Raw genomic sequence first — 55309 nt, 5'->3', positions numbered from 1 at the left:
GCGAGAGCACGCCGGCGTCGAGCGCATATTTGCCGAGCGATTCGTCAAAGCGCAGATAGCCGAGCATGGTGAGCGTGTACGCGAGCCGGTTGACGGTCGCCTTCGGCAAGCCGGTGCGCACGACGAAATCGCGGTTGCCGAGCAGCGTCTCGCCGGGCCGGAAGGCGCGCAGCAGTTCGAGCCCGCGCGCGAGCGCCACGACGAACTTGCGCTCGTCGATCGGACCCTCTGTCAGCGCGGAAGAAAACGATGAAGATGAATTCATTTCAGATGCAGACATGAGCGGGCTGGTGATACACTAAGATCAATTTGCAAAACATTGTTCCGCTTGGCGGAACTTCAGTCAAGCGCAAATTGCCCATTTCGAGAGATTTCGCAACCAACTTGCATGGGATCGCAGTAAGTGCCCTGCATGGGGCCGGAGTCAGTGCTAAAGCACTGGCTCCGGCCGACAGCTAAAGCGCCAACTGCGTTCGACAGGAGAGACACCATGGCCGCACACGCCCAGTTCCATTGGGAAGATCCGCTGTTGCTCGACCAGCAACTCACCGAAGACGAGCGCATGGTGCGCGACGCCGCCGCTGCCTATTCACAGGACAAGCTCGCGCCGCGCGTGCTCGAAGCGTTCCGTCACGAAAAGACCGATGCATCGATCTTCCGCGAAATGGGCGAAGTCGGCCTGCTCGGCCCGACGATCCCCGAGCAATACGGCGGCCCCGGCCTGAACTACGTCGCCTACGGCCTGATCGCGCGCGAAGTGGAGCGCGTCGACTCGGGCTATCGCTCGATGATGTCGGTGCAGTCGTCGCTCGTGATGGTGCCGATCTATGAATTCGGCTCGGAAGCGCAAAAGCAGAAGTACCTGCCCAAGCTCGCGAGCGGCGAATGGATCGGCTGCTTCGGCCTGACCGAGCCGAACCACGGCTCCGACCCGGGCAGCATGGTCACGCGCGCGAAGAAGGTGAACGGCGGCTACTCGCTCTCGGGCGCCAAGATGTGGATCACGAACTCGCCGATCGCCGACGTGTTCGTCGTCTGGGCGAAGCTCGAGGAAGACGGCAAGGACGACATCCGCGGCTTCATTCTGGAGAAGGGCTGGAAGGGTCTTTCCGCACCGGCGATCCATGGCAAGGTGGGCCTGCGCGCGTCGATCACCGGCGAAATCGTGCTCGACGAAGTGTTCGTGCCCGAAGAGAACATCATGCCGGGCGTGAAGGGCCTGCGCGGTCCGTTCACGTGTCTGAATTCGGCGCGCTACGGCATTGCCTGGGGTGCGCTTGGCGCCGCTGAGGCGTGCTGGCACACGGCGCGCCAGTACGTGCTCGACCGCAAGCAGTTCGGCCGCCCGCTGGCAGCGAACCAGCTGATCCAGAAGAAGCTCGCCGACATGCAGACCGAAATCACGCTCGGCCTGCAAGGCTGCCTGCGCCTCGGCCGCATGAAGGACGAAGGCACGGCGGCGGTCGAGATCACCTCGATCATGAAGCGCAACTCGTGCGGCAAGTCGCTCGACATCGCACGCCTCGCGCGCGACATGCTGGGCGGCAACGGCATCTCCGACGAGTTCGGCGTGGCGCGCCACCTCGTGAATCTCGAAGTGGTGAACACCTACGAAGGCACGCACGACATCCACGCGCTGATCCTCGGCCGGGCGCAGACGGGTATTCAGGCGTTCTTCTAAACGCGCTCCCCGCAGCCGTTGGCGTATGAAAAAAAGCGCCGCACGAATCGACTCGTGCGGCGCTTTTCGCTTTGTTGCCCCGCGCGCTCCGTACCGCGCGCGATGCGCAGCCAGGCCGAGCGGCTTGCCTTACTTGTTCGGCTGCGGCGTCAGGCGCAGATACGGACGCAGCGCCTTGTAGCCCTTCGGAAACTTCTGCTTGAGGACTTCTTCGTCCTTCAGCGACGGCACGATCACGACATCGTCGCCCTGCTTCCAGTTGCCGGGCGTTGCAACCTGGTAGTTGTCGGTGAGTTGCAGCGAATCGATCACGCGCAGCACTTCGTCGAAATTGCGGCCCGTGCTCGCCGGATACGTGATGATGAGGCGCACCTTCTTGTTCGGATCGATCACGAAGAGCGAGCGCACCGTGAACGTCTCGTTCGCATTCGGGTGGATCATGTCGTAGAGCGTGGACACCTTTCGATCGCCATCGGCGAGAATCGGGAAGCCGACGCTAGCCGCCTGGGTCTCGTTGATGTCCTTGATCCACTCGTTGTGCGACTCGGCGCTATCCACCGAAAGCGCAATCGTCTTGACATTGCGCTGCGCAAATTCGTCCTTGAGCTTTGCGGTCAGGCCGAGCTCGGTCGTGCAGACCGGCGTGAAGTCGGCCGGGTGCGAGAACAGCACGCCCCAGCTATTGCCGAGCCAGTCATGAAATTTGATGCGGCCAACGCTCGAATCCTGCTCGAAGTCGGGTGCGATATCGCCAAGACGCAGACTCATGGTGTGGTTTCCTTTGAATTTGAATGTGGTGGACCAGCCGCTGCGCGCGGCCCGTTGATCCAGTGGACATTTACTACATTCAAGCATACAGGGTGCGCTCATGCCCCGCGAACGAACATCGGGTCAGACCGTTATGAGTTTTGGTAATTTTGGCCACGATCGCGGAAACTTTTGGTTCCAGATCAACTCCATTTGTTTTACTGTGAATACCTGTGCGGCCACAGCATGCGCAGGGCAGCACCACGCGTGCGCTTCGGAAAGCCGCCACGCGCCCCCGCAGGAACGATTTGTGCGGAATTCTTGCCCGGCGGCGGCCCGCCACGCTTGCCAGCGCTCGTATCTTTGTTACGATTCACGCGTGATGTGACACGATGGGAGCTAGTCAATGTCAGAGGTCAACAAGGAGAGGCTGATGTCGGATATCAAAACCGTCCTCGCGGATGCGGAGGACCTGCTCAAGCAAGCGGCGAGCGCCACGGGCGAGCGCGCTTCGGAGCTTCGCGAAACGGCCCTCACGCGCCTGAAGCAAGCCAAGGAAAAGGCGGCCGACGTTCAGGTCGTCGTGGTCGAGAAAGGCAAAAAGGCGGCGCGCGCCACCGACGACTACGTGCACGAGCATCCGTGGGCGTCGATCGGCATTGCCGCCGGCGTGGGTGTTCTCGTGGGCTTGTTGATCAACCGCAAGTAACAGCGCGGTTTGCAGCCGCGGAGCGCTCGCCACGACACGTCGCGGGCGGCCCACGCAAGGCGGCTGACGATGCGCAGCGTTCACGGAAATGCTGGGCACCAGCCCGGCGCCACTGGGTCAACCGTGGCCGTTACCTGGCCGAACCACAAGCCTGCAGGCCGGTGCACTGCACCGGCCTGTCTTTTCTGAGCGCTTTCCTCGCGCACTCGCCTCGCGCGCACACGTGCTCGCCAACCGCATTCGCCATGACGACAGACACCCAATCGCAGCGACAAGAACACGGGCCGGCGCGCCGTCTCCTCGGCTCCGCGTTCGCGATGCTTCACACGCGGCTCGAGCTGATCGGCATCGAATTGGCAGAGGAGAAGGAACGCCTGCTCGGCGTGCTGTTCCTCGGACTCGCGGCGATGCTGCTTGGGGCCATGGCGCTGATCGCGCTGACCGCACTCGTCGCAATCGCTTTCTGGGACACCTGGCGCTGGCAGGCACTCGCCGGGATCACCATCGTCTATGGGCTCGGTGCGCTCATCTGCGGCCTGAAGGCGCGCAATGGCCTGCGCAATGCGCCGCTCGTATTCCAGGCGACGCTCGAAGAATTCGAGAAGGATCGTGAAATCCTTCGCAAGCCCTAGTCCACGTTTGCCAACCGCCAGCGGCGAATCCAAGCCCGAATCCAAGCCCGAATCCAATCCATGAGCCAACCTCGACCGGACAACGCCTTTCGCCCTGAACGCACGCGTACCCGCGACCTGTCGACACCGCAATTGCGCGCCTTGCGCAAGGAACTGCTGATCGTGCGCGCGAGCGTCGAGCGTGCCGAGATGGCGGCCTCGGTTGTCGAGTTGCGCGAGGCGGTCACGCACTTCAGCTGGCTGCGCTTTCTCGTGCCGGGTTTCGGCGGCACCGGCACAAGCGTGGGCCGCATGGGCGCCGGGCTCGGCAACCTGCTCAAGCAATATCCCCTCTTGAGCTCCATCGCCTCGCTCGTGCTGGCCAAGCCGCTGCGCGAGAGCGTCGCCTCGGCTGCCCGCCCGGTCGTGAAATGGGGCGGCCTCGCGCTCACGGCCTGGGAGGCCTGGCGCATCTGGAAACAGGTGCGCCGCCAGCGAGGCACGCCAAACGGCGGCGCGCGGCGCTACGCGTCCGAAGAAGACGACATCACCGGCTAACGCGCCGTTCAAGCCGCCCTCTGCTGCCCGGCTCAGCGGTCCCGCCAGCAATCGCGCGAATTGGGAACCGTCACGGGCACGGCCGCATTGGCGAGGCCAGGCGCCTGATTGCCACGCGTACCGTTTGCATCGAGCATGAACGCCCCGCATGGATCGTTACGCATCGGGCCCGTTTCCGTGGGCGAGGCCACGATCGTATAACCACCGTTCGTTTCGTCTGCCGCCAGGAGTTTCAGCCGATAAACCGCCGTGCCCCCCGGCGGCGCCTGATCCATACCTGCAGGGAGCGAAGCCGGCAACGGACTTTGCGCATCGACGAATTGTGCCGCGCGATAGAGCGCCGCGACGGCATCGATCCGATGCCCGCGCGCGATCTGATTGCGCCATCCCGGCAACGCGAAAGCCGCGACGACGGCCATCGCCGCCAGCGCAACAACCAGTTCGAGCAAAGTAAAACCACGCCCACTGCGTTGCATCTCCCCTCCTTTTGCCGAGATCAAAACGGCCTCGCTACGACGCGCCGCCAATGACGCTCGATGCGTGTGCCGTCCAGGACGAGCTGCATCTGCAGCCAGCTTTGCGCGTCGTCCGTTGAGCCGAATCCGCGCGCCGTCACGAGAAACGCGCGCACTGCCGGCCGCGCCTCGATACGCCATGCCTCGACGAAGCACTGCGGCGGCCTCACGGAGCCGGGCCACGACCGCACGGGCGCCTTGGCCTGCGCCTCGAACGGCTCCTGGCGGCGCCAGCCCTGCGGTTCGCCCGGCTGCGGCGGCGCCGGTGGCGCCATCGCCGTGCCGTCCGCCAGTGCGCGCGAGCAGAGTACGAGAGCCGCTTCGGCGGCACGGAAGGCGCGCAGTTGATCGATGACGGCGCCGGCGTTGCGAGCCTCGAACAGCACCGCCTCGAACCACGCCGCCGCCGTGGCGAGCATCATCGAAACGATCAGCAGAACTACCGGCAATACGACACCGCGCTGACTCAGGCGCCGGTTACGCGAACACCGCGCCGCGAAAGTCATGAGCGCGCCTCCAGCACATTGCGCAGCGCCACGTGACGCCAGAAGGCCTGCCGCGCTCGGCCATCCGCGGCGGTGGCCGACGCGCCGTCGCAATCGACGTAGCGCACGCGCCGGGCAAACGGCGCGCCGCGCACGAGCACGCATAGATCGACGGCCACGACCGAGTCCCATTGATCGCGCGAGAGCGCCGCGGCGTCCACGGCCTGCGCGGCGCCTGCCAGCCAGTAACGCACACGCATGCGCTCGACGCCCTCCACGAGCGGCTGCGCCGTGCCGGCTTTGCCGGAGCCTTCGCAGTAGAGCTCAGGCTCGCCGGTCGAACTGCTCGCCTTGGCATGAAAGCGATTGAGCACCTCGGTCGCGGGCGGCCCGACCGCCTGCCCCAGGCAATCGGTGACCTGGCCATTCGCGGCCAGCCAGGTGGACTCCGCGTCGCCGCGATAGCGCACCGCCACGCCGTCCGAGCGATTCGAGAGCGCCTCGCACGTCCAACTCGCATTGGCTCCCGTGGGACGCCCGGCGGTGCAGCCGAAGATCGGCGGTCCCGCGAGCCCCGCCGGAGCGTCGGCGCCCACGAAGCCGGCCATCTGGATCTGCTCGCCCATGAGCGTCAGCGCATTCACGCCAGCATCGTGGATACGCGCGGCGTCGATCGCGGCTGCAAACGCCTGACGCTGCGAGCGATATGCGGCAAGCGCGCCCGCGATCACGACGAGACCGAGCGCAACGGCGATCGTGAATTCGAGCAACGTGTGCCCTGCGCTGGCGCGTGAGCGCGGCACCGCGCACTTCATTGGACGAACGCGAGCGCAACGCAGGCTCGCCCTTGTGCCGGTTCCGCGCCACCGGATTGGGCCTCTTCGCATCCGTCGGCGGACGGCAGGGAGCGAGGCGCGGCCTCGTCGCGCAGCGCGGCCCATGTCAGCACGACTAGCGAGGCCTCGCCGGCCGTAGTGGACACGGTTGCGCGCCCCTCGGGCACGACGAGCGCAGTGCGTGCCTTCCATTGATCGCGAGGTGCCACGCCCGCTTCCAGCGTGGCCTCGGCGATCGCGTCGGCGGCGAATGCGGCTCGCGCCCGTACCGCGGAGGCGACTGCATGGCGCACAAGGCCGAGCTGCGCACCCAGCAGACCTATCCCGCACATCGACATGAGTGCCATCGCCAGCGCAACTTCGAGCAAGGCCGCGCCGCGCCCGATGCGCGGAACTCCCCGAAAATGCCCGCATCGCACGCTCATGACGCTGCTCCACATGCACCGTCGCTCACGCGCGCGCGCCCGCCCGCGGCAACGCGTATGCAGCGCCGCCACCCAGCCCCCCGCATAGAGGCGGCAGCGGCGCGCGGCGCGATCTCGAAGTTGCGCTGACTGCCGATGGCCTGCCCCGCAGGCGGTGTGAACGTGAGCGCCGTCAAGCCCGACGCCACGGCGATCTCATCGAGCGCAGGCTGCGCACGTAACAGTGACAGCACGCCCGTGCGCTCGGCTATCACGGCCCAGCCGCACGACCAATCCGCCCGCCCGGACGGACAGCTCTTGCCGGCCGCAAGGCAATGCCGCGTGGCGTCGATACGGCAAACGCTCACGCGCACCTTGCGCCGGATCGCTTCGCTGCGCGCGTAAGAGAGCGAGCCGAGCAACGCGTTGGTGCGCGCATCGACCTGGTCGCGCACGCGCCACGACGCGAACGTGGGCGCGGTTGCCGTGGCGCACAGGGCAAGCAGCACGATCACGACCATCGTTTCGATCAGGGTGAAGCCGACGCATTTCATCTGCAATCCTTATCGTTGAGGGATTGCAGTCACTCTACGGATGAACGCGAAACGGAACAATTAGCCGAACGGCCAGCTTATGCGCACAGGGCCCTCCCTCGACAATGCAAGGGTCACGGGCAACGGCAGGGAGAACGGGAAATGCGGAGAAGGAAAATGCGCGAACGCTCGGAGCAAGCGCGCAAGCGCTCAGATCAAACGCGCAATCGCTCAGCGCTTCTTCGGCGGCGTGGCGGCGCCACTGGCACGGCGAAACTCTTCGATTACGTCCTCGAATTCGGAGACGTCCTCGAAGCGCCGGTACACGGAGGCAAAACGCACGAACGCGACCTTGTCGAGCTCGCGCAACTCGCCCATCACGAGCTCGCCAAGGCGCTCGCTGCGCACCTCGCGCTCGCCGCTGCCGAGCAGTTGATCCTCGATGCGGGCGACCGCCGCGTCGATCGCGTCGGCAGCAACGGGCCGCTTGCGCAGCGCCAGTTGCATGCTCGCCATGATCTTGCGGCGGTCGAATTCCGTGCGGCTGCCGTCCTTCTTGACGACGGCCGGCATCGCCAGCTCGACCCGCTCGTACGTCGTGAAACGCTTGTCGCAGGCCGGGCAGCGGCGGCGGCGCCGGATGGCGGCGCCGTCCTCGGACACGCGCGAGTCAACCACTTGCGTGTCTTCATGCCGGCAGAAGGGGCAGCGCATGATGGATTACAGCCTCGATCAGCGATAGACCGGGAAGCGCTTGGTCAGCTCGGCGACCTGCGCCTTCACGCGCTCGATCGTCGCTGCGTCTTCCGGATTGTCGAGCACGTCGGCAATCAGGTTGCCCACCTGCTCGGCTTCCTTCACGCCGAAGCCACGCGTGGTCATCGCCGGCGAGCCGAGCCGGATGCCGCTCGTCACGAACGGCTTTTCCGGATCGTTCGGGATCGCGTTCTTGTTCACCGTGATGTGCGCGGCGCCCAGCACGGCTTCGGCAGCCTTGCCGGTGATCTTCTTCGCGCGCAGGTCCACCAGCATCACGTGGCTTTCCGTGCGGCCCGAGACGATGCGCAGGCCACGCTTGACCAGCGTTTCGGCCAGCACGCGTGCGTTGTCGACCACGTGCTGCTGGTAGGTCTTGAATGCCGGCGCGAGCGCTTCCTTGAACGCCACCGCCTTGCCCGCGATCACGTGCATGAGCGGGCCGCCCTGGATGCCCGGGAAGATCGCCGAGTTGATCTGCTTCTCGTATTCGGCCTTCATCAGGATCACGCCGCCGCGCGGGCCGCGCAGGCTCTTGTGCGTGGTCGTGGTGACGAAGTCGGCGAACGGCACCGGGTTCGGGTAGACGCCCGCAGCCACGAGGCCCGCGTAGTGCGCCATGTCGACCATGAAATACGCGCCCACGCTCCTGGCGATCTTCGACAGGCGCTCGAAGTCGATGCGCAGCGCAAATGCCGAGGCACCTGCCACGATCAGCTTCGGCTTGTGCTCTTGGGCCAGCTTCTCAGCGGCTTCGTAATCGATGTCTTCGGCTTCGTTCAGGCCGTAGCTCACGACGTTGAACCACTTGCCCGACATGTTGACGGGCGAGCCGTGCGTGAGGTGGCCGCCGTGCGCGAGGCTCATGCCCATGATGGTGTCGCCCGGCTTGAGCATGGCGAAGAACACACCCTGGTTGGCCTGCGAGCCCGAGTTCGGCTGGACGTTGGCGGCTTCGGCGCCAAACAGTTCCTTCACGCGGTCGATCGCGAGCTGCTCGACGACATCCACGTATTCGCAGCCGCCGTAGTAGCGCTTGCCCGGATAGCCTTCGGCGTACTTGTTGGTGAGCTGCGAGCCCTGCGCGGCCATGACCGCGGGAGACGTGTAGTTTTCCGACGCGATGAGCTCGATGTGCTCTTCCTGGCGGCGGTTCTCGAGTTCGATCGCCTTGAAGAGTTCGGGATCGACGTTGGCGATGGTGCTTTCGGCTCTGTCAAACATACGGGTTCCGTTAAGTGTGTTCAGGTTGACCGGGTCTCGCGCGGAACGCGTAGCGGGTACGCGGCGCTGCTGGCGAAGAGGCCAGCCTTGACGTGGCGCAAGAAGGTGCCGCACACGCGAGGCAGGACAGCCACGGCCCGTGAAGGCCCAGCAGCGCTTGATGAAGCGCGCGAAACTTGGCTGCCCAGGCGAACGGCAAAACGGCACCCTGCGCTTCACGGTGGGTCGTTCCACCTTGAGCCCCTGTTTGAGCCGCGCCAAGCGCAGCTTGAAGGGCAATTATTACAACCGTTGCCATTCAGGGACCCTATCGCCAGTCACGCAGGGATTGAGCGCGTTAGTTTATTGGATGCGCCCGGAATAGGCAACCTGGGAGGCGGCGGCTGCGGCCCCCTCATGCCGCGCCGCGAGCACCTGTGCGAGGGTCTACAACCGCACCCGAAGAACCCGGTTGCGGACGCCACTGCACCCCTCGCCTCGGCGCGCCTTGCGCGTGTTCTGCCGCTTCCTTGCCGCAGCGCCGCATTGCAAGTAGGCTCTCCCCTTTCTTCGCCCTCCACAGACCAGGGAGCAACCATGATCGTCTTCGTCACCGGCGCATCCGCGGGATTCGGCGCCGCCATCGCCCGGGCCTTCGTCAAGGGCGGCCACCGCGTCGTCGCCACGGCGCGCCGCAAGGACCGCCTCGACGCCCTCGCCGCGGAACTGGGCGACGCCCTCCTGCCGGTCGAGCTCGACGTGCGCGACCGCGCCGCGGTCGAGGCGGCACCGGCGGCGCTGCCGCCCGAATTTGCCGAAGTCGACGTGCTCGTCAACAATGCCGGCCTCGCGCTCGGCGTCGAACCCGCGCACAAGGCCGATCTCGACGAATGGGAAACCATGATCGACACCAACTGCACGGGTCTCGTGCGGATCACGCACGCGTTCTTGCCGGGCATGGTGGCGCGCAACCGCGGCCACATCGTCAATCTGGGTTCTTCGGCGGGAAGCTGGCCGTATCCGGGCGGCAATGTCTATGGCGCGACCAAGGCATTCGTGCGCCAGTTCAGCCTCAATCTGCGCGCGGACCTCGCGGGCACCGCGCTGCGCGTGACGAATATCGAGCCGGGCCTGTGCGGCGGCACAGAATTCTCCAGCGTGCGCTTCCGCGGCGACGACTCGAAAGCCGCCAATGTCTATAAGGACGTGCAGCCGCTTACCGCCGAGGACGTCGCCGACTCCATCTACTGGATCGCCACGCGTCCCGCGCACGTGAACATCAATACGATGGAGTTGATGCCGGTCGCGCAGGCCTTCGCCGGCCTTAGCGTCCATCGCGGCTGATTCATACATTTTGCTTTCATGCTTCAGTCGTACGAACGGCGTGACGACTACGCGTTCCGGTAGAATGCGCGGCATGGAAAGATCTACCCGCAACCCGGATGCGACCCCATCACAGGCCGCAGCCGGCTTTACCTGGCCGGTACGCGTCTATTACGAAGATACCGATGCCGGCGGTATCGTGTTTTACGCGAACTATCTGAAGTTCTTCGAGCGCGCGCGCACCGAGTGGCTGCGCGCGTGCGGCGTCGACCAGCACAAGCTCGCCGAGGAATCCGGTGAGCTCTTCGTCGTGCGCAGCACCACGCTCGACTACCGTGCGCCGGCCCGCCTCGACGACGTCGTGACGATCGTGAGCCGTGTGGAAAAGCTGGGCCGCGCGTCAGTCGATTTCATGCAGACAGCATGGCGCGGCGATACGCTGTTAGTCATCGGAAAGATTCGCATTGCCTGCGTGAATGGTGCAGAAATGCGCCCTGCCCCCATTCCTGAGCACGTTTTTGAAGCTTTGGAGCGTGGCATGAAGAAAGTCTTGCCGGGCGTGTCAACGGCGGCGCAGTAATTGCCGTTGATACGACGCCGGTGAACTCGCGTCGGTCGATTCAGGACCAAGCTGGGTTCGGTTGCAGCGGCGCGACGCCTTTCCATTTGCCTTCGGAAAAATTCGCGTTGCCTTGCAGCCGCTCGCCCCTTGCGGGACGTTACCAAGAATCTCTATGAACACTACACAAGATCTATCGATCCTTTCTCTCGTCCTTAATGCGAGCGTACTGGCACAGGCAGTGATGGGATTGCTCCTGTTGATGTCCCTGATTTCCTGGACCTTCATCTTCCGCAAGTGGTTTGCCATCCGCCGCGCGCGTACGCAAACCGAGAATTTCGAGCGCGACTTCTGGTCGGGCGGCGACCTGCAGGCGCTCTATCAGAGCGCGGCCAACAACCGTCACACGATCGGCGCGCTCGAGCGTATCTTCGAGTCGGGCATGCGCGAATTCCTCAAGGCCAAAGAAAAGCGCCTGAACGATCCGAGCCTCGTGCTCGACGGCGCACGGCGCGCGATGCGCGCCGCCTTCCAGCGTGAAATGGATGCGCTCGAAGCGAACCTCTCGTTTCTCGCGTCGGTCGGCTCGGTGAGCCCGTACATCGGTCTGTTCGGCACGGTCTGGGGGATCATGAATGCGTTCCGCGGTCTCGCGAACGTGCAGCAGGCCACGCTCGCGAACGTCGCGCCCGGCATTGCCGAAGCGCTAACGGCCACCGCGATCGGTCTGTTCGCCGCCATTCCGGCGGTGGTCGCGTACAACAGCTACGCGCACGACATCGACCGCCTCGCGATCCGCTTCGAAACGTTCATCGAAGAGTTTTCGAACATCCTGCAGCGTCAGGCCCACTAATCTTCACCAGACAGCAAGGAGTCGAAGATGGGAGGCTCAGTCCGTTCGAGTATGCGAGGCAGCCGCTCGCGCCGTGCGATGGCCGACATCAACGTCGTGCCGTATATCGACGTGATGCTGGTGCTGCTCGTGATTTTCATGGTGACGGCGCCGCTGGTCGCGCCGTCCATCGTCAACCTGCCGACCGTCGGCGGCGCAAGCCAGCAGCAGCAGACGCCGCCCGTCGTGGTCAATATTCGCCCAGACGGCAATCTGAGCGTACGCTATAAGGATGATGCCGGCGCCACGCAGCAGGAAAGCATGTCGCGCGCCGATCTCAACGCCTTCGTCGCCGACCGCGAGCAGAGTCATCCCGACCAGCCCGTGGTGATCGCAGCCGACAAGTCCGTCAAGTACGAGACGGTGATGAACGTGATGTCCGATCTGAAGTCGCGCGGCGTCAAACGTGTCGGACTGCTCGTCAAATCGCAATGATCCGGAACAACGATTCGTATCCGCTGCGGCCTCCGCGCGAGCGGGGCACGGGACGTGCTCTCGCGCTCGCCGTGGTCATGCACGTGCTGCTCGGCTTGTTCCTCTATCACGGCATTCACTGGCAGAACAGCACGCCGGCGGGTGAAGAGGCGGAGCTCTGGACCGAAGTGCCGGATATGTCTACGCCGCGGCCTGCACCGCCGCCGCCCGTGCCGGTCACCCCTGCCCCGCCTCCGCCGCAAACGCAAGAGGCCGACATCGCGCTGCAACAGCAAAAGCGTAAGCAGCAGGAAGCGGCGCGCGAAGCGCAACTGGCCGAGCAGCAGCGTCTGAAGGCGCAGCAAGAAGCCGAGGCGAAGCGCCAGCAGCAACTCGCGGCCCAGCAGGCTGCGCAACTCGCCTTGCAGCAGAAGCAGGCAAAGCTCAAGCAACAGCAGCAGGACCAGCAGGCCGCCGCCGAGAAGCTCAAGCAACAGCAGCAGCAACAGCAAGAAGCGCTCAAGAAGCAGCAGCAGGAAGAAGCGCAAAAGCAGGCGAAGCTCGACGCGCAGAAGAAGGCTGACGCCGAAAAGGCCGCCAAGGCCAAGGCGCAAGCCGATGCCCAGGCGAAGAAGCTCGACGCCGAACGGCGCGCGCGCATCGCGCAGATGCAAGGCTCGATGGGCGGTGGCGAAGGCTCGAGCGGCAACGGTCTCGCCAAGAGCGGCACCGGCAGCGGCTCGGGCGGCAACGCGGCTTCGCCGGGTTACGCGGACAAGGTGCGCCGGCGCGTGCGTCCGAACATTATTTGGGCGGGCGAGACGGCGGGTCTGGAAACGGAAGTCGCGGTGCGCTGTTCGCCGAGCGGTACCCTGCTCTCGGCCACGATCACGCGCAGCAGCGGCAATTCGCAGTGGGACGAAGCCGCGTTGCGTGCGGTCCAGCGCTCGGATCCGATGCCGCTCGACGTCAGCGGCAAGGCACCGTCGAACTTTACAATTACTTTGCGCCCGGCAGGTTGACCGCGCAAACAGGGCACAGGGATGCTGATGCACAGCAGTGGACCCCAGGAACGATTCGAACGTTTTCGGGTCTGCTTGCTGTTGCTCGGTGTGACAAAAATCGCTTTTTCAGGAAACAGCACAGCATGAGTTTGATGACGAAGCTTGGCCTGCGAACTCTCGTCGCGTCTTGCCTGATCACGGTCGGCGGCGCAGCGAACGCACAACTGAACGTCCTCGTCACTGGCGTGGGCGCCACCCAGTTCCCCATCGCCACGGCAAATTTCGCGGGCGAAGCGAATTCTCCGCAGCAAGTCGCCGCCATCGTGCGCGCCGACCTCGCGCGCAGCGGCAAATTCACCAATATCGACGCAGGCAGCGCACCGATCTCGGAGAACGACTCGGTCGACCTCGGCAGCTGGAAGGCCAAGGGCGCCAACGCATTCGTCGCGGGCAGCGTGAACAAGCTCGCCAACGGCCAGTACGAAGTGCGCTTCAAGCTGTACGACACGGTGAAAGGGGAAAGCCTCGGCGGCCTCGTGCTACAGAGCCCGCCGAGCGGTCTGCGCATGACCGCGCACAAGGTTTCCGATTACATCTATCAGAAGCTGCTCGGCGACCGCGGCGTGTTCGCCACGCGTCTGTCCTATGTGATCAAGACGGGCAACCGCTTCCAGTTGCAGATTTCGGACTCCGACGGGCAAGACGCGCACATCGCGCTCTCGAGCCCCGAGCCCATCATCTCGCCGGCCTGGTCGCCTGACGGCACCAAGGTCGCCTACGTTTCCTTCGAAAAGAAAAAGCCCATCGTCTACGTGCATGACCTGCCCACAGGGCGGCGCGTCATGATCTCCGACCAGAAGGGCAACAACTCGGCACCGGCCTGGTCGCCGGACGGCCGCACGCTCGCCGTCGCGCTGTCGCGTACGGGCAACACGCAGATCTTCGCCGTCAACTCCGACGGCTCCGGTCTGCGCCGCCTCACGCAAGGCACGACGATCGACACGGAACCCACCTACTCTCCTGACGGACGCTGGATTTACTTCACGAGCGACCGCGGCGGCCAGCCGCAGATCTACAAGATGCCGGCCCAGGGTGAAAGCGCTGGCTCAGCACAGCGCGTGACGTTCACCGGCAACTACAACACGAGTCCGAAGATCAGCCCGGACGGCAAGGAACTGGCGTACATCTCACGCACGGGTGGCGGATTTAAGCTGTACATTCAAGATCTGCAGTCCGGCGTCGCTACGGCGCTCACCGACACGACACATGACGAATCGCCCAGCTTCGCGGCGAACGGTCAGTACATTCTTTACGCCACTCAGGTGAACGGCCGTGGCGTGCTGGCTGCCGTATCGACCGACGGTCGGACGCGGCAAATCCTGTCCGTTCAGGGCGGCATCGTACGCGAGCCGTCCTGGGGTCCCTTCATGCAATAACACTTCAGGAGAGCAATAATGATGTCGAATAAAGTCCGCCTGGCCTTGGCCGTCATGATGATCGGCGCGCTGGCCGCGTGTAAGTCGGGCGTCAAGACCGGCGAAAACGAAAACACCGGCGCGATGAGCACCCAGCCGAACCCGAACGCCGTTGCCCAGGTGAACGTCGACGATCTGGACAACCCGAACAGCCCGCTCGCCAAGCGCAGCGTGTACTTCGACTTCGACAGCTACTCGGTCAAGGACGACTATCAGTCGCTGCTGCAAGCTCATGCGCAGTACCTGAAGACGCATCCGCAGCGTCACGTCCTGATCCAGGGCAACACCGACGAGCGCGGCTCGAGCGAGTACAACCTGGCACTGGGCCAAAAGCGTGCTGAAGCCGTCCGCCGCGTCCTGGCACTCGACGGCGTGGGCGATTCGCAGATGGAAGCTGTCAGCCTCGGCAAGGAAAAGCCGGTTGCGCTGGGCCACGACGAAGCTTCGTGGTCGCAGAACCGCCGTGCTGACCTCGTGTATCAACAGTAATTGAGTATTGGATGAAGGGGCGTATGTCGCACCGTTTCTCCCCGCTGCGCCTTGCCGCAGCCGCCTGCGTAGCCGGTGTCGCCTTCACGGCGCTGCCGGCTCACGCGGGTCTCTTCGATGACGATCAGGCGCGCCAGGCGATTCTCGACCTGCGCGCGAAAACGGACAATCTGTCTAGCCAGCTGTCCGCCGCCCAGCGCACGATCCTCGATCAGTCCAACCGCCTCGACCAGCTCAACCAGCAGGTCGCGACGCTACGTGGACAGAACGAGGACATGGCGAATCAGCTGGCGACCCTGCAGAAGCAGCAGAAGGACTACTACACGGACCTGGACACGCGTCTCAAGAAGTTCGAGCCGCAGCAGCAAACCGTGGATGGCGTGCAGGGCACGGTTCAGCCGGGTGAGACGGAGTCGTTCAACGCCGCTTCACAACTGTTTCGCAGCGGCGACTTCAACAAGGCCGCTTCGGCCTTCCGCAGCTTCATCTCGAAGTATCCGCAGAGCCCGTACCAGCCGACCGCGCAATACTGGCTCGGCAACGCGCTCTACGCGATGAAGGACTACAAGGGGTCGACCGCGACGTGGCAGAGCGTGGTCAAGAACTATCCGCAGCATCCGCGCGCCCCTGAGGCGCTGCTGGCGATTGCGAACAATCAGATCGAGCAGGGGCAAAAGGCTGCGGCCAAACGCACGCTCGAGCAGATCGTTTCGCAGTACGGCAGCTCGGATGTGGCGCAAACGGCGCAGAGCAAGCTGTCACAGCTCAAATAAGCGCTGCCCGGCTCGGACATGATCGTGCGTACCCCGTGTACGCACGATTCGGGTTTCGGCAATCGGGCCGCGCAGGTTGACACCCGCTTAGCGCATCGCTATAATCTCGCTTCTCTTTTGGGTCGTTAGCTCAGCTGGTAGAGCAGCGGACTTTTAATCCGTTGGTCACAGGTTCGAATCCCGTACGGCCTACCAAAGAATCAGTCAGAAAGCCCAGTCCTCGCGACTGGGCTTTTTGCTTTGTAGCACCTGCCCTCGCCCTGGCAGTCCTCGCTGCGTCCCCCGCGCATCAGCGTGTATACTCCGCGTCCCCGCTGCCCCCTCTTCCGCCGCACAGGCCACGTCATCATGAGGTTCTCGACTCTCGCCTGCGCCGTGCTCGCGCTGTTCTGGATCAGTCTGCGCGCACAGGCGCAAATGCAAGCCCCGCCCGAAAGCTACGAATATCTGCGCCGCATTCGCGTGCCCGACGTCGTCGTGAACTGCGTCGCCGCGCTCGACGAGTGGGTCCATCAAGGCCAGCGCTACGATTCGCTGCTCGTGCCGGATCGGCGCGCGCTCACTGCACATATCGAAACGCCCGTTCCTGAAGGCGCCATCACGCGCGTCTCGTCGTCGGGCGCCGTTGTGCCGGACGCCGCTGCGCCGGACGCCGCTGCGTCGGGTGCCGCTGCGCCGGGCGCCGCCGCGCAACCCTCGCCCATCGACACGCTCATCCATCTGCGCGGCTTTGCCAAAGTGCGCGGCAAGTACGCCTGGGTGCCCGTGAAGGCAACCTGCAGCATCTGGCACACGCAAGTCGTCGATGTCGCGCTGACGCCGCGCGTGGCCAACGAAGGCTCGGCCATCCAGTAAGTTCAACTACGCGAGCGCCGGCCGTGGCGCTCGTGTGCCGCTCGCAACTCGCCTGGTTCTACTCAATTTTTGCCGCGGCTTGCGTTGCCCGCGGCTTGCGTTGCCCGCGGCCTGCGTGGCCCGCGGGTTGGCCATCGCGCGCGCCGCACGCATTCGATGCCGATGCAAAAAAGCCCGTGCGCAACACGCGCACGGGCTCCGATGAGCTGTGTTGGACGCTGCCTTTAAGCGCAGCGTCCGCTCACGCACTCAGTCAGCCTTGATGCCTTCCACCTGAATCTGCAGCGTCGTGGCCATCTTGAAGCCATAGGCCTTGCCGTAGTCCATGCCGAAGTCGGAACGGTCGAATTGGGCGGTCGCGTCGGCGCCGCACACTTCACGCTTGAGCATCGGGTTCTGGAAGCACTTGAACGAATCGATCTTCAGGTTCAGCGGCTTCGTGACGCCGTGCAGCGTGAACGTGCCGATCACTTCGACCGGCTTGTCGCCGTCATACTTGATCGACGTGCCCTTGTAGACGGCGGTCGGGTACTTGGCCGCGTCGAGCAATTCCGCCGAGCTCACGTGCTTGTCGAGCGTCGGGTTGCCGGTGTCGATCGACGCGGCGTCGATGGTCACGTCGACCGTGCCGGTCTTGGCCGCGCGGTCGAGCACGACGGTGCCCGAGCTCTTCGTGAATTTGCCGCGCCAGACCGAGACGCCGCCGAAGTGGTCGGCTTCGAAGCTCGGGAAGGTGTGCGACGGATCGAGGTTGTAGGTCGTGGGCGCGGCGAACGCGGGCGTGGCGATGGCGGCTGCCAGGGCGGCTGCGGCAAAGAAAGTGATCTTCATGAGAGCGTAAGTCCTGATGCGAGTAAAACGGCAAAAATAATGCGGCGAATAAAGTGGCGAATAAAACGCCGGATGAAGCGATCGACCCGCTCGCGTCAATGCGCGGCGGTCACGATGTGAAACTTGATCTGCACGTCGTCGGCGACGATGGACGTGTCCTTCCACTCGCCCGAGCCGATGCCGTAGGCGAGGCGCTTGATGGGCAGCGCGCCGTCGAACACCTGGTTCGCGCCGTCCTTGTGGTATTGCACCGGCACGACGACGTCGGTCGTCTTGCCCTTGATCGTGAGCTTGCCCGCGACCGAATAAGCGCCGTTCGCGCCCGCCTTGATCTGCGTGGAGACGAAAGTGGCGTGCGGGAAGTGCCCGGCGTCGAACCATTCGTCGCCAGCGACTTCCTTGTTGTAGTCGGGCGAGCCCAGGTCGAAGCTCGCCACGTCGACGTCGAGCTTTGCGCTCGATCCCGCGGCATTGGCCGGGTCGAAATGCACGTCGGCGTTAAAGTGGCTGAAGCGCCCTTCCACCGGCACGTTCATCTGCTTGAACACGGCCGAGACGGAGCTTTTCGCGGCTTCGGCCGCGGCGTCCGCGTTCATGGCGAAGGAGGCGGTGAACGCCGCGCCGGTGGCAAGCGCCGCGCCGAGCGCGACAACGGAAACTTTGGAGGCAAGACGTTGGATCATGGGCAGTCGGTTCGCTGTGAGCGGTAAAAGGACGACGAAACGGGGCGCACACCGCACCAGGTGCACGCCGATGCACGCCGGGCTCAGTCGCGCGGCGTGCCGAACGGCAGCATCCGCGAAAGAATGTTCTGGCGATCGAGCAACTGGTGCTTCACGACCGCAAGCACGTGCAGCACGACCACTGCGAGCAGCGTGTAGTTGAGCGCGATGTGGACGAGCCGCAGCACACCCTTGAGCACCTTGTCGGGGCCGATGATCGTGGGCAACGGCCAGATGCCGAGGTACACGACCTGGATGCCCGCCGCGGAGCTATAGAAATAGCCGGTCACGGGAATCGCGACCATCAGCAGGTACAGCGCGAAATGGCCCGCGTGCGCGGCGGCGCGCTCCCAGCCGGCCATGGAGCCCGGCAGCGCAGGCGAGGCGTGCGTTGCGCGCCACAGGATGCGCACCAGCACGAGTGCAAGCACCGTTACGCCGATCCACTTGTGCCACGAGAAGTAGCGCAGCTTGGTGGGCGTGATGCCGGGGATGTCGGTCATGATCCAGCCGAGCGCGAAGCCCCAGACGATCAGCGCGGCGATCAGCCAGTGCAGCAGCATGGCGACGCCGCTGTAGCGGCCGGTGGGCTTGACGGAACGATTCATCGACATGGACATCCTCAACAGGGAACGCGCACTTTAACCCGACGTCAGCTATTCAAACAATCGTCTAAAATGGATCATTACCATCCATTTTTTCGATAGGTCGATCATGGACCGCTCGCCGAGTCTCGAACAGCTGCGTGCGTTGATTGCCGTGGCGGAAACCGGCAGCTTCTCGGCGGCGGCGCGCCAGCTCGATCGCGCGCAGTCCGTGGTGAGCTACACGATCGCCAATCTGGAGGCGCTGCTCGGCGTCGCCCTCTTCGAGCGCGGCAAGCGCAAGCCCGAGCTCACGGCCGCGGGGCGGGCGATTCTCGCCGATGCGCGCCGTCTCGATCTGCTGATGGGTCAGCTTAACGCCAAGGCGGCCGGCCTGCAGCGCGGGCTCGAAGGCGAGGTCTCGGTGGCCGTGGACGTGATGTTTCCCTCCCAGCGGCTCGTAGAGGCGCTGCAGGCGTTCGCGCTGGCTTTTCCGACCGTGGCCCTGAACCTCACCATGGAGGCACTTGGCGGCGTGCTCAAGCTCGTGCTCGACGGCGACTGCGCCATCGGCATCAGTGGGCCGAACCAGAACTGGCCGCACGTGATCGAGGCGCGCGCGATCGGCAGCGTCGAGCTCGTGCTGGTGGCGGCGCCGAATCATCCGCTCGCACAGGCCGCCCAGCCCGTGCGCATTTCCGACGCGCGCGAGCACACCCAGCTCGTGCTGACCGACCGCAGCCGGCTCACCGTCGGCCAGACCTTTGGCGTGTACAGCAACCGCGCATGGAAGCTGGGCGACCTGGGCGCGAAGCACCGCCTGCTGCTCGCGGGACTCGGCTGGGGGTCGATGCCGCGTCATCTCGTCGAGGCCGATCTCGAAGCCGGACGCCTCGTGCGCATCACGCTCGCCGACCGCGGCGTGGTGAACTTCAACATCTCGCTGATCCACCGCACGGACGCCGCAACGGGCCCCGCATGCCAGTGGCTCAGCCATTACCTCGCAAGCGGCACGCCGCCTGAGACAGTGGTGGCCGACGCGTACTGAGCGCCTGCTGGGCGCGCATCGGGCGCGCATCGGGCGCGCATCGGGCGCGACGAAAGCGTACGCGGCACGCACCATTGCCTTGCCGTTGCGCCCCAACTTCCGCGCCCAGTTGCGTCGATACAACCCTCGCGCCACTGCCTGACAATGCTTCACAAACCCGCCTGAACCGCGCCACACGGCGCGCTCGCGCAGATGAGCGCCGCCAGGCGCGCCGCAACTCGCGCGAGGCCCATTTTTCGAGAAGCATCGTCGTGCCATGATCGCGCCGCGTTGGCGACCGATTCGCGGCCGATTCGCGGCCGATTCACGAACTATCCGCGATTAGCGCGCAAACAGCATGGCGCGGGCCGTTTGCCCGGCACGCGCTGCGCCGCTTGTGCGCAGTGCCTCGGCCGCCTTTTTTGTGCGTTGTCCGATACGTCTCATGTACACCTTCGTCTGCTGCCTGCTTTCCAATCTCGCTCTCCTCGCCGCCGTGCAACTGACGTGCGGATTCGTCCGCGCGATGCGCCCCGATCTGCGCGTGCGCGGCACGCGCGTGTTCATCGGCGTGATCGCGCTTGCGTTCGTGTTCGACGCCGCGCTCACTTTCCTCGTGTTCGCCGATGCAGGCGGCCCCTGGCGCAACCACAAGCCGGCCGATACGTTCTTCGCGCGCACCACCGCCTACCTGCTCGCGGCCGTGCTGGCAGTCGCCCTCGCGCGCTTCGGATGCCGGCGCAGCGCACACCGTGGAACGCCACCCAACGCGCTCGAGATCAAGACGTCGCCGTACACCAAGTCGACGCTGCCGATGTAAGCGCGCCGCGGCGCACTCAGCCGCCGCTCACGCTTTCTTTTTGCCCTTGCCGGGTGCGGCGGGTGCAGGGGCAGCAGCGGTCGTGCCGCCCGCGGGCGGCACGACCCCGGACCAGCCAGGCAAATAGCGCGCATCGGCGTCGTGCGCATGCGCGAGCGCATTGGTAAGCGCCTTGTCGAAGTCCTTCTGCACGCTCGCGGAACTCACCTTCTGGCGCAGATAGTCGGCCCAGAGAAATTCGCTGAAGGGCGTCGTGTCCTTTGCATAGCCGCCCGCCACGCGCAGCTCGCCCGCGAGGCTGCGATACGGGTCGTCGGCAAGACCCGAGAGCTGCTTGGGCAGCGACGCATAATCGCAGCGTTGCCCTTGAGCATCGAACGGATGCACCCACTGGTTGTGCTCCATCATGCGCCAGAAGATCGTGGGATCGAGCCACGAGAGGTCCTTGATGACCGTGACCCGCGCGCTCGGCACGCCTTCGTGGAGCCACGCGAGCCCGAGATGGTGATGATCGACCACGTAGTAGCGCTGCTTTGGGCCAAGCACGGCCGGGAACCAGTGGTTGTCGATGGCCGCGGCGCGCCCTTTCTTGTCGAGTGTCTTCCAGTGGTCGCGCTTGGCGTTGACCTCGCGAAACCCGACGGTGATCTGCGTCGGACGCAGCTCCTCGAGATTCACGTTGATGAGATGCAGATCGGTATTGTTCGACAGGATCATTGAGCCCTCCTCGATAGTGTCTTGATGATGTTTTGACCGTGGCAATGCCGCACGCGCAACGATACCGCCGATCGTTCATGCATTGAGCATGAAGTGCGCAGGGAGCGGGCCTGCTTTGCGCACACGCTGCGTGGAGTCAACCCGCAGGCGAGCGGGCACGTTCGTTGCACGCTCTCGCCGCTTGGCCTATAAATGCACCAGCGAGCACGCGACGGTGCGCCAGAATCCACAACAGCCCGTCTCGAGCCCGCCAGCTTTGCCCCCGGTTGCACAGTCGTCCCGCGTAGTTGCATCACCCGCCGTTCCTTGCAGTTCGCGCGTCTTATCCGGCTCAATCACCGTATCAAGCGAGGGCATCTTGGATCTCGAAACTGTTCGCTCATTCATCATGACCCGAGGCATCGACTTCGGGACCAAGGTTGTGGCGGCGATCGTCCTGTGGATCGTCGGGCGCTGGGTCATCAATCTCATCGCCGGCTTGCTGCGCAAGATGCTCTCGCGCAACCAGCGCGTCGATCCCACACTCGCGCATTACCTGGGCTCCATCCTCTCCGGTGTCCTGAACCTGCTGCTGGTGCTCGCCATTCTCCAGGTGTTCGGCGTGCAGACCACCTCGTTCGCGGCGCTGCTCGCGGGCCTCGGCCTCGCCATCGGCACGGCCTGGGGCGGCCTGCTCGCGCACTTCGCGGCGGGCGTCTTCATGCAGGTGCTGCGGCCGTTCAAGGTGGGCGACTTCGTGACGGCGGGCGGCGTGACGGGCACCGTGAAGGAGCTCGGCATCTTCGGCACGACCATCGTCTCGCCGGACAACGTCGTGAACATCGTCGGCAACAACAAGATCTTTTCGGACACCATCTCGAACTTCAGCGCGACGCCCGTGCGCCGCGTCGAGCTGACCGCGAAGATCGCCAACGGCGTCGACCCCGTCGATGCGGCCAACCGGCTGCGCGCCGTGGTCGCGAAAATCCCGAACGTCGCGCAGGATCCCGCGCCCGACGTCGAGGTGCTGTCGTTCACGCCCGAAGGGCCGCTCCTGTGCGTGCGGCCTTATACGAGCAACGATCACTACTGGCAGGTGTACTTCGACACCAACCGCGCGATCGTCGAGACCTTCAGGGATGCGGGCTACCCGACGCCGGAAACGCCTTCCATCATTCGCCGCGTGGGCTGAGCGCGCCACACAAAGTCAAACGGCATCGTCCTTGCGGGCGATGCCGTTTTTTATTTCGCGCCGGCGAGACCACCGTCACGTGCGAACCGCTCGCACGCACATGCCCCGGTCGCACTGCGCCGCCTTCAGCGGCGCTCAGCTTGTTCAGTTGCGGTTGCCGTTCGGCCCGCGCACGGTGCCGCCGTTCGTGTTCTTGCGCGTCATCTTCCAGAGCCCGCCGATGAGAACCGGCACGATCGCGGCGCCAATGCCCACGAGCACGATGACGTTGAGGTACTGGCGAATGAACGGGATGTTGCCGAAGAAAAAGCCGAGCAAAACGAGCAGCAACACCCAGAAGAGCGCGCCCGCGATGTTGAAGAGCTGGAAGCGCTGCATGCTCATCTGCGAGACGCCCGCGACGAACGGCGCGAAGGTGCGCACGACCGGAATGAAGCGCGCGAGCACGATGGTCTTGCCGCCGTGGCGTTCGTAGAAGTCGTGCGTCTTTTGCAGTGCCGCGCGGTCGAGGAAGCGTTCGAGCACGGGGATGCGCGTATTGAACACCTTCGGGCCGATGGCGCGGCCAATCAGATAGTTGACGGTATTGCCCGTGACGGCCGCGACGATCAGCAGGACTAGCAGCGCGCCGAGGCTCATCTCGTGCGAGGCCGCGAACGCACCGCCGATGAACAGCAGCGAATCGCCGGGCAGGAACGGCAACACCACGAGCCCGGTTTCGCAGAACACGATCAGGAACAGGACCGCATAAACCCAGGCTCCGTACTGCTGGATGAAGACTCCGAGAAACTTGTCGATGTGCAAGACAAGATTGGCAAACTGCAGAAGCGTATCCAAAAGTATCCCTTATTGGTCGTGGCACGCGCGCCCGTCTGGGACATGCCCGCACGGGACATGCCCGTATGGGACGCGCGGGCCGGTGTTGCGCGAGAAGCAAAATTGACCGCGCCATGATACCGAAAGTGCCCGTCGTCACGAAAAATTCCCTCGAAAATCGGCAAAAGTCCGCCGAATGCGCACCGAAAGCGCCACGAACGTCGGCAAAACCGGGGACGCAAGCGCGCGCCAGGGCGCCGCGCGCCGACTCGCTATAATTGCGCGCATGTCTTCGAATTCCGACCTCGCCGGCGCCGGTGCAACACCCGAGCGCACGCCCGACTCTGCCGACAGCGCAGCCGCTAACGCAACCACGGCAACCCCGGCAACCCCGGCAGCCGCCGCAGCCGCGGACCCTGCGCATGCCTCGCGCGCCGCGCAGCCCGCGCGCGCGATCCTGGCGCTGCCCGACCAGCTGATCAGCCAGATCGCCGCGGGCGAAGTGGTCGAGCGCCCTGCCTCGGTCGTGAAGGAGCTGCTCGAAAACGCGCTCGACGCGGGCGCGAGCACGCTGCGCATCCTGCTCGACGAAGGCGGCGTGAAGCGCATCTCGATCGCCGACGACGGCTGCGGCATCCCCGAAGCCGAGTTGCCGCTCGCGCTCAAGCGCCACGCAACCAGCAAGATCCGCTCCCTCGCCGAACTCGAAAGCGTCGCCACCCTGGGGTTTCGTGGCGAGGCGCTGGCCTCGATCGCCTCGGTCGCCGAGATGTCGATCACGAGCCGCCCCGGCAACGCCGCGCACGCCGTGAAGATCGACGCGCATACGGGCGCGCTCTCGCCCGCCGCGGGCGGCCAGGGCACCACCATCGAAGTGCGCGAGCTGTACTTCAACACGCCCGCGCGCCGCAAATTCCTGAAGAGCGAGCAGACCGAGCTCGGCCATTGCCTCGAAATGATCCGCCGCAGCGCGCTCGCGCGGCCCGACGTGGCGATCTCGGTCCTGCACAACGGCCGCGCCGTCGAGCACTGGAACGCGAGCGATCCGGCCACGCGCGTCTCGAAGATCCTCGGCGAGACTTTCGCCACCGCGCACCTGCCGCTCGACGAGCGCGCCGGGCCGCTCGCCGTCTACGGCTGCGCGGGCCTGCCCACCGCGAGCCGCAACCGCGCCGACCAGCAGTACTTCTTCGTGAACGGCCGCTTCGTGCGCGACAAGCTGCTCACGCACGCCGTGCGCGCCGCCTACGAAGACGTGCTGCATGGCGACCGCTATCCGTCGTACGTGCTGTTTCTCGACCTGCCGCCCGAGGCCGTCGACGTGAACGTGCATCCGTCGAAGATCGAGGTGCGATTTCGCGACTCGCGCTCGATCCACCAGTTCGTGTTCCATGCCGTGCAGCGCGCGCTCGCCCGCCATGCGGGGGCCTCGCCCGAAACCACCTCGGGCGGCCACGCCGCGCTGATCGAGCCGCGGCCCGCGCCGGGCGCCGGCGTGCTGGGCGGCTCGGCTGGGCTGGCTTCGGGCATCGCGGGTTCCACCAGCGCCGCCGGCACGTCGCCCGCCGGCTTCGATGCGCCGGGCAAATTTGGCACCGCCAGCGTCGCAAGCAGCTTCGGCGGCGCGGGAAGCGCCTTCTCCGGTGGCGCGGGAGGCCGTGCGCCGGGGTTCGGATCGAGCGGTTCGGGAGGATTGGGTAGCTCGGGTGGCGGTGGCAGCGGCAACACCTGGCTGCGCCAGTCGCGCATGACGCAAGGCAGCCTGCCCGTCGCACAGCCGCTTGCGCTCTATGACGCCCTGTTCGGCCGCAAGGACGTAGGCGCCGGCACGGCACTTGGCGCGACCGTGCCGCAAGCCGAAGACGCGCTCGCACGCGAAGGCGCGTCCTTTGACGCTCAGGCCCCCCAGCCCGCCTTCGACGCCCGCGACGACCATCCGCTCGGCTTCGCGCTCGGCCAGGTGCACGGCATCTACGTGCTCGCGCAGAATGCGCGCGGCCTCGTGATCGTCGACATGCACGCCGCGCACGAACGGATCCTCTACGAGCAGTTCAAAGAGGCGCTCGCCGAGCGCTCGCTCGCGGTCCAGCCGCTCCTGATCCCTGTCTCGATGACGGCCGATCCCGTGGAAACCGGCACCGTCGAGGAAGAAAAGGCCACGCTCGAAGCGCTCGGCTTCGATCTCGCGGTGCTCTCGCCCACGTCGATTGCGATTCGCGCGGTGCCTGCGCTGCTCAAGGACGCCGATCTCCAGGCGCTCGCGCGCGCCGTGCTCGCCGACCTGCACGCCTACGGCGGCTCGCGCGTGCTGACCGAGCGCCAGCACGAGATGCTCGGCACGCTCGCCTGCCACCACGCGGTGCGCGCGAACCGGCGCCTAACGCTCGACGAGATGAACGCGCTGCTGCGCCAGATGGAAGCGACCGAGCGCGCCGACCAGTGCAATCACGGCCGGCCCACGTGGTATCAGCTCACGCTCGCCGACCTCGACCGGCTCTTCATGCGCGGCCAGTGAAGCACTCATGAAGCCAGACAACCAGGCATTGCCCATCGCGTGCCTGCTCGGGCCCACGGCCTCGGGCAAGACGGCGGCCGCGCTCGCCTATGCGGCCGAACAGGCCGCTGCGCCGCACGGGCGCGCGGTCGAGATCGTCAGTGTCGATTCGGCGCTCGTCTATCGCGGCATGGATATCGGCACGGCCAAGCCCAGCGCCGCGGAGCGCGCGGCGGCCGCGCATCATCTGATCGACATCGTCGACCCCGCCGAGGCCTATTCCGCCGCGAACTTTCGCGCCGACGCCCTGCGCGTGACCGGCGAGATCCTCGCGCGTGGCAACGTGCCCTTGCTCGTGGGCGGCACGATGCTCTACTACAAGGCGCTCACCCAGGGGCTCAACGACCTGCCGGGCGCGGACCCCGCCGTGCGCGCACAGCTCGACGCCGAAGCCGGGCGCGACGGCTGGCCCGCGCTCCATGCCCGTCTGGCGCAAGTCGATCCGCCCACGGCCGCGCGCCTGGCTCCAAACGACTCGCAGCGCATCCAGCGCGCGCTCGAAGTCTTCATGCTCTCCGGTCAGCCGATGTCGGCGCTGCTCGCCGCGCCCCGCCAGAATTCCACGGAAGATGAAGCGGCGCGCTACCGTTTCGTGCCCATCGCGCTCGAGCCGTCGGATCGCGGCGTGCTGCACCAACGCATCGAGCAGCGCTTCGACGCCATGCTCACCGCCGGTTTCCTCGACGAAGTGAAAGCGCTGCGCGCGCGCGGCGACCTCGATCCGAACCTGCCGTCGATGCGCTGCGTCGGCTATCGCCAGGCTTGGGAATACCTCGACGGCGCCATCGACTACGCCACCATGCGCGACAAGGGCGTGTTCGCCACGCGCCAGCTCTGCAAGCGCCAGCTCACCTGGCTGCGCGCGATGCCCGAGCGCATCGTCGTCGATTGCTGCGCGGCCGATGCGACCGCGCAGGCCGTCGCCGCCCTCTCGACGGTGGCGAGCACGCAAGGCTGAGGTTCTCGCGCCGCCGGCATTGCAGCCGGCGCGCGAGCCTGCTCTCGCAGCCGAGCCGCACGCGCCACCCGAAGGCGTTGCCCCGTCTCTCCTCCTGTACGCCGCTACACCCTCATTGGTGCGCCACGGCATCGCCGCCGTGTGTCCGTCGGGCGCGCCCACGCATGGCGAAGCCATCGCGGCGCGTCACCAAAAACCTGCCGAAGCTGTCTTGACTTTCGTGCCGCCGAATACGATCATTCGTTCATCAATCGAGCAATTGCTCTATACCCAGATCGGCCGAATTCATCGAGCAGCGCACAGACGCGCACACCAAGCGCGCATGGCCGCCCTACCAGGAGTCAGGAGACAGACATGGACAGCGAACGCAGCAACGCGAACGTGATCCTGCACATCGGCGCCGGGTCGTTTCACCGGGCGCATCAGGCGTGGTATCTGCACCGCGTGAATCTCGCGCGCAAGCCGGATGAGCCGGCATGGTCGCTCACGGTCGGCAACATCCGCCCGGACATGAACGCGGTCATGGACGCGCTCGCCGCGCAGCATGGCGCCTACACACTCGAAACGGTCACGCCGCAGGGCGAGCGCGCCTACGAGACGATCCGCTCGATCACGCGCGTGCTGCCGTGGTCCGCAGACCTCGCGGCGCTGATCGAAGCTGGCGCAGACCCCGCCTGCAAGATCATCGCGTTCACGGTAACCGAGGGTGGCTATTACCTCGACGAGCACGACCGCCTCGACACCGCGAATCCCGATATCGCCGCCGACCTCAACGGTGCGCGCACCACGATCTACGGCGCACTCGCGGCGATTCTCGAAGCGCGCATGGCGCGCGGCGGCGATCCAGTCACGCTCCAGACCTGCGACAACCTGCGCAGCAACGGCAAGCGCTTTCACGCGGGCATGCGCGAATTCCTCGCGCTGCGCGGCGCGACGGCATTGCGCGACTGGTTCGATGCCCGCACCGCCTGCCCCGACTCGATGGTCGACCGCATCACGCCACGCCCCACGCCCGACGTGCGCGAGCGCGTGAAAGCCGCAACCGGCGTGGACGACGCCTGCCCCGTGATGGGCGAGGCCTTCATCCAATGGGTGATCGAGGATCACTTCTGCGCGGGGCGTCCCGCATGGGAGCGCGCGGGCGCGGAGATGGTCGAATCGGTCATGCCTTACGAAGAGGCCAAGATCCGCATCCTCAACGCGACGCATAGCTGCATTGCGTGGGCGGGCACGCTGGTCGGGCTCGACTACATCCACGAGGGCACGAACGATGCGGACATCCGCACCTTCGCGCGCGAGTACGTGAGCGAGGACGTGATCCCCTGCCTCACGCCCAGCCCGCTCGATCTCGCGAAATACCGCGACGTCGTGCTCGAGCGCTTCAGCAATCCGTACATCCAGGATACGAATCAGCGCGTGGCCGCCGACGGCTTTTCGAAGATCCCCGGCTTCATCGCGCCGACCATCGCGCAGCGCATCGCGGCCGGCGCCGCGCCTGCCGCCACGGCCGTCCTGCCCGCGCTGTTCCTGCGCTTCCTGCAACGCTGGAGCCAAGGCACGCTGCCGTTCCAGTACCAGGACGGCGTAATGGACGAGGCCGCCGTGCGCGGCATGTTCGAAGCCCCCGATCCGCTCGCGGTGTTCTGCGCCGACAAGCTGCTCTGGGGCAGCCTGGCGGGCAGCGCACCCCTCACAAGCGCCCTGCGCGACGCGCTCGCGCGCGTAGATGCGTGGCTCGCGAAGCGCGGATGCAGCGTCTGAGCACGTGAGCCACGGCCTTCTCGCTGTGTGTTCCCCCGCTTCGAACTCATACGCGCGCGACGCTGTCCTGCGTGCGCCGCGCCCCTGGGTCGGCGCCCATGGCGCTGCCTGGCGTGCGCGGCTAAAGTAGCGCCTCAACCCTAACGACTTTCGCGCGCGCCCATGTATCTCGGCATCGACCTCGGCACCTCCGAAGTAAAAGTCCTGCTGCTCGCACCCGACGGCCGCGCGATCGGCACCGCGGGCTCGCCGTTCACGGTCTCGCGCCCTCAGCCACGCTGGGCCGAGCAGGATCCCGCCGACTGGTGGGACGGCACGCGCCGCGCGCTCGCCGCGCTGCGCGAGAAGCATCCGCATGAATTCGCCCTGGTGCGCGGCATCGGCCTCTCGGGGCAGATGCACGGCGCCGTGCTGCTCGATGAGCACGACACCGTGCTGCGCCCCGCGATCCTCTGGAACGACATGCGCGCCGTCGACGAATGCGCCGAGCTCACCGCGCGCGCGCCGCAACTGCATCGCGTGGCCGGCAACCTGGCTATGCCGGGCTTTACCGCCCCCAAGCTGCTGTGGGTCGCGCGCCACGAGCCCGCGCTGTTTCGCAAGACCGCCTGCGTGCTGCTGCCCAAGGACTGGCTGCGCCTGAAGCTCACGGGCGGCAAGGTCTCCGATCCTTCGGACGCCGCGGGCACGCTGTGGCTCGACGTCGCCAAACGCGACTGGTCCGATGCGCTTCTCGACGCCTGCAACATGACGCGCGCGCAGATGCCCTCGCTCGCCGAAGGCAGCGCGCCTTCCGGCACGCTGCTGCCCGCAGTCGCGCGCGAGTTCGGCCTGCGCGAGGACGTGGTGGTGGCGGCGGGCGGCGGCGACAACGCCACGAGCGCCATCGGCATCGGCGCCGTGCAGCCCGGCGACGGCTTCGTCTCGCTCGGCACCTCGGGCGTGCTGTGCGTGATCGGCGACCGCTTCCGGCCGAATCCGGCCTCGGCCGTGCACGCGTTCTGCCATGCGATTCCCGAGCGCTGGCATCAGATGAGCGTCGTGCTCTCGGCGGCCAGCTGCCTGCGCTGGGTCTGCAAGCTCACCGGCACCGACGAGCCCACGCTGCTCGCCGAAGTCGAGCGCCTCGCGCCGCAAACGCTCGCGCAAGCGCCGCTCTTTTTGCCCTACCTTTCCGGCGAGCGCACGCCGCACAACGACCCCTATGCACAGGGCGTGTTCTTCGGCATGACGCACGCGACCGACCGCGCGCTGCTCGGCTACGCCGTGCTCGAAGGCGTGACGCTCGCGCTCACCGACGGTCTCGACGCCCTGCGCGCGGCGGGCACCGAAGTTGGCCCGCTCTCGATGCTCGGCGGCGGCGCGCGCAGCGCGTATTGGGCACAGCTCGCGGCCGATGCATTCGACACGCCCACGCGCCAGCACGGCGGCGGCGAGACGGGCGCGGCGCTCGGCGCAGCGCGCCTCGGCTGGCTCGCGGCAGGCGGCGCGTTCGACGAGGTGCTGACGAAGGCGCCCGTTGCCGCCGAATACACGCCCGATGCCGCGCGCCACGCCGCGCTGCGCGAGCGGCTCGAAGCCTATCGCTCGCTCTACCGGCACGTGCGGCCGCTGTTCGATCCCGCGCGCGAGAGGCTCGCATAAGCACGGCAGAAGGTTTCCAGTACACTCGCTCGAACAAGGCAAACGTAAGCTCCCAAGCCATCCCGCTCACGCATTCGCACCGCAGCCCGTCCCGACGAACACCGTGCCCAAGTCCACCGAAAAACTCGATCTCGCCACCCGCGCCGCCTGGCTCTACTACGTGGCCGGCAACACCCAGAACGAGATCGCCGAAAAGCTCCAGGTGTCGCGCCCGGTCGCCCAGCGCCTCGTCGCGTTCGCCGTCGAGAAGAACCTGATTCGCGTGCGCGTCGATCATCGACTGGCCGACTGTCTCGCCCTCGCGGACCGGCTCTCGAAACGCTACGGCTTGTCGGTGTGCGAAGTGGTTCCCGTGGACGGCGATACGCAGGAGGCCATCGACCGCAAGCTCGCGGTCGCCGGCGCGCAGGTAATGGAGCGCTATCTGACTGAAGAGCGGCCGATGGTCGTGGCGGTGAGCAGCGGGCGCACCTTGAAGGCTGCTGTCGATCAGATCGCGCAGCTCGAGCGGCCGCAGCACCGGCTCGTCTCGATGGTCGGCGCGATCGCGCAGGACGGCTCGTCGAACCGCTACGACGTGGCCCTGCATATCTCCGAGAAAACCGGCGGCAAGCATTTTCTGCTGCCCGCGCCGCTCATCGCCGACACCGAGGCCGAGCGCGCGCAATGGTGCAATCACCGGCTTTATCGCATTGTCGAATCGCTCTCTGCCGAAGCGGATGTGGCGTTCGTCGGTATCGGCAATATCGGCGAGCATTGCCCGCTGCATGAGGACGGCTTCCTCACCACGGATGAAGTGCACGAGCTGATGGGCCTCGGCGCAATTGCGGAAATGCTTGGTCTGCCGATCGATGCGAGCGGCAAGCGCGTGGATTCGCCCACGGGGCGGCGCGTGACGAGCCTGTATCTGGATTCGCCGCCCAAGCGGCCCACCATCGGCTTCGCGGGCGGTGTGCGCAAGCGCGAGGCGGTGATCGCGGCGCTCAAGGGCGGCTGGCTTTCAGGGCTCGTGACCGATGAGGAGTGCGCTCGGGCGGCGTTGGGGGATGAGGGCTGAGTGGGCGATAAGTTTGGCTCCCGCGGTGCCTGACTTGCAGCTCGCACTCAAGATCCGATGACGCAACGCCGCTATTTGGCCGGCCAGGTCCGCGCAAGTGCCTTGCGTATTGCAGCGGCGTTGGGATATCGCGCGTGCTGCGTTGTCCCGTCGCGGAAGCCACATTCGCACTGGCCAATGAACGGCGCACTGGCATCGCTCTGCAACCCCACAAAGACAGCGCCTCGAGACGCAGAACCCGTTAGCTTGTACACGTAACCATCATAGAAGTCGCCACCGTAGTCGTAATGATGATGCTGCGGTGTCTGCACGAGCACGATTGCCCGAATCATCTTTCACCGTGTCTGAACTGCGCGCTCACGGCATTCATAGGCAACTGCCAATCTCTGCGACGAGAAAGCACAAGACGATAACGCGATCCTTAAATATCGTATCGAAACCTGCCGAAAAAAGCCGGTTGGGGTGCACTATTTTGGCAAGGTAGTTAACTACGGCGCGCCAATTATGAGATGCCCGCGCCTACGGTCCTTATAGCATCGTGGATACTCAATCCCACGTAAGGACCGTTCATGTATCTCATCGATGATGAATTGCCGTACTACAAAACGGATTTCTTTGCACCTCGATGGAACTATCGTCAGGGATGCAAGCCGCTGAATTTGCCAGGCATCTCCTTTGACAAGCCGCCACCGCCGCTGCCTCCACCACCGAAGGACAAAACGGCGCGCGCAAAACAAGATGTCATCAAAGTCCCACCCTTCGACATTCAGGAAATACCGGACGCAATGAGGCTTGAGCAAATGCCCATTGCAGCAAAGCTTATGGAGCGATGGTTTGCCGGTGTGCTGAACTACGCACCGACCGATGCAGATCTCAAGGCCGAGAAAAATCAAAGAGGCGAACCTTATCCCCCGAGCATGTACGACACCACCTCGATCAAGATGGACTGGGTGCTGAGGTATAAGCGTGCGGAAGTGATATATCTCGACCTCCTGAAGAGCCGCATCTATAGGCCAGCGGCGTTGGACCGGCTCCGGGAGCGTCTCCTGCCATTCAAGAACTCAGCCACACAGTTCGATTCGTGGGCATTGTGCAGGAATAGCATGTCGATGCTGCATCGTCATTTTCACCTCCAGTTCGCCGGCGTCGGAAGCTCGCTCTCGCAAAAGATTGGCGAATTCATGGACTCACAATTCCGCAATAACGGTGTTCCAGATGATCTGACAGGTGCACTTGGTTCCTTTAATTTCTATGTCGCTCCGGCAGATGTGCGGATCGGAGTTTCCGGAAGCGAGGCTGTGGTTTCGAGTGTCTATGTGTATGTGAAAGATAGCTACGACTTCACCGACAAGCCCGGTGACGTTTCACAGTATCTCGGCCACTGGAGCCGCAAAGGTGTGATCGTCGTTCCGTATAATGGCCTTGTGGGCCAGCTCAATGTCCCGACCTTGTATCTACCCTATCCAGTCGCACGCGGCAACATGAGGGGGAAAGGCAATGTCTATTACCCGGTCCACAACAAGGATTTCCGGCAGTGGGCGATGAAGCACCAGAGGGGCGGTGATTTCATCATATTCTCCAACCGCAAATGTGTTCGACTACGTGAGCCAATACGGGTCAAGCTATGAGAAAGGTCGTCATAGCATTAATCGCAATCGCATCGGCCTACTTCTACTTTACGCATCATTCCGACTCGAAAGCCTATGACTGTGTCCGTCGCCTATCCCCCGATGGCCTCCATGTTGCCGAGGAGTGCACGCTTGATTGGGACCACGGCGATAACCCGAAGTATGTTGGCCGTGTCTACGATACCTCTGGAAAATTGATCCTTCGAAGGACATTCCATACGCCTTCGCCGGAGATAACCTGGGCGGGCAACCACCTTCTGTTTTCGAATGGCGGTGGGGACGACGACTTTGTGGTTTTCCCGCTCTCGCTCTACGACCGCATCAATGCTGCCTATTGGCGGTTGACACAGTGGTAAAAAAAAAACCCGCTCGAAAGCGGGCATGTAAGGCCTCAACCAGCAGGCCCCCTCTGCGACAACCGTTGCTGCGCCACCTCGTCCTGCGAGGCGGCGCCTGTGTCTCAAGCCGCCATCTGCTGTGCAAACCGGCGCTCAAACGCGATTCCATCGGCATCGAACAGATGGCAATGATCGGGCGTCGCGCCGAGCTTCATGGTCGCGCCGCGTTCGTGCCGCTCCAGCGGCGGAATGCGCGCAATCAAGCCATCGGGCGCCACGGGCGACTCCGCGTAGAGATAGGCCGCATCGCCGAGCGACTCCACCGTATTCGCTTTCACGCTCACGCCGTACTCCCCCGAGTTCACATGCATGTGCTCGGGGCGGACGCCCACCGTGACCTTATCGCCCTCGCGCGCCCCACGCGGCTCCACCGCGACCTTCTGCGTCTCGCCCGTTTCATAGCGCACGACAATGCCGTCGCTCGCGACCTGTTGCACGACGCCGTCGAGAAAGTTCATCTTCGGCGAGCCGATGAAGCCCGCCACGAACCGGTTCGCGGGCGCATGATAGAGACGGTTCGGACTCCCGACCTGCTCCACATTGCCCGCCGAAAGCACGACGATCTTGTCCGCGAGCGTCATGGCCTCGACCTGGTCGTGCGTCACGTAGATCATCGTCGTCTTCAGCTCGTCGTGCAGGCGCGCGAACTCGAGGCGCATCTTCACGCGCAGCGCCGCGTCGAGGTTCGAGAGCGGCTCGTCGAACAGGAATACCTTGGGCTTGCGCGTGATCGCGCGCCCGATCGCCACGCGCTGGCGCTGGCCGCCGGAAAGCTGCTTCGGTTTGCGCTCCAGCAGATGGTCGATGTGAAGGATCTTCGCAGCGTTCTTCACCGCCGCGTCGATCTCGGCCTTCTTCGTGCCCGCGAGCTTCAGTCCAAACGCCATGTTGTCGTAGAGCGTCATGTGCGGATAAAGCGCGTACGACTGGAACACCATCGCAATGCCGCGCTTGGCCGGCGGCACGTCGTTCATGCGCGCGCCGTCGATCATCAGGTCGCCGCCGCTGATGTCTTCGAGTCCCGCGATCATGCGCATGAGCGTGGTCTTGCCGCAACCGCTCGGGCCCACGAACACGACAAACTCGCCGTCTGCAATATCGAGGTTCACGTCGCGCAGGACTTCGGTTTCGTCGTAGCGCTTGAGTACGTCTCTCAGGATCACGCTTGCCATGATGTGTGTCTCCATTCGTTGCGGTGTCCCAGGGCTCGCGCCCTGTCACCGCGACTCGATCAAAATACGATCACAATTCGATCACGATTCGTATTACCGCGAAGCCGCGCTCAATGTGCGCGCGCCTCCGCCTTCTGCATCCAGTGCGCCGCGAGCGCAGGCAGCGCACGCATGTCGTCGAAAATCTCCTGCGCGCCCACGTCGCGCAATTCGAGCGCATGCGCTTCGCCACCGACGTGCGCGCCGCCCACGAAGCCCAGCACCGTCATGCCCGCCGCGCGTGCAGCGCTCACGCCCGCCACGCTGTCTTCCACCACGAGGCACGCTTCGGGCGCCACGCCTAAACCCTGCGCCGCCGCGAGATAGACGTCCGGCGCGGGCTTCGGCTTTGCCACCATATCGGCGCAATAGATGCGCTCGCCAAAGAAGCGCGCGAGGCCGTTGCGCTCCAGCACGCGGCGCACCACCGCCGCATAGCTGTTGCTCGCGCAGGCCTTGGTGAGCGCGACGGCCTCCAGTGCCGCGCTCACGCCCGCAAAGAGCGGCGCTTGCGCCGCCTCGGTTTCGGCCACGGCGCGAATCGCATCGACGTCCGCGAGCGTCAACTGCCGGCCGAGCGCCTCGCTCGCGCCGCCGAGCACGCGCTCGATGCGCTGCCCGAGCAGCGGCATCAGCACTGGCGCGACGGCAGCGCCTGGCCAGCGCGCTTCGAGCTCGCGCACCAGCACGCGCGCGGCCACGGCTTCGCTGTCGATCAGCACGCCGTCGCAGTCGCAGATCAGGGCCTGAATGGTCATGTGCTTCGTCCTCGTGTGGCTTGTTTGCAGCCGCTTTATTTGACCGCGCCGAACGTGAGACCGCGCACGAGCTGCTTCTGCGAGAGCCAGCCGACGATCAGCACGGGCGCCACCGCCAGCAGCGAGGCCGCCGAGAGCTTGGCCCAGAACAGCCCCTCGGGGCTCGAGTACGAGGCGATGAACACCGTAAGCGGCGCCGCACTCGAGCTCGACAGATTGATGCTCCAGAATGCTTCGTTCCACGAAAGGATGATCAGCAGGAGCGCGGTTGACGCGAGCCCCGGCACCGACATCGGCATGAGCAGATAGACGATCTCCTGCCAGGTGGCCGCGCCGTCCATGCGGCCGGCTTCCAGAATGTCTTTGGGGATCTCGTTGAAATACGTGTAGGCCATCCACACTGCAATCGGCAAATTAATGAGCGTGTAGACGATCACGAGTCCGCTCACGGTGTCGAGCAGCCCGGAGTTCTTCCACAGCAGATAGATCGGCACGAGCACGCCCACCGAAGGCATCATCTTGGTGGACAGCATCCACAGCAGAACCCCCTGCGTGCGCCGGTTCGGGAAGAACGCCATCGCATAGGCGGCGGGCACGGCCAGGATCAGGCAGACGATCGTCACGCCCGCCGAGATCAGCACCGAATTCCATGCGAACGCGAAGTAGTTGCTGCGTGCGAAGACCTCGCGGAAGCTGTCGAGCGTCGGGATAAAGAACAGCGACGGGATATACGCCTGCTGCTCGGTCTTGAACGCCGTGATCGTCATCCAGAAGATCGGGAAGAACAGCGCGAGCGCGATGATCCATGCAAGCAGTCCCGGCAGCACCCGCCCGATGAACTGGAGCGGCGAAGAACGGTTGACGGCGTGCGGCGACTCGGGTGCGCGTACGGGCGAAGCGGTAACTTGGCTCATTTTTCGTACTCCCCTTTGAGGTTGCGCGCGAGCATGCGCACAAGGAAGAACGACACGATGTTCGCGAGCACGACGGCGAGAATGCCGCCCGCGGACGCGATGCCCACGTCGAACTGCTGCAGGCCCATCGAGTAGATCAGGTAAGTGAGGTTGGTGGTTGCGTTGCCGGGACCGCCGCTCGTGGTCGTATAGATCTCCGCGAAGATCGAGAGCAGGAAGATGCTCTCCATCATCACCACCACGGCGATCGCGCGGCGCAGGTGCGGCAGGGTAATGTAGAAGAACATGGCGATCGCGCCCGCGCCGTCGATCTTGGCTGCCTCCTTTTGCTCCTGGTCGAGCGACTGGATCGCCGTGAACAGAATAAGGAACGCAAACGGCAACCACTGCCATGCCACGATCATGATGACTGCGGTGAGCGGATAAACGGCGAACCAGTCGATGGGCGTCATGCCCATCGCGCGCATCGCGATGGCCACGAGCCCGTACACCGGATGCAGGATCATGTTCTTCCAGATCAGCGCGGAAACCGTGGGCATCACGAAGAACGGCGCGATGGCAAAGAGGCGCGCGACGCCCTGCCCGACGAACTTGCGGTCGAACAGCACCGCCATCAGCACGCCGCCGACCACGGTGATCACGAGCACCGCCACGATCAGTTCGACCGTGTGGAAGATCGACGGCCAGAACGACGGGTCGGTGACGAGGAACTTGTAGTTGTCGAGGCCGGCGAAACCCTTGAGATCGGGGTTGAGCAGGTTATAGCGCGTGAACGAATACCAGATCGTCATCGCGAGCGGAATCGTCATCCACAACAACAAGACCGCGACGGACGGCGAGACCAGCCAGCGCGACGCCGAACGGCGTGTCTCCACGTGCTGCGGCTGGGGCGCTCGCGCTCGATTGAATATAGGCATGGGAAGATGGAGATGACGCATGAGGACCACCCTTCTCTGTTACGCGGCGGCTCGGGGCGCGGCGCCGCATCTCTTTCGCGAGAGGTGCGCCGTGGCCTGCGGCCCGGCGCACCTTGCGTTCCAACTGTGCTGCGACTGCAATGGCGCCGTAATGCTGCGCCTGACTTCGCTCACTTCTGGTAACCGGCCTGCTTCACGGCGCGGTCGGCTGCGGCATTGCCGGCGGCAAGCGCCTGATCGACGCTCATCTGACCCGCCACAGCGCCGGCGACACTCTGACCGACCACCGTGCCGAACGACTGGAATTCAGGAATCCCGACGAACTGCACACCCGTGTACGGCACCGGCTTCGCGGTCGGATGATTCGGATCGGCGGTCTGGATTGCCTTCAGCACGAAGTCAGAGAACGGGGCGGCCTGCTTGTATTCGGGGCGCTGGTAGGTCGAGACGCGCGTGCCCGACGGCACCGAAGCCCATCCCTCGTCCTTCGCGACCATCTCGACGTATTGCTTCGATGTCGCCCATTCGATGAACTTCTTCGCGGCGTCCTGCGACTTCGAAGACTTCGGAATCGCGAGCGCCCACGACCACAGCCAGTGCGCGCCGTTCGGCGTCACTTCGGTCGGCGCCGCCGCGAAGCCGATCTTGTCGGCCACCTGCGACTGCTGCTTGTTGTAAAGGATCCCCGCCGCAACCGTGGCGTCGATCCACATCGCGCACTTGCCCGAGGACATCAGCGTGAGGTTCTCGTTGAAGCCGTTCGAGCTGGCTCCCGGAGGGCCGTCCTTCTTCAGCAGATCGACATAGAAGTTCACCGCCTTCTTCCACTCGGGCGTGGTGAGCTGCGCCTGCCACTTCTCGTCGAACCAGCGGCCGCCGAAGGTGTTCACGACGGTCGTCACATACGCCATGTTCTCGCCCCAGCCGGCCTTGCCGCGCAGGCAGATGCCGTAGGTGCCCTTGGACGGGTCGTTGAGCTTGTCGGCGAACTGCTTGATCTGGTCGTAGGTCGGTTGCTCGGGCATCGTCAGGCCCTTCGCCGCGAACAGGTCCTTGCGGTAGTACGTCATCGAGCTTTCGACGTAGAACGGCAGGGCGTAAAGCGTGCCGTTGTACGAGAGACCGTCACGCGCCGTCTTCACGACGTCGTTCAGGTCATACTCGGCGGGCAGGTTCGTCATGGGGACGATCCAGCCGCGCTTGCCCCACTGCGGCGCCTCGTAGGTGCCGATCATCATCACGTCGAACTGGCCGCTATTGGTCGTGATGTCGGTCGTGGCGCGCTGGCGCAGCACATTCTCTTCGAGGATCACCCAGTTCAGCTTGATGCCCGGATTGGCCTTCTCGAAAGCCGGCGAGAGCTTCTTCAGCTCGAGCATGTCCGGGTTGTTCAACATCGCGATCGTGACGGTCTGCGCGTGTGCCGCGCCCGCCGCGGCAACGAGGGCGAGCGCGCCGGTCGCGCGACCTATGCGCCAGGCGGCGCTCCGAATGGCTGGTTTCATGGCGTTGTCTCCTTTCGTTGTTTGCTGCGTTATGTCGTGCTGCGTTATGTCGTGCTGCATGGGTTGAAGTCGCCGGATAAGCTCCGCAGGGCGTTCAGCTCATCCAGTTGCCGCCGTCGACGTTGAGCGTCTGCGCGGTGATGTAATCGGCGTCGGCGGATGCGAGAAAGAGCGCGGCGCCGGTGAGATCCTCGGGCAAGCCCATGCGGCCGAGCGGCACTTCCTCACCCACGAGCCGTTTCTTCTCGCCCAGAGGCCGGTGCTCGTAGCGCGCGAACAGCGCGTCCACCTGATCCCACATCGGCGTGTCGACGACACCCGGCGCAATGCCGTTCACGTTGATCTTGTGCGGCGCGAGCGCGAGTGCCGCCGACTGCGTGTAGCTCAGCACCGCCGCCTTGGTTGCGCAGTAGTGCGAAACGAGCGCCTCACCGCGCCGGCCCGCTTGTGACGACATGTTGATGATCTTGCCGCCCTGCCCGTGCTCGACCATGCGGCGCGCGACCGCCTGCATCAGAAAGAACATGCCCTTCACGTTCACGGCGAACAGACGGTCGTAGATGTCCCAGGATTCGTCGAGCAGCGGGCGCATGTCGAACAGCGCCGCGTTGTTGAAGAGGATGTCGATGCGGCCGAAGCGTTCGAGCGTGCCCGCGACGATGCGCTCGATGTCCTCGCGGCGCGTGACGTCCGCGCTGAGGGTGAGCACGCGCTCGGCAAACGCGGCGGCTAGCGCGGGGGCGATGGAGTCGGCGGGCTTCACGTCGACCAGCACGCAGCGCGCGCCCTCGTCCAGATAGCGCCGCGCGACCGCCTCGCCGATGCCGCTCGCCGCGCCAGTGAGCACGGCCACCTTGTCCTGCAAACGTCCTGCCGCCGGGTTCGCGGAATGTGCCACAGGGGTTGTCTCCATTTGCGTTCGTCGAGCCGCCGATGCTCTGCCGCGGGCAACTGCGCGAACTATCGCTCGACATACGAGCATTTGCTCTGTTGGTGATCGAATGATCGGACACAGGCGCACGCATGTCAAGGCGGACATACGCGTTTCGCTACAGATTTCGATGGTGCGACGCGCAAGGGCTGCCCAACGGCGCAGGAGCATTTGGCGCGCCCGCCTTGCGCTCAGGGACGAATTGGAGGGGCATTCGGGCCGGCGCTGCCTATCGGTGGGGCTGCCCGGCGATTTGAGGGGGAGACTGGCTCGCCAACCGATGTGATACGTTATATCATCTCGATTCCGTGCCGCTTGGCCCGATCCGGGCAGCGCTGCGTCGCGTCTGGATGCCATTCAAGCCACGTTCTCACCCCTCATTCAAGGATAGAACCATGCCCGCTATCACCCGCGCAGTCCGCATGACTGTCCGCATGGCTGCCCGCCTGCCCGGCCGGCTCTCCCACGCCGCAGCCGCGCTCAAGCGCGCCGCCATGCCCGTGGTGGGTGCATGCCTCGCGCTCGGCGCGCTGCTCGGCCCGTGCGAAGCCGCCCATGCGGCGGACGCGCCGGGCGCCGCCGCGCCGGGCGCCGCTCTCGACGTCGTGGCGGCGGAGAACTTCTACGGCGATGTCGTCAAGCAGATCGGCGGCGCTTACGTGAACGTGACGAGCATCCTGAGCAACCCCGACCAGGACCCGCATCTGTTCGAGGCGAGCCCGAAGACCGCGCGCGCGCTGCATCACGCGCGCGTCGTGGTCTACAACGGCGCCGATTACGACCCGTGGATGACCAAGCTGCTCGGCGCCACCGGCGGCGGCCAGCGCACGGTCATCGTCGCGGCGGATCTGGTCGGCAAGAAGGCTGGCGACAACCCGCACCTCTGGTACGACCCGCAGACGATGCCCACGGTCGCGCGCGCCGTGAGCGCCGCGCTCGGGGCAGCAGACCCGGCGCACAAGAGCGTGTACGATGCCAACCTTGCGACGTTTATCGGCTCGCTCAAACCGCTCGACGACAAGGTCGCGGCCCTGCGCGCGCAGTACAAGGGCCTGCCGGTGACGGCGACCGAGCCGGTATTCGGCTATATGTCGGACGCGATCGGCCTGGACATGCGCAATATGCGCTTCCAGATGGCGACGATGAACGACACCGAGGCAAGCGCGTCGGACATCGCGGCTTTCGAGCGCGACCTGCGCGAGCGCCGCGTGCGTGTGCTGATCTATAACAGCCAGGCAACGGAAGCGATGACGCGACGCATGCTCGGCATCGCCAAGCAGTCGAAGGTACCGACCGTGAGCGTGACCGAGACGCAACCCGCCGGCATGAACTTCCAGCACTGGATGCTCGCGCAGCTCGACGCGCTGCAAACGGCGCTGGCGCAGAAGTAATGACCGTAACAACGTCCGTACAGGGAACCCAGGCAATGACCGAGGCCTCGCCCTCTCACCGCGCAACCGAAGTCCGCACGGCACCGGCTGCGGCGCACGACACGCACCGCGCGCCGCAGCCGGTGCTCACGCTCGCGGGCGTGACGCTCACGCTCGGCGATCGCACGATCCTGCGCGACGCCAACTTCGCGGTGAACCAGGGCGAATTCATCGGCGTGCTGGGACCGAACGGCGCGGGCAAGACCACACTGATGCGGGCGATCCTCGGCCTCGTACCCGCTGCGCACGGCGCGATTCGCGTGCTCGGCGAACCCGTGGCGCGCGGCAACGCGAAGATCGGCTACATGCCGCAGACACGCACCGCGCTCGCGAGCCGCCGCGTGCGCGGACGCGATTTCGTCGCGATGGCCGCCGATGGCCACCGCTGGGGCCTGCCGCGCGCCGACGCCGCCACGCGCGCCGACGTCGCGCGCGTGCTCGATCTCGTGGGCGCCTCGAAGCTCGCCGACCGCCCGCTCTCCGAGCTTTCCGGCGGCGAGCGCCAGCGCCTGCTGCTCGCGCAATGCCTGCTCGGCGACCCAAAGCTGCTGCTGCTCGACGAGCCGCTCATCAGCCTCGACCCGCACCACCAGCGCGGCGTGGTCGAACTCGTGCGCCGCGTGCAGCGCGAGCTCGGCATCGCGGTGCTGTTCTCGGCCCATGAGCTCAACCCGCTCCTGAACTCGCTCGATCGCGTGCTTTATCTCGGCAACGGCGTGGCGGCGCTCGGCAGCGTGGATGAAGTGATCACGGCGCCCGTGCTCTCGCGGCTCTACGGCTCGCCTATCGAAGTGATGCGCATGAAGGGCCGCATCTTCGTGATGTCGGGCGACGTCGAGGTCGAGAAGCACGACCACGAGCATGAGCACGATCACGGCCATGGCCACGCGCACGGCCACAGTCACGATCACGGTCACGACAACGACAGCAACGACAACACCCACGGCCACACGCACGATGCTTGAATACGATTTCATGGTGAACGCCTTCGCGGCGTCTGGCATCGTCGCGGTGCTCGCGGGCATCGTCGGCTACTTTCTGGTGATGCGCGGGCAGACCTTCGCGGGCCATGCGCTCTCGCACGTCGGCTTCACGGGCGCCACGGGCGCCGTGCTGCTCGGCGTCTCGCCGATCTGGGGCATGGTGGGCTTCACGCTCGCCGCGGGCGTGTCGATGGGCGCGCTCGGCGAAAAGCTCGCGGGCCGCGACGTGGCCATCGGCGTGATCCTCTCGCTCGCGCTCGGCTTCGGCCTGCTGTTCCTGCACTTCTTCACGGCGTACGCCACCCAGGTCACGGCGCTGCTGTTCGGCAACGTGCTCGGCGTGAACCGCGACACGCTCGGCATCCTCGCGGCGCTGGCCGTGGCGAGCCTCGCCGCGCTCGCGGCCATCATGCGGCCGCTGCTGTTCGCCTCGCTGCAGCCTGAGCTGGCCGAGGCCAAAGGCGTCTCGCTGCGGCTCGTCTCGGTGCTGTTTCTCGCCATCGCCGCGCTCGCCGTGGCCGCGTGCACGCAGATCGTCGGCGTGCTGCTCGTCTTCACGCTGATGGTGGGCCCCGCCGCCGCCGCGCAGAATCTCACCACGCGCCTCTCAATTGGCGTCGCGCTCGCCGCGCTGCTCGCGCTCGCGCAGGCGTGGATCGGCGTCACGCTCGCCTACTACACCGACTGGCCGACGAGCTTCTGGATCACGGCGCTCGCGGCACTGGTCTACGGCGCGAGCCTGATCGGCCGGCGTTGAGCGCTTTCGGCGCGCGCATTCAAAAAACGGCGTTGCTCCTCGCGGAGCAACGCCGTTTTGCTTTCCGGCTTTCCGGCTTTCCGGCTTTCCGGCTTTCCGGCTTTCCGGCTTTCCGGCTTTCCGGCGATGCGCGCTCAGGTCTCGCCGTCGCCCATGATGAAGCGCAGACGGCGCGACTCGTCGGCCCGCGCGCAGAGCGCCTCGAAGCGCTGATCGGCGAGGCGCGTGAGCGCCACCGTGGCGTCGGGCGTCGCCACGTCGAGATCGCGCAGGATCTGCTGGTCGCCGCCCACCTCGCTGTTCAGATGCAGATAGCTTGCCTTGAGCTCGCGCATGCAGGTGGCCTGCGCCATGCGTTCCTGCGCCTGCATGCTCAGATCGAGCGCGGGCTGCGCCCAGTAGAGGCCGCGCAGCGGCAGGCGGCTCGGCACGCTCTTGTGATGCACGCCCGTGGTGCCCACGCCGAGCATGCGCACCGGCACGCCACGCCGCAACGCCTCGCCGAGCGCATGCGCGTCGGGGCAGTTCGCGGCGAGGCCGCCGTCCACGTGCCAGTCGTCGTCGAGCATCAGCGCCGGGAAATGCGCGGGGGCCGCCGAGGTCGCGCGCGCCGCGTCGAGCAAGGTGCAGGTGTCCGCCGCGTCGCCGGCGAGACCCCGGCTCCTCAAGAGGCGCAGCTCGCCCAGCGACCAGCTCACCGTCGTGAGCATGAGCGGCTTGTCGATCTCGGCCAGCGTCTTGCCGGCCCAGCCGTCGAGACACGCGACGATCGCCGCCTCGAGCGGCTCGGCCGCGTAGACCTTCTTGCTGAAGAGCTTCTGCAGCTTGCGCAGCGAGAGCTTCGGAAAGATCGACGGCCCCCACTGCGCGAGCATCGCGTAAAGCTCGCTTGCGGCCACGCCGGCCGCGAGCCCCGCCGCGAGAATGCCGCCCACCGAAGTCCCGGCGATCATGTCGAAGCGCGCGCCGATCGGCCCCGCTCCGAACTTCTCGCTGGCTTCGATACGGGCGAGCAGGCGCGCCGTATAGAGCCCGCGATAGCCGCCGCCCGAGAGGCTCAGCACGCGCACACAGTCGGGCGCCGGCGTGAGCCGGCCTTCGGGCACGCGAAACGGGTCGTCCAGCGCGGGATTCGACGAGCTATTCGGCGGGCTATTCGGCGGATGGTTCGGCGGGCTGCTCAACGGCCTATTCCTCGAGCAGGGAGACGACGCCCACCTGGAGCTTGCGCAACTCCCGGTGGTACGCCTCTTCGGGCTCGACGAGCGTGCAGCCGTTGGCCACCGCGGTGGCGATCACCATGCGCGTGTCCTGGCCGACCGGATGACGCGCGCCGGCCTTGTCGATTTCGAGCGGATGATGGCCACGCCACTGCTCCCATTGCGCGGCCTCGCTTTCGCCGAACGGCAGCATGACGGAGCCGTCGTCGACGAGCGCGGCAAGGCGCGCTTCGAGCGCCTTCCTGAACGCCGCGCGACGCGGCTCGCTCATCTTGTGCCGGGCGATCACCTGGCGCGCGGCCGCGACGCTGATGACGCTCAAGTTGATGTCGCGCGCCTTCACCCCGCCCTCGATCCATTTGCGCGAGGCGGTGTCTTCAACACACATGTCGATGAGCGTATTCGTGCCCAACAAAAATCTCGGCATGGACGGCCTTTATTGGTCTTGTGCGTGGCGTGCCTCTGCGGCATGCCGACTGGCGTACTGAACCGATGAACTGCGCCGGCAAACTCAGCGCGGCACGCGGTAGTGATCCACGGCCTCGATGGACACGTCGCGCGGCAGCTTGCCCGAGGCCGGCACCGAAGGCAGCCCGGCGAACACTTCGGCCACGGTGCGGTCGCTGACCGTGTTGGACATCAGCGCGACGGCCTGCTCGAGGCCGAGAATAATGAACGGCTCCGGGCCCTGGTTGACGATTTCGACCGAGCCCGATTTGACGCGCCTCAGGACGCTCGAATAATTCGTCTTGAATGCCGAAATGGGCGTGCCCACGGCGTTGACGTCGGTTGCGCCCACGCGCGCGGCAATCGCCTTCACGGCCGCCTGGAAATCATCCATGCGCCGCTCGGCGGATTCCTTGCTGGCTTCGGGATCGATGAGGGATGCTCGCATGGCCGGATGACTCCAAAAAAGACCTACCTGACCAGATTCTAGTACCAACCTGACCAGATATCAAAGTTTCACTCGGGGTCGGATACGCGAATAAAAAAGGCCTCGACGCACAGCGTGGAGGCCTTTTCGAGCATCGTAAGCGCGTTAGCGTTACTTCAGCAGCACCCGCGCGTGATGCGCCAGATGATCCTCGATAAAGCTCTGGATGAAGAAGTAGCCGTGATCGTATCCCGCATGACGGCGCAGCGTGAGCGGCTGCCCCGCTGACTTGCACGCGGCTTCGAATACGTCCGGGTTCAACTGGTTCGGCAAGAACGCGTCCGCCAGTCCCTGATCGACGAGGATGCCGGCTTCGAACTTGTGCGCGGCCTTGCCCACCAGCTCGCTCGCGTCGTACTGCTTCCAGGCCTCGCGGTCCTCGCCCAGATAGCCGCTGAACGCCTTCTCGCCCCACGGGCAGCGCGTGGGCGCAGCGATCGGCGCGAACGCCGACACCGAGCGGTAGATCTCCGGGTTGCGCAGCGCGAGCATCAACGCGCCGTGCCCGCCCATCGAGTGGCCGAAGATGCCCAGCCGCTCGCCGTCCACGGGCAGGCTCGCCGTCACGGCCTCGCGCAGCTCGTCGCGCACATACGAATACATGCGCCAGTGCTTCGACCACGGCTCGCGCGTGGCATCGACGTAGAAGCCCGCGCCCACGCCGAAGTCCCAGGCCTCGGCTTCGCCGGGCACGTTCGCGCCGCGCGGGCTCGTGTCGGGCGCAATCAGCGCGATGCCATGCTGCGCGGCGAAGCGCTGCGCGCCCGCCTTGATCGGGAAGGTCTCCTCCGTGCAGGTCAGACCTGCCAGATAAAACAGCCCCGGCACCTTCCGCTCGCGCGCCTGCGGCGGCAGATACACCGAAAAGCGCATCGGCAGCCCGATCGTCTTCGAATCGTGTTTGTAGATGCGCTGCACGCCGCCGTAACAGGCGTGCTCTTCAATCTGGTCCAGCATCTCTAGCCCTCGCTATGGGTAAAGGACAACAGAGCGAATCGACTCGCCCTGCTTCATCAGGCCGGAGCCCTCGTCGATCCGGTCGGGGCGCAACGTGTGCGCGATCGGATCGTCGATGTCGATCTTACCTTCCATGCACCTGTCGACGATTTTCGGCACGTTGGTGCGCCCACGCCCGCCGCCATCGTTCAGTTATGCGATGCAATTGCTACGACGCCGGCGCGAACCACGTCCGCACCCGGCCATACAGATCGATGAAGCGTGCGTAACGCTGCGCCAGCGCGGCGTCGGCGCGCGGCTGCGCCACGCGGGTCGTGGCGGGCGCGAGCGCCGCGAGTTCGTCCATGCGCCAATGCCCGCAAGCGACGCCGCCCAGCAGCGCGGCACCGCGCGCAGCCGCATTCGGACAGTCGATGGCGTCGAGCTGGGCGCCCAGCACGTCGGCGAGCAATTGACGCCAGCGCGCTTCGACCGAGCCGCCGCCCGCGAGCTTGAGCACGGTGATCGGCGCATGTGGCGTGGCGCCTTCGCCGAGATCGCCCGCGCCGGCCGCAGCGGGCACGCCGCGCAATGCGTCGAGTCCCGCGCGCAACGCGAACGCCACGCCTTCGAACGCGGCGCGCATCAGCACGCCGCGCGTGTCACCCAGGCCCGCGCCGAGCCAGCCGCCGCGCGCCGCGGGATCGAGCCACGGCGAGCGCTCGCCGCTCAGGTACGGCAAGAATGCGAGCGTCTGCGAAGGCGGCGCGGCGAAGGCCGCTTCGTAGGCCTCGCTCCATTCGCAGGACAGCCAGCCGCGCGCCGCTTCGAGCGCGACGCCGACGTTCTGCATCGCGGCCATCGCGTACCAGCCGCCGCTCGCTGACCGGTAGCGATGCAGACCGCGCCGCGCAGGCGGCTCTTCGATCGATGTCACGACAATCTGGCCGCCCGTGCCCGTGGTCAGCAACGCGTCGCCGTCTTCGCGCAAGCCGCTGCCGAGCGCCGCGCATGGCGTGTCGCCGGCGCCGGTCGCGAGCACCACGCCGGCGGGCAGGCCGAGGGCGCGCGCGGCCTCCGGGCAAAGCGTGCCGCTCGGCGCGCACGATGGCACGAGTGGCGCGAACCAGTGCGCCGGCAGCCCAAGCCGCTCGATTAGCGCGACATCCCACGCGCCGTCGGGCGCGGCGAGCGCGGTCGCGCAGGCATCGGACGGATCGGCAACGAAGGCTTCGTCCGCCGCGCCCGCAAGACGAACGCGCAACCAGTCCTTCGGCTGCAGCGCCCAACATGCGGCCTCGGCCGTCGTGCATTCGTGCAGCGTCAGCCAGTACAGCAGCGGCCCCGCCATGCCAGGCGCGACGGGATTCGGCTGAGGGCTCGCTTCGCTATCGGGCCAGGCATCGAGCAATGCGCGCGCACGCGTGTCGGGCCAGAGCATGGCGGGACGCAGCGCACGGCCCGCTGCGTCGGTCAGCACGACGCCATGCATCTGGCCGGAGAAGCCAATCGCGCGCACCGCCTCGCGCTCGCTCGCGGGCAAGCGCTCACAGGCCCGCACGAGCGCGTCCCACCAGCGCTCGACGTCGATCTCGGCCCAGCCCGGCTGCGGCGTCTCCAGCGTATAAGGGATGCTCGCGGCGGCCCGCTCGGCGAGCGTCTCATCGACGATGGCGACTTTGAGCGAACCGGTGCCGAGATCGATACCGAGAAAACGCGTCTGCGATCCGTTCATGCGAAGTGGCTGGGGAAATGGTTGGGGTTGGCGCATGCCGCGCATCGGTGCCGCTCACCGAACAGGGCGAACCGGGACGGCCACGAAGGGCGATAAAAGGGCCATGATAGCGGCCAGAAATTCATGCCGCGAGACCGTGTTATGTGCGACGCCAACGGGGGGCAATCGAGGTGTCCGCAGGCGCCGCGAAATCATGCAAATTGCATGCATTCGCGGGTTAACCCAGGGGTCTATCTCGACATGCGAAATGGCTCACATGCGGAAAGCGAAATATAGATCATAATGGGTCGGCCATATGTACCAGGGCCCGACTGACGCTTGACTTCTCGCGACATTGCCCATTCATGTGAGTTGACGGCACCGCCGCGCCCACAGCATGCAAAGCGGCGCAATGCTGTCTAACGCCTGAAACCACCTGAAAAGCGGGCTTAATGCTGCGTCAGGACGTCGCACGAGCGTTCCCACGATGCGGCGCAGCATCGCCATACGGCCGCGCGGCGGCTTCAAAACCGTCTGATCCTACCCCGATATGACGGGCTGCGCACCCCACGCGCATATCGCCCCCGGAAAGCACGGAATAGTCTCCAGTGGTCTTGTTGCTTCTTTTCGTCGCGAATACCTTGGAGGCCATATTCTGAAACGAAAGACGGAGAGAGACGACATGCATCCCCAGGGTATCGAAAGGGCGGCCGGCCAGGCTCGCACGAAGGTTCACCCGGTAGACGAGCGCCTGCCGTTCGGCCAGCTTCTCACACTCGGCATCCAGCACGTGCTCGTGATGTACGCGGGCGCGGTCGCCGTGCCGCTCATCGTCGGCGGCGCCATTGGTCTGCCGAAAGATCAGGTGGCGTTCCTCATCAGCGCCGACCTGTTCGCCTGCGGTATCGCCACCCTGATCCAGACGCTCGGCCTGTGGATCTTCGGTATCCGTCTGCCCGTCATCATGGGCTGCACGTTCGCTTCGGTCGGCCCGATGATCGCCATCGGCACCAACCCGCAGCTCGGCATTCTCGACATCTTCGGCTCCACCATCGCCGCCGGGGCGATCGGCATCGTGATATCGCCGATGATCGGCAAGCTCCTGCGCTTCTTCCCGCCTGTCGTGGTGGGCACCGTGATCGCGGTGATCGGCCTCTCGCTCATGGAAGTGGGCATCAACTGGGCCGCGGGCGGCGTGGGCAATCCGAACTACGGCGACCCGGTCTATCTCGGCCTGTCGCTCGCCGTGCTGATGCTGATTCTCCTCATCAACAAGTTCGGCCGCGGCTTCATCTCCAATATCTCGGTGCTGCTCGGCATCGTGGCGGGCTTCGCGATCGCTTTCGCACTGGGCCGCGTGAACCTCGACGGCGTGACGCACGCACAGTGGGTGGGCTTCGTGATGCCGTTCCACTTCGGCCTGCCGAAATTCCACGTCCTGCCGATCGTGACGATGGTGATCGTGATGTTCGTGACCTTCATCGAGTCGACGGGCATGTTCCTCGCGGTGGGCGACATGGTCGACCGCCCGGTCGATCAGGCAACGCTCGTTCGCGGCCTGCGTGTCGACGGTCTGGGCACGATGATCGGCGGCATCTTCAACTCGTTCCCGCATACCTCGTTCTCGCAGAACGTCGGTCTGATCGGCGTGACGGGCGTGAAGAGCCGCTTTGTCTGTGCAACGGGCGGCGTGATTCTCGTGACGCTGGGTCTGTTCCCGAAGATGGCGCAAGTCGTCGCCTCGGTGCCCCCCTTCGTGCTGGGCGGCGCGGGCCTCGTGATGTTCGGCATGGTGGCCGCAAACGGCATCAAGGTGCTCTCGAAGGTGGACTTCGTGAAGAACCACCACAACCTGTTCATCGTGGCCGTGAGCGTGGGCTTCGGCATGGTGCCGGTGGTCTCGCCGAAGTTCTTCTCGCAGCTGCCGCCCGCACTCTCGCCGCTCCTGCATAGCGGCATCCTGCTGGCCTCGGTTTCGGCAGTGATCCTCAACCTGATTTTCAACGGCGCAAAGAGCGAGCGCGCCGCGGAACACGACATCCACCAAGTCGGTCACGACTTCGACGGCACCCAGTCGCACGAAGCCGATCAAGCACCGGAAGCGGGACAGGGCATGCCGCGCACTGCGGCACACTGAGTCGACGCGAGAGGCGCCCCGGCCGGGTGACAGACACGCGTGCCGGGGCCTTTTGCTGGTTTGGCGTCACGGGAAACCGTGACGCCTTTTTTGTTTTGGGCGTGCTGCATTGCTGATGGGCGGGCCCGTGCGGAGGCAATGCGCGCCCTGCCCGCTCCACCATCCCGGCACTCGCATGGCTCATTCGAATGGCTTAAAAAAAACGCCACGGCCTCCCGTGGCGTTTTTCATCGCTACTCCGTCAGGCACAGCCTGCGTTCGCGTCGCTCAACCCGACGTTGCGGCCGGCGCCGAAGCCGCCGCCGGCGCGCTGGCCGCGCCGTAGTCGACCGGCGCATCGGCCGGGCGCGGCGTCTCGCCCGCGTGCTCGATCCAGCCGCCGCCCAGCGCACGATACAGATCGACGAGGTTGGTGAGCCGCGCGAGCCGCGCCGTGACGAGCGCCTGCTGCGACGTGTACAGGCTGGTCTGCGCGGCCAGCACCGGCAGATAGCTGTCCACGCCGTTCTTGTAGCGCAGCTCCGCAAGGTCGAGCCCGCGCTGGCTCGCGAAGGTGCTGCGCGCGAGCGCCCCGATCTGCTGATCGTAGGTGCCGCGCGCCGCGAGACCATCGGCCACTTCGCGGAACGCCGACTGGATCGCCTTCTCGTAGTTGGCGATCTCGATGCGCTTTTGCACATTCGCGAGCTGCAGGTTCGCGATGTTCGCGCCGCCTTCGAAGATCGGCATCGTGATCTGCGGCGCGAAGCTCCACGCCGCCGTGCCCGCCTTGAAGAGGCCGCCCAGCGAAAGGCTTTCGGTGCCGAACGCCGCCGTGAGCGAAACCTTCGGGAAGAACGCCGCACGCGCCGCGCCAATATTGGCATTCGCCGCGAGCAGGCTCTCCTCGGCCTCCATGATGTCCGGACGCCGCGTGAGCAGGTCCGATGGCAGGCCAGCCGGGATGTCGGTGAGCAGGTTCTGGCCGTCGAGCGGCATGCCTTGCGCCAGATCCGCCGGCAGCGGCTCGCCGATCAGCAGCACGAGCGCGTTTTCGGCCTGCGCGCGGGCGCGCATTTGCGCCTGCAGGTTGGCCTGCGCGTTCTCGACCACGGTCTGCGCCTGGCGCAGATCGAGCTCGGTTCCGGTGCCGGTGTCGAACTGCGCCTTCGTGATGTTGTACGAGTCCTGCGCCGTCTTGAGGGTGTCCTGCGTGACCTTCAGCAGGTCGTCGTCGGCGAGCATCGCCAGGTACTGGTCGGCGACCTGCGAGACGAGCGAGATCTCCGCCGCCTTGCGCGCCTGCGCCGTCGACAGATACTGCGCGAGCGCCTGGTCCTTCAGGCTGCGCACGCGCCCCCAGAAGTCGATTTCCCAGGACGCCTGCACGCCCACGTTATAGACGCTGTACGGGTTGTTTGGCGCGCTCTGCAAATCGCGCGGCACGCGCGTGCGCGTGTCCGTGCCCACGCCGTTGATGGCCGGGAACAGATCGGCGCGCGTGATCTGATACTGCGCGCGCGCCGCCTCGACGTTAAGCACCGAGACGCGCAGGTCGCGGTTGTTCTTCAGCGCGATCTCGACCAACTGCTGCAGGCGCGGATCGACGAAGAATTCGCGCCAGCCGATGTCGGTGGCCGCGGCGCCGCTGGCGCTGCGGCCGGGCTGGCCGTTCTCACCGGTCGCGCCAGGCTGCGTCGCGTAGACACCGCCCTGCGGGAAGGTCTGCGACACCGGCGCATCGGGCCGGTGATACCGCGGCTCCATCGTGCAGCCCGCGAGGACGGTGGTGGCCACTGCGGCGGCCACTGCAATTACGGATAGTTTATGCATCTCAATGTCCTTCCTTGCCCTGGCCGTTGCCGCCGCCAGCCGGTCCACCCGAGCCGCCGCCGTTCGAACCGCCGGGGCCGCCCGAGCCACCCGCGCCGCCCGAGCCGCCGCCGGAGCCGGCGTTGCCGCCGTTCTCGTCGTCGTGGTCGTGCGCGTGGTGCTCTTCGTAGTGTGCAAGCGCCGTGTCGGCATCTTCCTTCTCGCCGGCGAACTTCGCGCGGATCACGACGAAGAACATCGGGATCATGAAGATCGCGAGGAACGTGGCGGTCAGCATCCCGCCGATCACGCCCGTGCCGATCGCGTGCTGCGAAGCTGAGCCCGCGCCGTTGCTGATCGCGAGCGGCAGCACGCCGAGAATGAACGCCATCGACGTCATCAGAATCGGCCGCAGACGCAGTCGCGAGGCTTCGAGCGCCGCCTCGATCGGTCCCATCTTCCCGTCCGCCTGCAGGTCGCGCGCGAACTCCACGATCAGAATCGCGTTCTTCGCCGAGAGACCCACGGTGGTCAACAGACCCACCTGGAAGAACACGTCGTTCTCGAGGCCGCGCAGCGTCACCGCGAGCAGCGCGCCGAGCACGCCGAGCGGCACCACCATGATGACCGAGAACGGGATCGACCAGCTCTCATAGAGCGCCGCGAGACACAGGAACACGACGAGGATCGAGATGCCGTAGAGAATCGGTGCCTGCGAGCCCGACTGGATTTCCTGGAACGAAAGCCCCGTCCATTCGTAGCCGATGCCCGCGGGCAGCTTCGCTGCGATTTTCTCCATGGCCGTCATTGCCTGGCCCGTCGACTTGCCCTGACCCGCCTGCCCCTGGATTTCCACCGCCGAGATGCCGTTGTAGCGCTCGAGCTTTGGTGAGCCGTAGGTCCATTGGCCGGTCGCGAACGCGCTGAACGGCACCATCCCGCCCGAGCTGTTGCGCACGTACCAGATGTTCATGTCCGACGGCGTCATGCGGAACGGTGCGTCGGACTGGACGTACACCTTCTTGATACGGCCGTCCGTATCGAGGAAGTTGTTCACGTACTGCGACGCCCACGCGATCGAGAAGGTCTGGTCGATTGCAGCCGACGTCACGCCCAGCGCGTTCGCCTTCTCACGGTCGATGTCCACCTTGTACTGCGGCGTGTCGTTCAGGCCGTTCGGGCGCACGAGCGCGAGCGTCGGGTCCTTCGCGGCCATGCCGAGCAGCATGTTGCGCGCTTCCATCAGCTTCTCGTGGCCGACGCCGCCGCGGTCCTGCAGCTCGAAGTCGAAGCCCGAGGCCGTGCCCAGTTCAGGAATCGAAGGCGGATTCACCGGAATCACCATCGCGTCCTTGTAGCCCGCGTAATGCCCGAACATGCGGCGCACCAGCGCCTGGACCTTCTGGTCCGCGTGCTGGCGCTGCTTGTAGTCCTTCAGGCGCACGAACACGAGACCCGAGTTCTGGCCGCGGCCCGCGAAGCTGAAGCCGTTCACCGTGAACACCGACTCGACAATGCTGCCTTCGTCCTTGAGCAGCCAGTTCTGGATGTTGGCAAGCGTGCGCGCCGTGGTTTCCTGGGTCGAGCCCGAGGGCGTCTGCACGATCACGAACATCGTGCCCTGGTCTTCATCGGGCAGGAACGACTTCGGCAGGCGCACGAACAGGAGGCCAACCGCGACGACCACCGCGAGATAGATGATGAGCCAGCGGCCCGAGCGCTTGATCACGTGGTACACGCCGCTGTGATACTTGTCGCGGCTGCGCTCGAAAGTGCGGTTGAACCAGCCGAAGAAGCCCTTCTTCTCTTCGTGGTGCCCCTTCGGGATAGGCTTGAGAATGGTCGCGCACAGCGCCGGCGTGAGAATCAGCGCCACCATCACGGACAGCGCCATCGCCGCCACGATCGTGAGCGAGAACTGCCGGTAGATTGCGCCCACCGAGCCGCCCGAGAACGCCACCGGCACGAACACCGCGCCCAGCACGAGCGCCACGCCCACGAGCGCGCCGGTGATCTGGCCCATCGCCTTGCGTGTGGCTTCCTTCGGCCCGAGCCCCTCTTCGGTCATCACCCGCTCGACGTTCTCCACCACCACGATCGCGTCGTCCACGAGCAGGCCGATGGCGAGCACGAGGCCGAACATCGACAGCGTATTGATGGAGAAGCCCACCGCCCCCATGATCGCGAACGTGCCCAGCAGCACCACCGGCACCGCGATCGTCGGGATCAAGGTCGCGCGCAGGTTCTGCAGGAACAGGTACATCACGAGGAACACCAGCACGATGCCTTCGAGCAGCGTCTTGATCACTTCCTCGATCGACAGGCGCACGAACGGCGTCGTGTCGTACGGGTACTTCACGACGAGGCCGTGCGGGAAGTACTTCGAGAGGCTGTCGATCTCCTGGCGCACGAGCTTCGCGGTCTGCAGCGCGTTGGCGCCCGTCGCGAGCTGAATGCCGAGGCCGGCGGTCGGCGCACCGTTGTACTTGGTGTCGAAGTTGTAGTTCTCGCCGCCCAGGCTGATGCGCGCCACGTCCTTCAGGCGCACCTGCGAGCCGTCCTGGTTCACCTTCAGCAGGATGTTGCCGAACTCCTCAGGCGTGTGCAGCAGCGTCGATTCCGTGATGGTCGCCTGGAACGACTGCCCCGCCACCGAGGGCGTGCCGCCTAGCTGGCCGCCCGCGATCTGCACGTTCTGCGCGGTGATCGCGGCCGTCACGTCGTTCGGCGTGAGCTGGAAGTTCGTGAGCTTGTTCGGATCGATCCAGACGCGCATCGCGTACTGCGAGCCGAACAGCGTGACCGTGCCCACACCGTCGATCCGGCTGATCGGGTCCTTCACGTTCGACGCCACGTAGTTCGCGAGGTCGTACTTGGTCATGCTGCCGTCTTCGGACACGAACGCCAGCACGAGCAGGAAGCTGCTGCTCGACTTGGTGACGCTGATGCCGAGCTGCTGCACCACCTGCGGCAGGACCGGCGTGGCCAGTTGCAGCTTGTTCTGCACCTGCACCTGCGCGATGTCCGGGTTGGTGCCCGCGGCGAAGGTCAGCGTGATGGTGGACGTGCCCGAGTCGTCGGAAGTCGACGAAAGATACAGCAAGTGGTCGAGACCGCTCATCTGCTGCTCGATCACCTGGGTGACCGTATCTTCCACCGTCTTCGCCGACGCGCCCGGATAGTTGGCGCTGATCTGGATGGACGGCGGCGCGATGGTCGGATACTGCGCGACCGGCAGCGTGAACACCGACGCCACGCCCGCCAGCATCAGAATGATGGCGATCACCCATGCAAAAATCGGGCGATCGATAAAGAACTTTGCCATGAAGCAGGCTCCCTGTTATTGCGCAGCGGAGGCAGCGGGTGCGGACGCAGCGTGGGCCGCGGATGCGCCAGACGCACCTGCGCTCGCGTAGCCCGAAGCCGTCGCCTCATCGGCCGAAGGCGCGCCCGGCGGCGGCGGCGGCGGCAGGTGTGCGTCCACCGCCTTCACGGTCGTGCCCGGGTGGACCTTCTCGGTGCCCTGCACGATCACCCGGTCGCCGGGTTGCAGGCCACTTTCGACGACCCAGTCCTGGCCCTGCGTGCCCGCGGTGACGACCGGATGGACCGCGACCTTGTTCTTGTCGTCGACGAGCAGCACCGTGGCCTGGCCCTTCTG

54 protein-coding genes, 1 tRNA gene, 2 pseudogenes and 1 riboswitch (2 of these 58 cut by a window edge) are annotated in these 55309 nt (G+C 65.6%); of the genes and pseudogenes, 28 read left to right on the top strand and 29 right to left on the bottom strand.

Features of this window, described 5'->3' with window-relative positions; genetic code table 11:
* On the bottom strand, window positions 1-265 hold the 5' end (the start) of the coding sequence (locus EYW47_RS08495) for an IclR family transcriptional regulator (protein ID WP_133194427.1). The gene continues 536 nt to the left of window position 1, outside the view; the window shows 265 of its 801 coding nt (coding positions 1-265); its start codon is at window positions 263-265; the stop codon falls past the left edge of the window.
* A gap of 225 nt (window positions 266-490) precedes the next feature.
* On the opposite strand from EYW47_RS08495, the gene EYW47_RS08490 reads away from it, so the two are divergent.
* The gene (locus EYW47_RS08490) at window positions 491-1681 is read left to right on the top strand and encodes an acyl-CoA dehydrogenase (protein WP_133194426.1); all 1191 of its coding nucleotides are present in this window, start codon (window positions 491-493) and stop codon (window positions 1679-1681) included.
* A 129-nt stretch (window positions 1682-1810) separates the two neighbouring features.
* Here the strand turns inward: EYW47_RS08490 and EYW47_RS08485 are convergent, their stop codons facing one another.
* Window positions 1811-2449, bottom strand: a complete 639-nt coding sequence (locus EYW47_RS08485; protein ID WP_133194425.1) for a peroxiredoxin — start codon at window positions 2447-2449, stop codon at window positions 1811-1813.
* A gap of 385 nt (window positions 2450-2834) precedes the next feature.
* On the opposite strand from EYW47_RS08485, the gene EYW47_RS08480 reads away from it, so the two are divergent.
* From EYW47_RS08480 to EYW47_RS08470, 3 genes are all read left to right on the top strand, one after another.
* Window positions 2835-3137 (top strand): ElaB/YgaM/YqjD family protein, encoded by a 303-nt coding sequence (locus tag EYW47_RS08480; RefSeq protein WP_008919742.1) that lies wholly within the window; start codon window positions 2835-2837, stop codon window positions 3135-3137.
* A gap of 245 nt (window positions 3138-3382) precedes the next feature.
* On the top strand, window positions 3383-3769 hold the full coding sequence (locus EYW47_RS08475) for a phage holin family protein (protein ID WP_133194424.1): 387 nt from the start codon (window positions 3383-3385) through the stop codon (window positions 3767-3769).
* A 60-nt stretch (window positions 3770-3829) separates the two neighbouring features.
* Window positions 3830-4306 (top strand): DUF3318 domain-containing protein, encoded by a 477-nt coding sequence (locus EYW47_RS08470; RefSeq protein ID WP_133194423.1) that lies wholly within the window; start codon window positions 3830-3832, stop codon window positions 4304-4306.
* 32 nt (window positions 4307-4338) lie between these two features.
* On the opposite strand, the gene EYW47_RS08465 is transcribed toward EYW47_RS08470, so the two are convergent.
* The 7 genes from EYW47_RS08465 to glyA form a co-directional block, all read right to left on the bottom strand.
* On the bottom strand, window positions 4339-4782 hold the full coding sequence (locus EYW47_RS08465) for a type IV pilin protein (RefSeq protein ID WP_133194422.1): 444 nt from the start codon (window positions 4780-4782) through the stop codon (window positions 4339-4341).
* Between the two features lie 20 nt (window positions 4783-4802).
* Window positions 4803-5270 carry a pilus assembly PilX family protein gene (locus tag EYW47_RS08460; RefSeq protein ID WP_240763608.1) on the bottom strand — a complete coding sequence of 156 codons (468 nt, stop codon included), beginning with the start codon at window positions 5268-5270 and terminating at the stop codon, window positions 4803-4805.
* 53 nt (window positions 5271-5323) lie between these two features.
* Window positions 5324-6121: a PilW family protein gene (locus EYW47_RS08455; RefSeq protein WP_133194421.1), complete on the bottom strand. Its 798-nt coding sequence runs from the start codon at window positions 6119-6121 to the stop codon at window positions 5324-5326.
* Window positions 6118-6567: a hypothetical protein gene (locus tag EYW47_RS08450; RefSeq protein ID WP_133194420.1), complete on the bottom strand. Its 450-nt coding sequence runs from the start codon at window positions 6565-6567 to the stop codon at window positions 6118-6120. Before EYW47_RS08450 ends, EYW47_RS08455 begins: the two co-directional genes overlap by 4 nt.
* Window positions 6564-7100 (bottom strand): GspH/FimT family pseudopilin, encoded by a 537-nt coding sequence (locus tag EYW47_RS08445; RefSeq protein ID WP_133194419.1) that lies wholly within the window; start codon window positions 7098-7100, stop codon window positions 6564-6566. Before EYW47_RS08445 ends, EYW47_RS08450 begins: the two co-directional genes overlap by 4 nt.
* 210 nt (window positions 7101-7310) lie before the next feature.
* Window positions 7311-7793: a transcriptional regulator NrdR gene (nrdR, locus tag EYW47_RS08440; RefSeq protein ID WP_133194418.1), complete on the bottom strand. Its 483-nt coding sequence runs from the start codon at window positions 7791-7793 to the stop codon at window positions 7311-7313.
* An 18-nt stretch (window positions 7794-7811) separates the two neighbouring features.
* Entirely contained in the window at window positions 7812-9059 is a 1248-nt protein-coding gene (gene glyA / locus EYW47_RS08435; RefSeq protein WP_133194417.1) for a serine hydroxymethyltransferase, read from the bottom strand.
* A gap of 175 nt (window positions 9060-9234) precedes the next feature.
* Window positions 9235-9390: riboswitch (ZMP/ZTP riboswitch) on the bottom strand.
* 245 nt (window positions 9391-9635) lie between these two features.
* Between glyA and ydfG the strand changes: the two genes are divergently transcribed.
* The 10 genes from ydfG (at window position 9636) to EYW47_RS08385 (ending at window position 16822) form a co-directional block, all read left to right on the top strand.
* Window positions 9636-10382: a bifunctional NADP-dependent 3-hydroxy acid dehydrogenase/3-hydroxypropionate dehydrogenase YdfG gene (ydfG, locus tag EYW47_RS08430; protein ID WP_133194416.1), complete on the top strand. Its 747-nt coding sequence runs from the start codon at window positions 9636-9638 to the stop codon at window positions 10380-10382.
* A gap of 64 nt (window positions 10383-10446) precedes the next feature.
* A complete protein-coding gene (gene ybgC, locus EYW47_RS08425) occupies window positions 10447-10941 on the top strand; it encodes a tol-pal system-associated acyl-CoA thioesterase (protein ID WP_133194415.1) in 495 nt (164 codons plus the stop codon).
* Between the two features lie 154 nt (window positions 10942-11095).
* Complete coding sequence (gene tolQ, locus EYW47_RS08420; protein WP_133194414.1) at window positions 11096-11773, top strand: protein TolQ; 678 nt, start codon at window positions 11096-11098, stop codon at window positions 11771-11773.
* Window positions 11774-11800: 27 nt separating this feature from the next.
* Entirely contained in the window at window positions 11801-12247 is a 447-nt protein-coding gene (tolR, locus tag EYW47_RS08415) for a protein TolR (protein WP_043288927.1), read from the top strand.
* Complete coding sequence (gene tolA, locus EYW47_RS08410) at window positions 12244-13248, top strand: cell envelope integrity protein TolA (RefSeq protein WP_133194413.1); 1005 nt, start codon at window positions 12244-12246, stop codon at window positions 13246-13248. Before tolR ends, tolA begins: the two co-directional genes overlap by 4 nt.
* Window positions 13249-13373: 125 nt before the next feature.
* Window positions 13374-14666, top strand: coding sequence for a Tol-Pal system beta propeller repeat protein TolB (tolB, locus tag EYW47_RS08405; protein ID WP_133194412.1), 1293 nt, complete (start codon window positions 13374-13376; stop codon window positions 14664-14666).
* Between the two features lie 18 nt (window positions 14667-14684).
* The gene (gene pal, locus EYW47_RS08400; RefSeq protein WP_133194411.1) at window positions 14685-15194 is read left to right on the top strand and encodes a peptidoglycan-associated lipoprotein Pal; all 510 of its coding nucleotides are present in this window, start codon (window positions 14685-14687) and stop codon (window positions 15192-15194) included.
* 23 nt (window positions 15195-15217) lie between these two features.
* A complete protein-coding gene (gene ybgF / locus EYW47_RS08395) occupies window positions 15218-15967 on the top strand; it encodes a tol-pal system protein YbgF (protein ID WP_133194410.1) in 750 nt (249 codons plus the stop codon).
* 119 nt (window positions 15968-16086) lie between these two features.
* Window positions 16087-16162 (top strand) — tRNA-Lys (locus EYW47_RS08390).
* A 153-nt stretch (window positions 16163-16315) separates the two neighbouring features.
* Window positions 16316-16822, top strand: a complete 507-nt coding sequence (locus tag EYW47_RS08385) for a BspC domain-containing protein (protein WP_133194409.1) — start codon at window positions 16316-16318, stop codon at window positions 16820-16822.
* A 249-nt stretch (window positions 16823-17071) separates the two neighbouring features.
* Here EYW47_RS08385 and EYW47_RS08380 read toward each other — a convergent pair whose 3' ends face one another.
* The 3 genes from EYW47_RS08380 to EYW47_RS08370 form a co-directional block, all read right to left on the bottom strand.
* Window positions 17072-17653, bottom strand: coding sequence for a YceI family protein (locus EYW47_RS08380; RefSeq protein WP_133194408.1), 582 nt, complete (start codon window positions 17651-17653; stop codon window positions 17072-17074).
* Between the two features lie 95 nt (window positions 17654-17748).
* The gene (locus EYW47_RS08375) at window positions 17749-18336 is read right to left on the bottom strand and encodes a YceI family protein (RefSeq protein WP_133194407.1); all 588 of its coding nucleotides are present in this window, start codon (window positions 18334-18336) and stop codon (window positions 17749-17751) included.
* An 83-nt stretch (window positions 18337-18419) separates the two neighbouring features.
* Window positions 18420-18983 carry a cytochrome b gene (locus tag EYW47_RS08370; protein WP_240763606.1) on the bottom strand — a complete coding sequence of 188 codons (564 nt, stop codon included), beginning with the start codon at window positions 18981-18983 and terminating at the stop codon, window positions 18420-18422.
* A gap of 106 nt (window positions 18984-19089) precedes the next feature.
* On the opposite strand from EYW47_RS08370, the gene EYW47_RS08365 reads away from it, so the two are divergent.
* Entirely contained in the window at window positions 19090-20007 is a 918-nt protein-coding gene (locus EYW47_RS08365) for a LysR family transcriptional regulator (RefSeq protein ID WP_133194405.1), read from the top strand.
* A gap of 424 nt (window positions 20008-20431) precedes the next feature.
* Entirely contained in the window at window positions 20432-20806 is a 375-nt protein-coding gene (locus EYW47_RS08360) for a hypothetical protein (protein ID WP_133194404.1), read from the top strand.
* A gap of 99 nt (window positions 20807-20905) precedes the next feature.
* Here the strand turns inward: EYW47_RS08360 and EYW47_RS08355 are convergent.
* Window positions 20906-21523, bottom strand: a pseudogene (locus EYW47_RS08355) (ParB-like protein); the annotation flags it as partial.
* Window positions 21524-21881: 358 nt separating this feature from the next.
* On the opposite strand from EYW47_RS08355, the gene EYW47_RS08350 reads away from it, so the two are divergent.
* Window positions 21882-22694: a mechanosensitive ion channel family protein gene (locus tag EYW47_RS08350; RefSeq protein ID WP_133194402.1), complete on the top strand. Its 813-nt coding sequence runs from the start codon at window positions 21882-21884 to the stop codon at window positions 22692-22694.
* 144 nt (window positions 22695-22838) lie between these two features.
* Here the strand turns inward: EYW47_RS08350 and EYW47_RS08345 are convergent, their stop codons facing one another.
* Entirely contained in the window at window positions 22839-23531 is a 693-nt protein-coding gene (locus EYW47_RS08345) for a VTT domain-containing protein (protein ID WP_133194401.1), read from the bottom strand.
* A gap of 265 nt (window positions 23532-23796) precedes the next feature.
* Between EYW47_RS08345 and mutL the strand changes: the two genes are divergently transcribed.
* From mutL to EYW47_RS08310, 7 genes are all read left to right on the top strand, one after another.
* Window positions 23797-26025, top strand: coding sequence for a DNA mismatch repair endonuclease MutL (gene mutL / locus EYW47_RS08340; RefSeq protein ID WP_133194400.1), 2229 nt, complete (start codon window positions 23797-23799; stop codon window positions 26023-26025).
* A 7-nt stretch (window positions 26026-26032) separates the two neighbouring features.
* Complete coding sequence (gene miaA / locus EYW47_RS08335; protein WP_133194399.1) at window positions 26033-27022, top strand: tRNA (adenosine(37)-N6)-dimethylallyltransferase MiaA; 990 nt, start codon at window positions 26033-26035, stop codon at window positions 27020-27022.
* Between the two features lie 354 nt (window positions 27023-27376).
* The gene (dalD, locus tag EYW47_RS08330; RefSeq protein WP_133194398.1) at window positions 27377-28783 is read left to right on the top strand and encodes a D-arabinitol 4-dehydrogenase; all 1407 of its coding nucleotides are present in this window, start codon (window positions 27377-27379) and stop codon (window positions 28781-28783) included.
* 162 nt (window positions 28784-28945) lie between these two features.
* Window positions 28946-30427 carry a xylulokinase gene (xylB, locus tag EYW47_RS08325; RefSeq protein WP_133194397.1) on the top strand — a complete coding sequence of 494 codons (1482 nt, stop codon included), beginning with the start codon at window positions 28946-28948 and terminating at the stop codon, window positions 30425-30427.
* A gap of 103 nt (window positions 30428-30530) precedes the next feature.
* Window positions 30531-31484 carry a sugar-binding transcriptional regulator gene (locus EYW47_RS08320; RefSeq protein ID WP_133194396.1) on the top strand — a complete coding sequence of 318 codons (954 nt, stop codon included), beginning with the start codon at window positions 30531-30533 and terminating at the stop codon, window positions 31482-31484.
* A 569-nt stretch (window positions 31485-32053) separates the two neighbouring features.
* Complete coding sequence (locus EYW47_RS08315) at window positions 32054-33112, top strand: DUF6402 family protein (RefSeq protein WP_133194395.1); 1059 nt, start codon at window positions 32054-32056, stop codon at window positions 33110-33112.
* Window positions 33109-33468 carry a hypothetical protein gene (locus EYW47_RS08310; RefSeq protein WP_133194394.1) on the top strand — a complete coding sequence of 120 codons (360 nt, stop codon included), beginning with the start codon at window positions 33109-33111 and terminating at the stop codon, window positions 33466-33468. The genes EYW47_RS08315 and EYW47_RS08310 overlap by 4 nt, the downstream gene beginning before the upstream one ends.
* Window positions 33469-33572: 104 nt before the next feature.
* On the opposite strand, the gene EYW47_RS08305 is transcribed toward EYW47_RS08310, so the two are convergent.
* The 6 genes from EYW47_RS08305 to EYW47_RS08280 form a co-directional block, all read right to left on the bottom strand.
* Entirely contained in the window at window positions 33573-34682 is a 1110-nt protein-coding gene (locus tag EYW47_RS08305) for an ABC transporter ATP-binding protein (RefSeq protein WP_133194393.1), read from the bottom strand.
* Between the two features lie 110 nt (window positions 34683-34792).
* Entirely contained in the window at window positions 34793-35479 is a 687-nt protein-coding gene (locus EYW47_RS08300) for an HAD family hydrolase (protein WP_133194392.1), read from the bottom strand.
* Window positions 35480-35514: 35 nt separating this feature from the next.
* Window positions 35515-36393 (bottom strand): carbohydrate ABC transporter permease, encoded by an 879-nt coding sequence (locus EYW47_RS08295; RefSeq protein WP_133194391.1) that lies wholly within the window; start codon window positions 36391-36393, stop codon window positions 35515-35517.
* Window positions 36390-37310, bottom strand: coding sequence for a carbohydrate ABC transporter permease (locus tag EYW47_RS08290; RefSeq protein WP_377784822.1), 921 nt, complete (start codon window positions 37308-37310; stop codon window positions 36390-36392). Before EYW47_RS08290 ends, EYW47_RS08295 begins: the two co-directional genes overlap by 4 nt.
* A 170-nt stretch (window positions 37311-37480) precedes the next feature.
* Window positions 37481-38815 (bottom strand): ABC transporter substrate-binding protein, encoded by a 1335-nt coding sequence (locus EYW47_RS08285; RefSeq protein ID WP_133194389.1) that lies wholly within the window; start codon window positions 38813-38815, stop codon window positions 37481-37483.
* A 94-nt stretch (window positions 38816-38909) separates the two neighbouring features.
* Window positions 38910-39713 (bottom strand): L-iditol 2-dehydrogenase, encoded by an 804-nt coding sequence (locus tag EYW47_RS08280; RefSeq protein ID WP_240763605.1) that lies wholly within the window; start codon window positions 39711-39713, stop codon window positions 38910-38912.
* A 455-nt stretch (window positions 39714-40168) separates the two neighbouring features.
* On the opposite strand from EYW47_RS08280, the gene EYW47_RS08275 reads away from it, so the two are divergent.
* From EYW47_RS08275 to EYW47_RS08265, 3 genes are read left to right on the top strand one after another with little or no spacing between them, the layout of a single operon-like run.
* Window positions 40169-41137 carry a metal ABC transporter solute-binding protein gene (locus EYW47_RS08275; protein ID WP_377784918.1) on the top strand — a complete coding sequence of 323 codons (969 nt, stop codon included), beginning with the start codon at window positions 40169-40171 and terminating at the stop codon, window positions 41135-41137.
* Between the two features lie 35 nt (window positions 41138-41172).
* Entirely contained in the window at window positions 41173-42141 is a 969-nt protein-coding gene (locus EYW47_RS08270) for an ABC transporter ATP-binding protein (protein WP_133194387.1), read from the top strand.
* Window positions 42134-42916 carry a metal ABC transporter permease gene (locus EYW47_RS08265; protein WP_133194754.1) on the top strand — a complete coding sequence of 261 codons (783 nt, stop codon included), beginning with the start codon at window positions 42134-42136 and terminating at the stop codon, window positions 42914-42916. The genes EYW47_RS08270 and EYW47_RS08265 overlap by 8 nt, the downstream gene beginning before the upstream one ends.
* 134 nt (window positions 42917-43050) lie before the next feature.
* Here EYW47_RS08265 and EYW47_RS08260 read toward each other — a convergent pair whose 3' ends face one another.
* From EYW47_RS08260 to EYW47_RS08235, 6 genes and pseudogenes are all read right to left on the bottom strand, one after another.
* A complete protein-coding gene (locus EYW47_RS08260; RefSeq protein WP_133194386.1) occupies window positions 43051-44100 on the bottom strand; it encodes a patatin-like phospholipase family protein in 1050 nt (349 codons plus the stop codon).
* A 4-nt stretch (window positions 44101-44104) separates the two neighbouring features.
* Window positions 44105-44563 (bottom strand): PIN domain-containing protein, encoded by a 459-nt coding sequence (locus tag EYW47_RS08255; RefSeq protein ID WP_133194385.1) that lies wholly within the window; start codon window positions 44561-44563, stop codon window positions 44105-44107.
* 84 nt (window positions 44564-44647) lie between these two features.
* A complete protein-coding gene (locus EYW47_RS08250; protein WP_133194384.1) occupies window positions 44648-45031 on the bottom strand; it encodes a hypothetical protein in 384 nt (127 codons plus the stop codon).
* A 150-nt stretch (window positions 45032-45181) separates the two neighbouring features.
* Window positions 45182-46027, bottom strand: a complete 846-nt coding sequence (gene fghA / locus EYW47_RS08245) for an S-formylglutathione hydrolase (RefSeq protein WP_133194383.1) — start codon at window positions 46025-46027, stop codon at window positions 45182-45184.
* Between the two features lie 12 nt (window positions 46028-46039).
* A pseudogene (locus EYW47_RS08240) lies at window positions 46040-46210 on the bottom strand (S-(hydroxymethyl)glutathione dehydrogenase); the annotation flags it as partial.
* A gap of 25 nt (window positions 46211-46235) precedes the next feature.
* Window positions 46236-47741, bottom strand: coding sequence for a xylulokinase (locus tag EYW47_RS08235; RefSeq protein WP_133194382.1), 1506 nt, complete (start codon window positions 47739-47741; stop codon window positions 46236-46238).
* 661 nt (window positions 47742-48402) lie between these two features.
* Here EYW47_RS08235 and EYW47_RS08230 point away from each other — a divergent pair.
* Window positions 48403-49857: a nucleobase:cation symporter-2 family protein gene (locus EYW47_RS08230; protein ID WP_133194381.1), complete on the top strand. Its 1455-nt coding sequence runs from the start codon at window positions 48403-48405 to the stop codon at window positions 49855-49857.
* Window positions 49858-50124: 267 nt separating this feature from the next.
* On the opposite strand, the gene EYW47_RS08225 is transcribed toward EYW47_RS08230, so the two are convergent.
* The 3 genes in view from EYW47_RS08225 to EYW47_RS08215 are tightly spaced (at most 15 nt apart) and all read right to left on the bottom strand, a layout consistent with a single transcriptional unit that may run on beyond the window.
* Window positions 50125-51669 (bottom strand): efflux transporter outer membrane subunit, encoded by a 1545-nt coding sequence (locus EYW47_RS08225; protein WP_133194380.1) that lies wholly within the window; start codon window positions 51667-51669, stop codon window positions 50125-50127.
* Between the two features lies 1 nt (window position 51670).
* Window positions 51671-54973 (bottom strand): efflux RND transporter permease subunit, encoded by a 3303-nt coding sequence (locus EYW47_RS08220; RefSeq protein WP_133194379.1) that lies wholly within the window; start codon window positions 54971-54973, stop codon window positions 51671-51673.
* A gap of 15 nt (window positions 54974-54988) precedes the next feature.
* Window positions 54989-55309, bottom strand: the end of a protein-coding gene (locus EYW47_RS08215; protein ID WP_133194378.1) for an efflux RND transporter periplasmic adaptor subunit. The gene runs 942 nt beyond the window's last position; 321 of the gene's 1263 nt are visible here — the last part of the coding sequence; its start codon lies off the right edge, out of view — the gene reads right to left on this strand; its stop codon occupies window positions 54989-54991.

The organism is Paraburkholderia silviterrae (genome assembly GCF_004353915.1).
Taxonomy (GTDB): domain Bacteria; phylum Pseudomonadota; class Gammaproteobacteria; order Burkholderiales; family Burkholderiaceae; genus Paraburkholderia; species Paraburkholderia silviterrae.
This window is presented reverse-complemented; position numbering and strand designations above follow the sequence as displayed.

What these genes read in the sequence shown, in the direction of transcription:
- EYW47_RS08300 (WP_133194392.1), bottom strand. Translation starts at nt 35,479, where the DNA reads ATGACCATTCAGGCCCTGATCTGCGACTGCGACGGCGTGCTGATCGAC.
- ydfG (WP_133194416.1), top strand. Translation starts at nt 9,636, where the DNA reads ATGATCGTCTTCGTCACCGGCGCATCCGCGGGATTCGGCGCCGCCATC.
- fghA (WP_133194383.1), bottom strand. Translation starts at nt 46,027, where the DNA reads ATGCTGGACCAGATTGAAGAGCACGCCTGTTACGGCGGCGTGCAGCGC.
- tolR (WP_043288927.1), top strand. Translation starts at nt 11,801, where the DNA reads ATGGGAGGCTCAGTCCGTTCGAGTATGCGAGGCAGCCGCTCGCGCCGT.
- EYW47_RS08480 (WP_008919742.1), top strand. Translation starts at nt 2,835, where the DNA reads ATGTCAGAGGTCAACAAGGAGAGGCTGATGTCGGATATCAAAACCGTC.
- EYW47_RS08265 (WP_133194754.1), top strand. Translation starts at nt 42,134, where the DNA reads ATGCTTGAATACGATTTCATGGTGAACGCCTTCGCGGCGTCTGGCATC.
- EYW47_RS08290 (WP_377784822.1), bottom strand. Translation starts at nt 37,310, where the DNA reads ATGCCTATATTCAATCGAGCGCGAGCGCCCCAGCCGCAGCACGTGGAG.
- EYW47_RS08270 (WP_133194387.1), top strand. Translation starts at nt 41,173, where the DNA reads ATGACCGAGGCCTCGCCCTCTCACCGCGCAACCGAAGTCCGCACGGCA.
- EYW47_RS08310 (WP_133194394.1), top strand. Translation starts at nt 33,109, where the DNA reads ATGAGAAAGGTCGTCATAGCATTAATCGCAATCGCATCGGCCTACTTC.
- tolB (WP_133194412.1), top strand. Translation starts at nt 13,374, where the DNA reads ATGAGTTTGATGACGAAGCTTGGCCTGCGAACTCTCGTCGCGTCTTGC.
- miaA (WP_133194399.1), top strand. Translation starts at nt 26,033, where the DNA reads ATGAAGCCAGACAACCAGGCATTGCCCATCGCGTGCCTGCTCGGGCCC.
- nrdR (WP_133194418.1), bottom strand. Translation starts at nt 7,793, where the DNA reads ATGCGCTGCCCCTTCTGCCGGCATGAAGACACGCAAGTGGTTGACTCG.
- EYW47_RS08475 (WP_133194424.1), top strand. Translation starts at nt 3,383, where the DNA reads ATGACGACAGACACCCAATCGCAGCGACAAGAACACGGGCCGGCGCGC.
- EYW47_RS08250 (WP_133194384.1), bottom strand. Translation starts at nt 45,031, where the DNA reads ATGCGAGCATCCCTCATCGATCCCGAAGCCAGCAAGGAATCCGCCGAG.
- EYW47_RS08305 (WP_133194393.1), bottom strand. Translation starts at nt 34,682, where the DNA reads ATGGCAAGCGTGATCCTGAGAGACGTACTCAAGCGCTACGACGAAACC.
- EYW47_RS08465 (WP_133194422.1), bottom strand. Translation starts at nt 4,782, where the DNA reads ATGCAACGCAGTGGGCGTGGTTTTACTTTGCTCGAACTGGTTGTTGCG.
- EYW47_RS08450 (WP_133194420.1), bottom strand. Translation starts at nt 6,567, where the DNA reads ATGAGCGTGCGATGCGGGCATTTTCGGGGAGTTCCGCGCATCGGGCGC.
- EYW47_RS08230 (WP_133194381.1), top strand. Translation starts at nt 48,403, where the DNA reads ATGCATCCCCAGGGTATCGAAAGGGCGGCCGGCCAGGCTCGCACGAAG.
- EYW47_RS08370 (WP_240763606.1), bottom strand. Translation starts at nt 18,983, where the DNA reads ATGAATCGTTCCGTCAAGCCCACCGGCCGCTACAGCGGCGTCGCCATG.
- EYW47_RS08220 (WP_133194379.1), bottom strand. Translation starts at nt 54,973, where the DNA reads ATGGCAAAGTTCTTTATCGATCGCCCGATTTTTGCATGGGTGATCGCC.
- EYW47_RS08445 (WP_133194419.1), bottom strand. Translation starts at nt 7,100, where the DNA reads ATGAAATGCGTCGGCTTCACCCTGATCGAAACGATGGTCGTGATCGTG.
- mutL (WP_133194400.1), top strand. Translation starts at nt 23,797, where the DNA reads ATGTCTTCGAATTCCGACCTCGCCGGCGCCGGTGCAACACCCGAGCGC.
- glyA (WP_133194417.1), bottom strand. Translation starts at nt 9,059, where the DNA reads ATGTTTGACAGAGCCGAAAGCACCATCGCCAACGTCGATCCCGAACTC.
- EYW47_RS08285 (WP_133194389.1), bottom strand. Translation starts at nt 38,815, where the DNA reads ATGAAACCAGCCATTCGGAGCGCCGCCTGGCGCATAGGTCGCGCGACC.
- EYW47_RS08275 (WP_377784918.1), top strand. Translation starts at nt 40,169, where the DNA reads ATGACTGTCCGCATGGCTGCCCGCCTGCCCGGCCGGCTCTCCCACGCC.
- tolA (WP_133194413.1), top strand. Translation starts at nt 12,244, where the DNA reads ATGATCCGGAACAACGATTCGTATCCGCTGCGGCCTCCGCGCGAGCGG.
- ybgF (WP_133194410.1), top strand. Translation starts at nt 15,218, where the DNA reads ATGTCGCACCGTTTCTCCCCGCTGCGCCTTGCCGCAGCCGCCTGCGTA.
- EYW47_RS08470 (WP_133194423.1), top strand. Translation starts at nt 3,830, where the DNA reads ATGAGCCAACCTCGACCGGACAACGCCTTTCGCCCTGAACGCACGCGT.
- ybgC (WP_133194415.1), top strand. Translation starts at nt 10,447, where the DNA reads ATGCGCGGCATGGAAAGATCTACCCGCAACCCGGATGCGACCCCATCA.
- EYW47_RS08225 (WP_133194380.1), bottom strand. Translation starts at nt 51,669, where the DNA reads ATGCATAAACTATCCGTAATTGCAGTGGCCGCCGCAGTGGCCACCACC.
- EYW47_RS08375 (WP_133194407.1), bottom strand. Translation starts at nt 18,336, where the DNA reads ATGATCCAACGTCTTGCCTCCAAAGTTTCCGTTGTCGCGCTCGGCGCG.
- EYW47_RS08385 (WP_133194409.1), top strand. Translation starts at nt 16,316, where the DNA reads ATGAGGTTCTCGACTCTCGCCTGCGCCGTGCTCGCGCTGTTCTGGATC.
- EYW47_RS08380 (WP_133194408.1), bottom strand. Translation starts at nt 17,653, where the DNA reads ATGAAGATCACTTTCTTTGCCGCAGCCGCCCTGGCAGCCGCCATCGCC.
- EYW47_RS08365 (WP_133194405.1), top strand. Translation starts at nt 19,090, where the DNA reads ATGGACCGCTCGCCGAGTCTCGAACAGCTGCGTGCGTTGATTGCCGTG.
- EYW47_RS08255 (WP_133194385.1), bottom strand. Translation starts at nt 44,563, where the DNA reads ATGCCGAGATTTTTGTTGGGCACGAATACGCTCATCGACATGTGTGTT.
- xylB (WP_133194397.1), top strand. Translation starts at nt 28,946, where the DNA reads ATGTATCTCGGCATCGACCTCGGCACCTCCGAAGTAAAAGTCCTGCTG.
- EYW47_RS08455 (WP_133194421.1), bottom strand. Translation starts at nt 6,121, where the DNA reads ATGAAGTGCGCGGTGCCGCGCTCACGCGCCAGCGCAGGGCACACGTTG.
- tolQ (WP_133194414.1), top strand. Translation starts at nt 11,096, where the DNA reads ATGAACACTACACAAGATCTATCGATCCTTTCTCTCGTCCTTAATGCG.
- EYW47_RS08315 (WP_133194395.1), top strand. Translation starts at nt 32,054, where the DNA reads ATGTATCTCATCGATGATGAATTGCCGTACTACAAAACGGATTTCTTT.
- dalD (WP_133194398.1), top strand. Translation starts at nt 27,377, where the DNA reads ATGGACAGCGAACGCAGCAACGCGAACGTGATCCTGCACATCGGCGCC.
- EYW47_RS08490 (WP_133194426.1), top strand. Translation starts at nt 491, where the DNA reads ATGGCCGCACACGCCCAGTTCCATTGGGAAGATCCGCTGTTGCTCGAC.
- pal (WP_133194411.1), top strand. Translation starts at nt 14,685, where the DNA reads ATGATGTCGAATAAAGTCCGCCTGGCCTTGGCCGTCATGATGATCGGC.
- EYW47_RS08295 (WP_133194391.1), bottom strand. Translation starts at nt 36,393, where the DNA reads ATGAGCCAAGTTACCGCTTCGCCCGTACGCGCACCCGAGTCGCCGCAC.
- EYW47_RS08360 (WP_133194404.1), top strand. Translation starts at nt 20,432, where the DNA reads ATGTACACCTTCGTCTGCTGCCTGCTTTCCAATCTCGCTCTCCTCGCC.
- EYW47_RS08485 (WP_133194425.1), bottom strand. Translation starts at nt 2,449, where the DNA reads ATGAGTCTGCGTCTTGGCGATATCGCACCCGACTTCGAGCAGGATTCG.
- EYW47_RS08235 (WP_133194382.1), bottom strand. Translation starts at nt 47,741, where the DNA reads ATGAACGGATCGCAGACGCGTTTTCTCGGTATCGATCTCGGCACCGGT.